Consider the following 55,448-nt stretch of genomic DNA (forward strand, 5'->3'; position numbering starts at 1 on the left):
TCTTCGACATCAACGACTTCGACGAGACGTCCTGGGCGCCCTGGGAATGGGACGTGAAGCGCCTGGCGGCGAGCTTCGTGCTGCTCGGCCGCTACCGCAACTTCTCGCGCGAGGACGGGCGCGTAATGTCGCAGCCGTAGCGCCTGCCCATCTCGGCCAGGTCCGCCAGTGCGCGCATCTGCTCGGCGAGCTCCTCGCGCGTGCGGATCACCTCCTCGGACGGCCACATGTCGTTCACCTGCGCGCGCTCCTCGCGCTTGGCGGCGATCAGGCGGTCGGTGCCGTAGAGCGCGACGCGGCGGTCGTCACCGATGATGCGCCCGCGGCCATAGGAGTCGGGAAGGCCCGTGATGATGCCGGACTTCCGGCAGCGCATGATCTCCGGCGTGCAGGCGTCGAAGACACCGTCATTGTGCGTCTTGCGGTATTTCGTGAAGGCCTCGTGGACCGCGGCATCGGCCGGGAAGCCGGCGGCCTTCAGCCCGGACTCCACCATCCGGAGCCCACCGGCGGGGAATATCGCACGCTTGAAGGGCTTGTCGGTCTGCAGGCCGACGATCACCTCGTTGTCGCGATCGATCCAGCCGGGTACGTGGGCGAGCACGGTGGAGGGCGTCGCCGCATCGACGTCGAGCACGCCCTTCTTCTGTTCGTCGCGGAAGCAGGGCTGCAGCGCCTCCCAGACCTTCAGCGTGCGGGCCGTCGGCCCCGCCAGGAAACGGTCGTCGCCGTCATAGGGGATGAGGTTGCGGACGATGAAGTCGCGAACGTCGATCGCCCGCTGCCAGCGGCCGCCTTCGAAGCCGCGCCAGCCGCGCACCGACGCCAGATCGCCGGCCATCAGATTCGACCCGTCCATCGTGCCTGCCTCCCAACCCGCTGCGCCGTCCGATCGGATCGCGGCCGCTGCTGCAGCCGGTGTCGCGCGACGGGCTCCGGCGCGAGCGACGTGACGATTTCGGCCTGCCCGGCCTCGGTCATCGCAGCGCGCTGCCCCGCCGCGGCCCAAGGCGAGGTCGGAACCGCGCTGCGTGTGGCAAATAAGTCGCATTCGTCGCGCCGGCCGGGCTTCCGTGCCTGTTCCTAGCCCTGACGGTCTGGCAAAGTCTGGTTACTAATGATGATAATGAGAGTCATTCGCATCACGGAAATGACTCAATGCAGCAGACCAGATCACTTCGTGCCCTGTCCCCGGCCGCCTTCGGCGCAAGTGTCGCCATGGCGATGATGGGCGGGGCCTCGGCCCCGTCGCTTGCCCAGGGCACGCCCGAGGCCGCCCCGGCCGCGGCCAGCGAGGCGATCAGCCTGCCGCAGATCGATGTCGGCAGCACGGTGCCGACCAGCCCGGCGAACCCGCTGCGCGGCACCACCGGTCTTGGCCGGCTGCAGGGTCCGATCCAGGACATCCCGCAGAGCGTCGCCGTCGTGCCGCGGGAGGTGCTGCAGCAGCAGAACACGACCACGCTGGAACAGGCGCTGCGCAACATCCCCGGCATCACCTCCACCGTCGGAGAGGGCGGCGGCGGCGTGCAGGGCGACCAGCTGCGCATCCGCGGCTTCAATGCGCAGAACGACATCTTCTCGGATGGCCTGCGCGACTTCGGCTCCTATTCGCGCGACACCTTCGACACCGAGGACGTCGCGGTGTTCTTCGGCCCCTCCGGCATCACCTTCGGCGCGGGCTCGGTCGGCGGCGCCGTCAACCTCAACAGCCGCATGCCCTTCCTCGGCAGCCTGACCGCCGGCGAGGCCTCCGGCGGCAGCGGGTCCTTCTTCCGCGGCACGGCCGATGTGAACCGCCAGATCGGCGAGTCCTCCGCGGTGCGGCTCAACGTGATGGGGCAGACCCGCAGCAACATCGTGGAGCGCGACCATCAGGACGGCACGCGCTTCGGCTTCGCGCCTTCGGTCGCCTTCGGGCTCGGCACCAATGTGAAGCTGACCCTGCAATACCTGTACTACGAGTATGACCAGACCACCGACACCGGCGTGCCGACCATCACCAACCCGACCACCGGCCAGATCGTCGTGCCGACGGAGGCCGGGCTGCGCCGCGCCAACTGGTACGGCTCGATGAACGACCGCGACAAGGTGACGCTGAACCGTGTCACCGCACGGGCGGAATGGAATGCCACGGACTGGCTGACGTTCTACAACGACACGCGCGCGAGTTTCCTCGACCGCGACTTCGCCTACACGATCCTGAGCTGCACCGCGGCCTGCGCGACGAACTTCTTCCGTGGGTCCAGCTTCCCCGCGAACTATACGGTCAGCGGCGCGAGCGGACCCTATTCGCAGAGCACGATGGGTCTGCAGAACATCACAACGGGCGTCGCGCGCTTCACCACCGGATCGTTGCGGCACGAGCTGACCGCCGGCCTCGACGCCTGGTACGAGAGCACCGATCGGGACAACCTGATGTACAGCCCCGCGCGGCCCGGCGGCAATCTTTGGAATCCCGTGCAGGCCTTCGAGTATTTCCCGACGGTGCCCTCCACCGCCGCCAGCGCCACGCGCAACATCGACACGACCACCGTGGCGCTGTTCGCAAGCGACCGCATCTGGTTCACGCCGGAGATCTCGCTGCTCGCCGGCTTGCGCTGGAGCAGCTTCCAGACCGACTACACCGCCTATGGCCCGGGCACGCCGGTGACCAGCCTGAACTCCACCACCACCGCGGTGGATCCGCGCGCGGCGCTGATCTACGAGCCGAACCCGAATCTCAGCTTCTACGCTTCCTACAGCACCTCCTCCTCGCCGCCGGGCAACAACTTCGCGGTGCTGCCGGGCCAGGCGAACTTCAACAACACGCAGCTCGATCCCGAGCGGAACACGATCTACGAGCTCGGCGCCAAGTGGACGGTGCTGGAACAGCGGCTCGGCCTCACCGCCTCGCTGTTCCGCATCGAGAAGGACAATGCGCGCACGACGGATCCGCTGACCGGGAGCACGGTCGCCACCGGCGACAAGCAGCAGAACCAGGGGCTGGAACTCGGGGCGGTCGGGCGCATCACGCCGCAATGGCTCGTCAGCGCGCGCTACACCTACATGGACAGCGAGATCACCGAGGCCGGCACCGTCGCGAGTGCCGCCCTGGTCGGCAACCAGGTACAGTTCGTGCCGCGCAACGCGCTGGCACTGTGGACGACCTACGACCTGTTCCCGGACCAGCGCTACAACCTGACCGTCGGCGGCGGCGTCACCTATCGCAGCTCGGTCTACCTCAACAACCAGAACACCGCGGAGGTGCCGGACAACTTCTCCCTCGATGCGATGGTGTCGCATCGCATCGGGCCGAACTGGCGGGCGCAGTTCAACATCTACAACATCACCAACGAGCTGAACTACGACATGCTGTTCACCAACCGCGTCGTGCCCTCGCCTGGGCGCAGCTTCGTGCTGTCGCTCTCCGGCACCTTCTGAACGGACGTCATCCTGAGGAGCACGGACATGCTCGTGCACATTCCCGGCGTGTTGTCGCCGGACGAGGTGGAACGCTGCCGGCGTACCCTCGCGGCGGCGGAGTGGGTGGACGGCAAGGTCACGGCCGGTGCGCAATCGGCCAAGGCCAAGCACAATCTCCAGGTGCCGGAGACATCGGCGCAGGGCCGCGAGCTCGGCGACATTATCCTGCGCGCGCTCGGGCGCAGTCCGCTGTTCAATTCGGCCGTGCTGCCGCTGCGCGTCTTCCCGCCGCTGTTCAACCGCTATGACGTGGGCATGACCTTCCACACCCATGTGGACAACGCCATCCGTGCCGCCGCGGGCGGCGCACGCATCCGCACCGATGTCTCGACCACGCTCTTCATCTCCGCGCCGGAGGATTACGACGGCGGCGAGTTGGTGATCGAGGACACCTATGGCACGCAGTCCGTGAAGCTGCCGGCGGGCGATGCGGTGATCTATCCGGCCACCAGCCTGCACAGCGTCAACCCGATCACGCGCGGCAGCCGCTGGGCCTCCTTCTTCTGGACGCAGTCCATGGTGAAGGACGACGGAAGGCGGCGGCTGCTGTTCGAGATGGACATGGCCATCGTCCAGCTCCGCCAGACGCTGCCGGACGACCATCCGGGCGTGCTCGGCGTGACCGCGACCTACCACAACCTCATGCGCCAATGGTGCGACCTGTAGGGCCTCAATAGACGTCGCGGCGGTAGCGCCCTGCCGCCGCGAGCGCCTCGAGCGCCTCCGCGCCGAGGATATCCTGCAACGCCGCATGCACGCCGGGCGCCATGCCTTCCAGGCTGCCGCAGACCATGATCACCGCGCCCTCCGCCACCCAGGCGCGCAGCTCGTCGCCCGCCGCGCGCAGCGCATCCTGCACATGGCGCCGTGGCGCCTCCCGCGAGACGGCCAGGTCGAGCCTTGCCAGATGGCCATCGGCGAGCATCGCCTCGATCTCCGCACCGCAGAGGAAGTCCTGCGCGCGGCTGCGCTCACCGAACAGCAGCCAGTTGCGCCGGCGACCGGCCCGTTGGCGCGCGCGCAGATGCGCGCGCAGGCCGGCCATGCCCGTGCCGTTGCCGATCAGGACCATCGGCCGGTCCTCCTCCGGCGCGCGAAAGCCGCGATTGGCGCGAAGCCGCAAGGCGACCTGGTCGCCAAGCTGCAGTTGCGCCGTGAGCAGGCCGGAGCCGCGGCCGAGCGTGCCGTCCGCACGCCGCACCTGCCGCACAAGCAGGTCGATGCGCCCATCCTCGGGGATCGAGGCGATGGAATAGTCGCGCCGCTGAAGACCATCGCCCGCGCCGTGAATCTCCAGCACGGCGATGTCGCCGGCATGCCAGTGCGCAGCGTGCCGGACTGGCTCGAAGGCAAGGCGGAACACCGGTGCGCCGAGGCCCTCGGGGTTCAGCGCCTCGCGCTCGACGAGCCGCCATGGTGCGGCCGTGTCCTGCTCGGCCACACGGAACTCCGCCGCGCCTTCGGCGAGGGCAGCAATCTCTCGCTGCCAGCGCTGCAGCGCGTCTTCCGACCCGTCATCCATCTCGATGCGCGGGAACAGCGGCCTGGCGCCCCGTGCGCGCAGCCACGCATCCAGTGCCCGGCCGAAGCCGCAGAAATGGGCGTAGCTGCGGTCTCCAAGTGCCAGCAGCCCGTATTCCAGCCCGTGCAGCCTCGCCTCCGCGCGCATCACCTTGCGCACGAAGCGCGCCGCGCTGTCCGGCGCATCGCCTTCGCCGCTGGTGCTGACCAGGAACAGCGCGCGCCGCGTCGCCGCCAGCGTGCCGGCATCCAGCGTATCGAGCGCGCCGAGCCGCACCGGCACCGCCGCCGCGCCCAGCGCCGCGGCGGTGCGCTGCGCCAGTTCCTCGGCGAAGCCGGTCTGGCTGGCGTGGACGACCAGCAGCGGCGCACCCTCGTCCCGCGTTGCAGCCGGCGGCCGACGCCGCGCCCCGCGCCATGCGATCGCGCCGCAGAAGGCGGCATAGCCCAGCAGCACCGCGGCAGCGGCGGCCATGCGTTCTGTCTCCGGCAACATGCTGCGACGGCGGCCTCAGTCCAGCATCGCCGCAAGCGCGGGCGAGACATGTTCGCTGCGGCCCCCGGATCCGTCGCGCAGCACGAGCAGCGCGGCGATGCCGCGGTGCCGTGCATGATCCAGCGCCTTCGCCGGGCCCATCACGGCGAATGCCGTGGCGAGCGCATCGGCCTGCATGCAGGAAGGATGCAGCACGGTGATGGCGGCGATGCCGTTGTCGATCGGCTGCCCGCTGAGCGGATCCAGCGTGTGGCCATAAAGCCGGCCGGCATGATGGAAGCAGCGGCGATATTCGCCGGAACTGGCCATCGCCAGCCCGTGCAGCGCGACCACGAAGGGCGGCGACGCGTCGCGCGGGCCGGGCGGTGACTCGATGCCGACCCACCAGGGCGATCCATCCGGCTTCACGCCATGGCCGCGCAGCTCCCCGCCGATCTCCACGAGGCAGTCGCGCACGCCGGCCGCCAGCAGCCATTCCGCGACGAGATCCACTGCGAAGCCCTTCGCAATGCCGCTGAGATCGAGCGCCAGGCCGCCTGGCTGCCACGCCTCGCCGGTCGCCGCATCGAAGCCGATGCGCCGCCACCCCGCGCAGGCGCGGGCTGCCGCGATGCGCGTTTCCGGCGGCGGGCCCTCCGTCTCGGCCGGCTGCGCGCCGAACCCCCAGAGGTCCACCAGCGCGCCGAGTGTCGGGTCGAAGGCGCCGTCCGTAGCTGCGGCAGTCTCCAGCGCGCAGGCCAGCACGCGGCGGAAGCCTTCCGGCAGCCGCAGCGACGCGCCGGCGGGCAGGCGGTTGAAGCGGTAGAGATCGGAATCCGCGCGCCAGCCGCTCATCTCCGCCGTCACGCGTTCCAGTTGCGCCACGATGCCGGCGCGCAGGCGCGCGGGATCAATGGTGGTCGCGCACCGCACCGACCAGGTCGTGCCCATGGTCGCGCCCTGCAACTGCCGCAGGGGCAGGCCGCGCGGTGGCACGGGCGGCGCGAAGCCCGTGGGTATGAGGACCTGGTTCACGCCGGGACCGTCGCGCGCGTCAGGGCAGCACTTCCAGGGTCGCGACGTAGCTGGCGTTGCGCTGCACGTTCGGCAGGCCCGAATTGGCGTCCCGCACCGAGGCGTTGAGCCAGTACATGCCGGGGCCCGTCCAGTTGACGGCGAAGCTGCCGTCTTCCGCCGTGCGCAGCTTCATCTCGCCAAGCTGGTCGCGATACCGGTTGCCGCCGGGCACCACGCTGACCTCCACGCCCGCGGCCGGCTTGCCGTCGAGCAGCAGGCGGAATTGGGCGGGCTCGGCGGCGACGAGGTCGTTGGGGTGTGTGATCGGCACCATCTCCAGCCCCTCGTTCAGCGGCTGCAACACGCGGTCGGTCGGCGCGCCGCGCGTGGCGAAGAACTCCACGCGGCGCTGGCCGAGCGTGACGCGCAGCGCCTCGGCGCCGGCCGGCACCTCGCGCGCGAAGGCCTCGCGCGTGCCGCGCCAGCGGCGCTGCTGGCCGTTCTGGCGCCAGCTTGCGAACATCGACTCGCCGGCCACGGCGATGCGCCAGGTGCCGGGCGCGTTAAGCCGGACGTCGAAGGTGCTGCGGTAGCGGCCGCGTGCCTGGTTCTCCGCCTGCGCCGCGGAGCCGTCCGGCGCCATGATGGTCAGGCCATCCAGCGGCATCGGGAAGTGCTCGAAATAGAACAGGTCGTTGGACACTGCGGCATCCACCGTCACCCAGGGATCGTCGCCCGAGAGGATCGTGGCCGAGGGAAGCAGCCATGACCGGTGCGCCTCGGCGGCGACGGGCATGGCGAGGAGCGCGACGAGGGCAAGTCGCCGGAGGATCGGGAGCGTCATCGGCACCTCCTGTTGGTCACGGCTTGATCTGCAGGGAGACGGCGCCGAGCTCGTGGCTGCCCTGTGCGGTGCCGGATTGCTCGGCCGCGGGCGGCCACTGGAACGGCACGCGCAGCAACTCGCGGCCACCCACTTCGCGCGCCGCTTCGACGACCAGGTTGTACTGCCCCGGCGCAAGGCCGGAGAGCGCGGCGCCGTCGACGCGCAGCGCGTGACGACCCGGCGCGCGCGTTGCGCCGGAGACGCCGTCGAGCGGCATCTGCAGGCTGCGGCCGGTGCGGCGCCACCACTGCCGCATGTCCTTCAGCCACTTCTCGCCTTCGTTGTTTCGCAGAGCCATGTCGTACCAGACGGCGAGGTTGGCGACGGCCTGCTGGTCCGGCCGCTCCACCCAGATCGCGACGTAGGGGCGATGGTATTCGGCGACGGAGAGGCGCGGGATCTCCACCGTCACCGTCACCTCGGGCGCGGCCTTCGCCGCGAGCGGCGCGGCTGCCAATCCGATCAGGGCCAGGGGGAAGGCGATGCGCATGCGATGTCCCGGTCAGTGGATGAAGAGGATCGCCAGCACGAGCGGCACGACGAGGCCGAGCCCGACCAGCGGCCAGGTTGCCGGCCGCGTGCGCGCGTGGATCTGCAGCAGCACCAGGCCGGTGATGCAGAAGACCATGCAGGCGACGGCGAAGAGGTCGAGGAACCAGCTCCAGGCAAGCCCGGTGTGGCGGCCCTTGTGGAGATCGTTGAGGTAGGAGATCCAACCGCGCGTGGTGACCTCATGCGTCGCCAGGCCGGTGTCGCGCTCGATGGAAACCCAGGCATCGCCGCCGGGCCGCGGCAGCGCCAGGTAGATCTCATCCGCCGACCATTCGGCGAGCCGGTCGCCGGCGCTGATGCCGAGGTTCGCGCCGAGCCAGTCGCGCAGGTCGCGCGGCAGCGCGCGCTTCTCCTCGCGGCTCGTTTCGGGCAGGGCGTCCAGCAGCGCCGGCGGCAGCGTGGCGGTGCGCGTCACTACGCTCGGCGCGGCCTCGATGTCGGCGGCGTGGTTCAGCGTGATGCCGGTGGCGGCGAACAGCAGCATGCCGACCAGGCTGATTGCCGCGCTGATCCAGTGCCAGCGATGCAGGTGCTTCAGCCAGAAGGCACGGCTGCCGCGCGATGCCAGGCGCGCCGCATCCGGCGCCTGCGCGGCATCGCGTGTCGCGGGAAGCGGGCGGGCGTCATCACGGATCAGGGCGGAGCGGATCATCGCAGCGCGAACCGCACCGGCACGACCAGGACGATCGGATCGCCCGGCAGGTCGCCAGGCGGCGGCGGCAGCGGCGAGGCGCGGCGCACCATCTGGCCCACTGCCTCGTCCAGGTCCTGGTCGCCCGAACTGCGCTCGATCCGCCAGGATGTCACGGTGCCGTCGCGGCGCATCGCGAAGTGCAGCAGCGCGACGCCTTCGACACGCCGCATGCGCGCCGACATCGGATAGGCCTTGTGCCGTTCCAGCGCCGCGAGCAGCGCGCCGACATAGTTCGGCGACGGCCGCCGCGCGACCGGCGCGGGCGCCGGCGCCGCGGGAGCGGATGCTGCCGGTGCGGCGGCGCCGGAAGGCGCCGCGGGGGCCGGGCGCGGGGGCTGCGCTGCACGGATCGCAGGGCGCGGCGGCGTCGGTCGGGGCGGTGCAGGGGCGGGTGGTGGCGGTGGCGGCAAGGCGGCGGTCACCTGCTCCTCCGGCTGCGCGGCGGTCATCAGTTCCGGCTCTTCGCTGACCACGGCATCCGGCGGTGGCGGCTCGGCCTGCACGGGTTCGGGCGCGGCGCTTCGGGTGACGTCCGGCGGCGTGATGGCCTGCGCCACCTGGTCGTGCGGCGTGACCGTCTCGGCCTGTTCGGGCGGCGGCGTCTCGGTGCGCTCGGGTGGCGCCTCGGCTGCCTGCAGCGGTTCGGGCGGCGGCGCTTCCGCGGCCTGCACCGGCTCCGCCGCCGCCTGGGTCACCGGCTCCGCCACGGCGTCCGCCTCGGTCTGGTCGGGCGCCGCGGCGTCCATGGCGGTGGCCATCTCGACGCCCTCGATCACGATGGGCGGCGGATCCCTGTCGAAGGTCACGACCAGGGCGGCGACCGCCCCGGCATGCAGCGCCGCCGCAAGGCCCGCCGCCAGGCCCCATCGCGGCGCGGCGCGCGGCGGCACCACGCGCGGCGGCACGGCGCGTCGGCGCAGGTCGAAGGTGCTGCCATCGGGCATGGGCGTCAGCGGGCCTGCACGGCCGGCGCGCCGGGATCGCCCTCCGCGATGAGGGACACGCGGCCGACGCCGGCTGCGCTGACCCGGCCCATCACGCGCATCACCTCGCCATAGGTCACGCTGCGGTCGCCGCGCACATAGACCGGCGCGTCGTTCGCCTCCGCCTCGCGCAGCGCGACGATGCGCGCGCCGAGTTCGGCTTCGGCCACCTCCTCCTGCCGCAGGAACACCTTGCCCTCGCGGCTGATGCTGACCACCACCGGCGGCGCGGTCTGCGCGATGCGCGCGGCGGAGGTGCGCGGCAGCTGCACGGGCACGCCCACCATCATCATCGGCGCTGCCACCATGAAGACGATCAGCAGCACGAGCATCACATCCACCAGCGGCGTGACGTTGATCTCCGCCATCGGGGCGGCGTCCTCGTCCTCGGCGTCATTGCCCGCCGTGCCGGTCGAAAAGGCCATGACGCTACTCCGCCGCGCGGAGCGGGTGGCGGCCCTCGCCGACCGCGGTCGGGAAGCTCGCGCGCGACAGGCGGTGCGCCAGCTCCGTGGTGGCGCCAAGGGCGTCCTGCCGGACGGCGGCAAGGGAAACCGCGAAGCGATTGTAGGCGACGACGGCGGGGATCGCCGCGACAAGGCCGATGGCGGTGGCGAACAATGCTTCCGCGATGCCGGGCGCGACGACGGCGAGGCTGGTGTCGTTGCTCGCGGCGATGCCGGAGAAGCTGTTCATGATGCCCCAGACGGTGCCGAACAGCCCGACGAAGGGCGCCACTGCGCCGGTGGTGGCCAGCAGCTGAAGTCCGGAGGAGGAGGATTTCAGCGTGCCGACCACCGCCTTGCGCATCGCGCCGTCGAGGCGGCCGCGATACTCGCCATCGGTCTCCTTGCCCCCTTGGCCGATGCGCCATTCGGGGATGCCCGCCCGCAGCGCCGCGGCGCCGAGATCGGCGCGGTCCGGCAGCGTGGCGGGAATGCGCTCGCCGCTCGCCAGGGCCGCGAGGTCGCGCGCCTCGCGCCGCAGGCGTCGCAGCGTCGCCAGCTTCTCGATGATCACCGTCCAGCAGGCGATGGAGGCCAGCAGCAAGGCCAGCATCACGCCCTTGACGACTGGATCGGCCATCAGGAAGAGCGCGAGCGGGGAAAGGTCGTGCGCGGCCGGCGCGGGCAGGTCGTTGGTCAGGGGCGGCATGGCGGGTGCCTTACTTGTTGAAGGCGACGTCGGCGGCGCGGGAGCCGGGGGCGATGCGATCCACGCAGCGCGCGCGGTCGGCGGGCTCCGCGCCGCCGCAGGCGAGCACGTCGTTGAGCAGGACCTGGCCGATCTCGTCGCAGCGCAGGCCCGCGACGTCGAAGATGCGCACGGCGGTGCGCGCCGCCGGCAACGGCCCGACATCCACGGCGAGACGGCGCAGGATGACCGCGTCCTTGCCGAACAGCACGAGGTCGAGGCGCAGCGGGTCGAGCGCCTCCGCGGCGTTGTTGGCCACGAACCACACGCGGCATGCGCCGTTGTCGCGCGGCTCCAGGCGGTTCAGCTCAAGCCGCAGCGGCGTCGCCTCCTGCGCCAAAGCGGGGGAGATGGTCAGCCCGATGCCGGCCAGGGCGGCGAAGGCAGCACGGGCGAGTGACGATGCGGCCTGCCGACGCTGGGGGAGGGGATAACTGCCGAGCATGGGGAGGACTTAAACGCAAGTGCGAGTCATTTGCAAAGACGGATGCGCGCAATATGTCCGGATTGTAATGCGACGGCGCGCGGCTCAAGCCTCTCGGTACGCCAGGATTTCCGTGCGCTGACAGGCCGTTGAGCCATGCCTGGCGCTATAAGGCGACGCCTTGTGCACGACTGCGATTGCGAGCCATTTGCGATTAGGTGTATCGCAGGGCCTCTCGCCCAAGCCTGTCGGCCCTACGGCCCGCCGGAGGCCGCAGGGCCGGCGCAGCGCCCGCAGCACATCCAGGAGCACCCGCGATGCCTACCCGCCGCCTTCTCCTCGTCAGCAGCTTCGGGATCGCCGCCCGGCCCGCCTTCGCGCAGGCGGTCCCGGCGAAGCGCGCGGTGCTCACGACCTACGCCGATATTGCCGCGGCGATGTACGCGGACGCTCTCGCCGGCGCCCGCGCGCTGCAGGCGGCTATCGCGGCGCTGGTGGAACAGCCCTCGGAGCAGACGCTCACCGCCGCGCGGCAGGCCTGGGTTGCCGCGCGCGTGCCGTATCAGCAGACCGAGGTCTACCGCTTCGGCAACCCGATCGTGGACGCGTGGGAAGGACGGGTGAACGCCTGGCCGCTCGACGAGGGGCTGATCGACTACGTGGACAGCAGCCGCTACGGCGACAGCAGCGACGAGAACCCGCTCTTCACCGCCAACATCATCGCGTCCCGCGAGATCACGCATGCCGGCGAGACCATCGACGTCACCGCCATCACGCCGGAGGTGCTCTCCCGCCTGCACGAGATCGGCGGCGTCGAATCCAATGTCGCCATCGGCTGGCATGCGATCGAGTTCCTGCTCTGGGGCCAGGACCTGAACGGCACGGGGCCGGGCGCGGGGAACCGGCCGCACACCGACTACGTGCGCGGCCTGGACAACACCGGTGGGAATCCGGAACGGCGCGCCGCTTATCTCACCACCGTCGCGGCGATGCTGGTGGCGGAGCTGGAGACGATGGTCGCCAACTGGGGCCGCGACGGCGCCGCACGGCGCGCGCTGACCGCGCGCGGCACCGATGCGGGGCTGGCGATGATGCTGACGGGGCTCGGCAGCCTCTCCTATGGCGAACTCGCCGGCGAGCGGATGAAGCTCGGCCTGCTGCTGCACGACCCGGAGGAGGAGCATGACTGCTTCTCCGACAACACGCACAACAGCCATTTCCACAACGTGGTCGGCATGCGCGCGGTCTATCTCGGGGCGTATCGCCGCACGGATGGCAGCGTAGTGCGCGGGCCGTCGCTCTCCGACTTCGTGCGCGCCAATGTCCCGGCGCTGGACCGCGAGATGCGGCAGCGGCTGGAAGCGACGCTCGCCGCGTTCCAGGCCATGAAGACGCATGCCGAAGGCGGCGAGGCCTATGACCAGATGCTCGGCGAGGACAACACGGCCGGCAATGCGCTGGTGCAGGCGGCGATCGACCGGCTGCTGGAGCAGACCCGCACCATCGAGCGCATCGTCGGCGCGCTGAGGCTGCAGGTGAGCTTCGAAGGATCGGACAGCCTGGACAATCCCGGTGCGGTGCGCCGATAGCGCCATGCGCCTCGGAGCGACGATCGCGCTGGCCCTGCTGCTGGCGGGCGCGGTGCATGCGGATGGCGGTCCCGACCCGTCCGAACTGCGCCCGGGCGGCGCGGCGACGGTGCGCAACACCGGCGATGCGCGCGCCTTCTCCCAGCCCTCGGCGAACCTGCCGCTCGACCGGCTGCTCGACTTCCGCGTCGGCGATGGCGTGTTCCGAAAGCTCTGGGTCTCGGCGCCATCCTCCACCACCAGCTCCGACGGGCTCGGGCCGCTCTACAACGCGCGCGGCTGCCAGTCCTGCCATCTGCGCGACGGGCGCGGGCGCCCGCCGGAGCCGGGCGAGCCGGCCTCCTCGCTGCTGATTCGGCTTTCGGTGCCGCATGACCGGCCGCGCCCGGCCGCGCCGGCGCCGGACTGGCTGCCGGGCACCCCCGATCAGACCTATGGCCTGCAATTGCAGACCTTCGGCATCGCCGGCCATCCCGCCGAAGGCCGCGTGGTGGTGGACTGGACGGATGACGCGGTGCCGCTGGCCGGCGGCGAGGCGGCGCATCTGCGTCGCCCCGCCTGGCGCATCCTGGATTGGGGCTATGGCGCGCCGGGGCCGGGCCTGATGATCTCGCCGCGCGTCGCGCCGCCGATGATCGGCCTCGGCCTGCTCGAGGCGATTCCGGAGGCCGACATCGCGGCAGGCGCCGATCCCGAGGATCGCGATGGCGACGGCATCTCCGGCCGTGCCGCGCGGGTGTGGAGCGCGCATCGCGGGGCGCCGGCGCTCGGCCGCTTCGGCTGGAAGGCGCAGGCCCCGACGATGGAGGATCAGGTGGCGGACGCCTTCGCCGCCGATATGGGCCTCTCCACGCGCATCAATCCCGCGCCGCATGGCGACTGCACCGCGGCCCAGGCAGGCTGCCGTGCCGCGCCTGCGGGTGCGGCGGCAGGCGAGACGGAAGTGGACCCGCGGCTGTTCGATCTCGTGAGCTTCTACGCGCGCAATCTCGGCGTGCCCGCCCGCACCGAACCGGGCGCCGAGGCGCTGCGCGGACGGGCGATCTTCCACGCCATCGGCTGCGCCGCCTGCCACCGGCCGAGCTTTGTCACCGGCGCGATCCCCGATCGCCCGGAGCATTCCGGCCAGCGGATCTGGCCCTATACCGACATGCTGCTGCACGACATGGGCGAGGACCTGGCCGATAGTCGTCCGGAAGGGGCGGCGGATGGCCGCGAGTGGCGCACGCCGCCGCTCTGGGGCCTGGGCCACACCCAGCGCGTCAGCGGGCATACGCAACTGCTGCATGATGGCCGCGCGCGCTCCGTCCTCGAGGCGATCCTCTGGCATGGCGGCGAGGCGAAGACGGCGCGCGACCATGTCGTCGGGCTCGCGCCGGAGGATCGCGCGGCGCTGATCGCCTTCCTGGAGAGCCTGTGATGCCGGGCCGCCGCGCGCTGCTTGCCGCCCTGCTGTCGGCCCCCTTCGGCGCCGAGGCGCAGACCGCGAGCGAGGCGCAACGCACCGCGATCCGCCGCGCCGTGGCGGAGCACATCCTGCCGCGCCATCGCGCCTTCGCCGCCGCGGCGCAGCGCTTCGAGCAGGCGACGGCCGCGCTGGACGCCGGCCCCGATGCCACGAAGGCCGAGGCGGCGCGCACCGCGTGGATCGAGGCCGCACTGGCGTTCCAGGGCGTGCGCAGCCTGCGCTTCGGCCCGATGGACGCCTTTGACCGCGGTTACCGACTCGCCTTCTTTCCGGACCCGCGCAACGTCATCGGCCGCGAGATGGCGGATCTGCTGCGAAGCGACGATCCCGCCGCGCTGAGCCCCGAAGCCTTCGCGCGCGGCCGCGTCGGCGCGCAGGGCCTCCCGGCGGCCGAGCGCCTGCTGTTCGGCAACGACGCGCAGCGTCTGCTGGCGTCGGATGGCGCGGCGCGGCGGCGGCTTTTGGCGGCCATCGGGCGCAATGTCGGGTCGATCGGCGTCGATCTGCTCGACGCCTGGACGCAGGCCGATCCGCCCTATGGGCGGGTGCTGGAAGGCATGCAAGGCGGCGTGTTCCGCGATCCGCAGGACGGGCTGGTCGTTCTGCTGAAGAGCCTGCATGGCGGGCTGGAGTTCCTGGCGGAGCGGCAGGTCGCGCGGCCACTCGGCGCTTCGCTGCGGGAAGCCGCGCCGCCGCGCGCGGAGGCCTGGCGCAGCGGGCAGTCGCTCGCGATGGTGCAGGCCGAGCTGGCGGCGCTGGCGGAGCTGTGGCGCAGCGCCTTCGCACCCATGCTTCCGCCCAGGGCCGCCGCGCTGGCGCGCGAGGTCGCCACAGGCTTCGCCACGGCGGGATCGGCGGCGGCGCGCATCGCGCCCTCGCTCGAGGTCGCGGTGACGCAACCGCAAGGCCGCGCCGCGGTGGAGGATCTGCTGCGCGCGCTCGGCACGCTGCGGCGATTGCTGACCGAGCGGGTCGCGCCGGCGCTCGACCTGCCGGTGGGGTTCAATTCGATGGATGGCGATTGATGCGTGGATCCGGAATCCCGCGCCGTGCCGCGCTCGCGCTGCCGGCGATCCTGCTGCACCGTCCGGCGCGCGCGGGGGCGCGGGCCTTTCTCTCCGCAGCGACAGACCATGCCGGCGCCTGGCGTGCCGCCGCCTTCACGCTGGAGGGCGCGCCGCGCTTCGAGCTGCCGCTGCCGGCGCGCGGCCATGGCGCGGCGCTGTCGCCCGATGGCGAGAGCGCCGTGGTCTTCGCCCGCCGGCCCGGCCGCTTCGCGCTGGTGCTGGACCCGGCGGAGGGCCGGTTGCGCCGCACGATCGTCCCCGCCACGGAGCGCTGGTTCTGCGGGCATGGCGCCTTCTCCGCCGATGGCAGGACGCTGTATGCGACGGAGATGGACGCCGCGGGCGAGGGCCTGGTCGGCGTCTATGCCGCGAAGGGCGGCTTCGCGCGTATCGGCGAGTTCCCGACCGGCGGCGCGGATCCGCACGACATTCGCCTCGCGGCCGACGGTCAGTCGCTCTGGGTCGCCAATGGCGGCATCCGCAGCGATCCGCGGGTCCCCCGCGCGAGGCTGGAACTGGAGGCGATCGAGAGCAGCCTCGTGCTGCTGGATGCCGCGCGCGGCGCCGTGCTGGCCAGGCTGCGCCTGCCGGAGGAGGAGGGCGACCTGTCGCTGCGCCACCTGGCCCTCGGGGCCGGGGGCGAGGTCGTCGTGGCGATGCAGCATGAAGGGCCGCGCTGGGAAACGCAGCGGCTGGTGGCGCGTGCGGACCCGGATGGCGTCGGCAGCATCGACATGGCGGACGGCGTGCTGCGCGGTCTGGATCACTACACCGGCAGCGCGGCCGCAAGCCTGGATGGCGCGATGGTCGCGGTGACGAGCCCGCGCGGCGGCCGCGGCGTGATCCTGGATGCGGCGACGGGCCGCGTGCGTGCCGGCTTTGCGCTGGCCGACGGATGTGGCGTGGCGCCTTCGCCGTCGGGCTTCGTGGTCACATCCGGCCTCGGCGGCGCTGCGTTGGTGCAGGCTGACGGGACGCAACGCGACCTGGAGGCAGCCTGGCTGCTACGCCGGCGCTGGGACAATCACCTCCTCGCATTGTAGGCACGCGGCGCCGGGTCAGGCGCGGCGAGCAGGGGTCGCGGCGGCCAGCATCGCTGCGCCGGCAAGCCCCACCAGCGCCAGCAGAGACACGGCCAGCGCATGCCCGCCGAGCGAGGCGATGCCGAATGCCACGGCGGGCGGTGCGACGAGCAGCGCGATGCCCCGCCCGGTGTAGAGCAGGCCGAGCAGCCCGCCGATGACGCGCGGCCCAACGAGATCGGCGACATGCGCGGGCAGCAGCGCGACGAAGCCACCCTGGAGGGCACCGAATCCAAGGGCGAAGGCGACCAGCGCGGGCTCCGACGCGGCGGCGGCCCAGGCAAGCATGGACGCCGCCATGCCGGCACAGCAGGCCAGGAACACCGCGCGTCGTCCCAGCGCATCGGCCAGCGCGGCCAGGACGAAGCGCCCGAGGATGGTGCCGAGCCCGATCAGCCCGAGCAGCCCCACCGCGTCCTGGCGCGGCAGGCCAAGATCCAGCGCGGTGCCGACCAGCAGCGCATGCGGTGCGGCCGCCGGCATCGAGGCCAGCAGCGTGCCGGCATAGATCAGCACCAGGGTGCGCACCGGCAGCGCGGCCGGCGGCACCCCGATCTCTTCGGCCACCGCGGCGGTGCGCGTCATGCTGGGAGGCGGCGCCAGCAGCATCGCGCCGACCAGCCCGACCGGGACAGCGAGCGCGCCGCAGATGGCGAAGGCGGTGCGCCAGTCGCCGAGCGCGCCGAGCGCGTCCGCCGCAGGCGGCACCAGCGCCGTGCCAATGCCGATCCCGCTGACGGCGATGCCGGATGCCAGGCCGCGATGCACCGTGAACCAGCACTGCACCACGGCGACCGCGGGCACATAGGCGAAGCCGACACCGAGGCCGATCAGCAGCCCGTAGCCGAGATAGACCTCCACAAGGCTGCGCGCGGCGGCGGCCACCAGGAGCCCGGTGCCGACCAGCAGCATGCCGGCAGCGGCGAGCACACGCGCGCCGAGCCTGTCCGCGAGCGGGCCGCTCAGCACGCCCGTGAAGAAGCAGGCCGCGCCGCTCAGCGCGTAGACCAGGCTGACCTCCGCGCGGATGGCGCCGAACTCCGCGGCGATTGCCTCGGCGAAGGCGGCGTAGGAGTAGATCGCGCCGTAGCCGACCATCAGCACCACGAACGCGCCGGCGACGACGTACCAGCCGGCGAAGAGCACGGGCGCCCGCACCACGCGCGGTTCGGCCGGCGGATGAAGCGCGACGTGATTCATCGGCCGAGCAGCCGCCGCCGCATCATGCGGTGCGCCAGCGACGAGAAGGCGCGCTGCCGCAGTCGCGCCAGCATGCCGGACAGCGCCTCGGCGGCGAACCGCCAGGCCACGCGGCGGGTGACGATGTCGAGCGACGCCGTGCCGCCTTCCTCGGCCATGCGCGTCATGGCACGGCGGAATGAATCGCGGTTCATCGCGGAGCCCTCCGTGTCGCTGCGAGCAGGCCGTCCTCGAACCAGCCGGCGACCAGCTCTGCGGCCTCCCGCGTCGTCTCCGCGTCCATGCGCGCACAGACCGGGCGGCCGCCGGCCGGGTCTGCCAGGGTGGGGCCTTGCGAGGGCCAGATTGCGCCAGCCGCGTCGCCGCAATCCCGAAGGCGCTGCGAAGTTCTGCTGAAAACGCGGCGAAGCGCGCCTCGCATCTGCCGCGTGCTCCGAACGGGGGATCTGCGCATGGTCGGCTCCGCTCGCCTGAAGGCTGGAGCCCGGTATGCGCGCCGTGCGGCGCGTGGCGATGTGACTTCAGTTACATGCCGGCAGCGCGCCGCGGGTGTCGCCTGCCGTGCGCCGCATCGCCGCCGCCCGGGACGACCGCCTTACTTCGCCGCGCCGGCTGCCGAGAGCGTGCGTTCCGACAACGCCGGCAACGCCTCCGCGGCCCGGCGCGCCGCATCAGCGTCGCCATCCTTCGCCGCGGCCTCGATCTCCGCCAGCAGCTCCGCCATGCGCCGCGCGCCGGCCATGCGGGCAGCGCCCTTCAACCGGTGCGCTACGCTTGCGGCGGCGTGCAGGTCACCGCTGCCCAGCGCCTCCAGCACGGCGTCCGTGTCGCGCCGCACGCCGTCGCGGAAGCTGCCGAGCAGCCGCGCCAGCCGCGCCTGGTCGTCGCCGAAGAGCTGGCGCAGCGCCTCCGGGTCCCACAGCGTGGCGAGGCCCGGCTCATCCGCCGGCATGCCGGCGGCATCGGCGCCGCCCTGCAGATGCTGGCTGAGGGCACGGGCAAGCTGGTCCATCGCCAGCGGCTTGGGCAGGAATCCGTCCATCCCCGCGGCGTAGCAGCGCTCGTCCTCGCCCTTCAGCGCGTTGGCGGTGACGGCGATGATGGCCGTGCGCGCCGCGCCCGGCTGCGCCGCCTCCTCGCGCCTGATCGCGCGGGCCAAGTCGAGGCCGTCCATCACGGGCATGTGCAGGTCCACCAGCGCCAGCCGGTGGCGCGCCGCACGCCACAGCGCCAGCGCCTGTGCGCCATCCTCGGCCATGTCGGCCTGGAAGCCGAGAAGCTCGAGCTGGCGGGCGAGCACCTCCCGGTTCACGGGATGGTCGTCCACCACCAGCAGCCGCGGCGCGCTGCCCTCGGCCGGCAGGGCAGGGCGCGGCAGGGCGGCGTCCGTGGCGGGCAGTTCCGCCGCGGCGCCGAGGCGCAGCGTGACGGTGAAACGGCTGCCGCGGCCCGGCATGCTCTCCACGGTCACGTCGCCGCCCATCAGCCGCGCCAGGCGCCGCACGATGGACAGGCCGAGCCCGGTGCCGCCGTAGCGCCGCGTGGTGGAGGTGTCGGCCTGGGCGAAGGGCTGGAACAGCCGGGCGATCTGCGCTTCCGTCATGCCGACGCCGGTGTCCTCCACCGTCAGCGCGACATCCACCGCGCCGTCTTCCGTCGCGCTGGTCTCCGCGCGCAGGCGGACGAAGCCCTTCTCTGTGAACTTGATGGCGTTGCCGACCAGGTTGAACAGGATCTGGCGCACCCGCACCGGATCGGCGGAAACCATGTCCGGCCCGAGCCCCGGCGGATCGGCCACCAGCAGCAGGCCCTTCTCGCGCGCCTGCACCGCCAGCGTGTCCACCGCGCCTTCCACCAGGCCGCGCAGCGAGAAGGGCAGGCTCTCCAGCTCCATCCGCCCGGCCTCGATCTTCGAGAAGTCGAGCAGGTCGTCGATGATGCGCAGCAACTGCCCGGCGCTGTCGCGCATGACAGCAATGCAGCGCGCCTGGCCGGGGCCGGGCGGCGTGCGCTCCAGCACCTCGATCATGCCGAGCACGCCATTCATGGGCGTGCGGATCTCGTGGCTCATCGCGGCGAGGAAGGCGGATTTGGCGCGGTTCGCGGCCTCCGCCGCGTCGCGCGCCTCGCTCAGCTCCTCCTCGCGCATCTTCAGCCGCGTGACGTTGCGGTAGCTGGTCAGCACGCTGCCATCGGCGACGCGATGGCGGCTGATCTCCATCCAGAGGCCGGAGGGCGAGAGGCGGATGTCCGGCTCGCCGCCAGCATCCAGGATCTGCCGTGCCTTGAGGGTGACCGCCTCCTCCAGCGCGGCACCCTCCTCCGGTGGCGGGCCGTAGTCGCCGCGGCGGACCATCAGGCGCAGGATCTCGTGGCCATCGGTGCCCGGGCGCGTCAGCGCCTCCGGGATCGCGTAGAACTGCGCGAGCTGGCGGTTCACCAGGCGCAGGCGGAAATCGGGGCTCCAGAGCACCAGCCCGTCATTCATCGTCTCCAGCACCAGCTCATGCGTCGAGCGGGCTTCCTGAAGCTCGTCCTCGCGCGCCTTGAGCGCGGTGATGTCGCGGTAGATCACCAGCACGCCGCCATCCTGCGTCGCGACGGCCAGCGCCTCGATCCAGGCGCCATTGGCCGCGCGGCGAAGCTCCGGCGGCCCGCCAGGATTCCGCGCCAGGCGAAGCTGGCTCTCGATGATCGCCTCGATCGCCGCCTGGTCCTCGGGCGGCGGACCGTAGTCGCCGCGCCGCACGCGATACAACAGGGCGTCACGGGCATAAGCGCCGGGGCGGCCGAATTCCTCGGGCACGTCGTGCAGCCTTGCGGCGGCGCGGTTCGCCAGCTTGATGCGCAGCGCCGAATCCAGCAGCAGCACGCCGTCGGTCATGTGGTCCAGGATAAGCTGCTGCGTCTCCCGCGCCTCCTGCAGCTCCTGCTCGCGCAGCTTCAGCGCGGTGATGTCGCGATACATCAGCACGGCGCCGCCGGAGGCGACGGGGATGGACTTCACCTCGAGCCAGGTGCCGGAGGGCGTGCGCCGCACATAGCTCACGCCGCCGGGCCGGGAGAGCAGCGCGGCGCGCTGCTTCACGCGCTGCTCCAGTTCCGCCTCGTCCTTCGGCGGCGGGCCGAACTCGCCGCGCTGGTCCTGCAGGCGCATGATGTCCAGCACGTTGACGCCGGGATAGGCCATGTCCGGCGGGAACTCGCCGACGCGCAGCGTCTCCTTGTTGAAGAACAGCACGCGGAAGGATTCGTCCCACATGACGACGCCGTCGGTCATGTGGTCGAGCACGGTCTGCAACTGCTCCCGCGCCGCGTTCAGTTTCTCCTCATGCTGCTTCAGGTCGGTGACGTCGCGGTACATCAGCACGGTGCCGCCGTTGGCGACGGGAATGGCCTTCTCCTCGACCCAGGCGCCGGACGGCATGCGCCGGATCTCCGATCCGCCGCCCGGCCGCGTCAGCATCGCCGCGCGCTGCGCGACCATGTCCGCAAGCTCCGCCTCGGTGGCCGGCGGCGGGCCGAAATCGCCGCGGCTGGCGCGCAGGCGGATCAGGTCGAGCACGCTGACGCCGGGATGCAGCATGGAGGTCGGCAGGCCTGCGACGCGCGCCGTGCCGTTGTTGGCGACGACGAGGCGGAACTCCTCGTCCCACATCAGGACGCCGTCGGTCATGTGGTCGAGCACGGTCTGCACGCGCTGCCGCGCCTCGGCCAGGTCCTTCTCGTGCCGCTTGAAGTCGGTGATCTCGCTGGCGCAGAGCATCCAGCCGGCGGAGAGCCGGCGCAGGGTCACGCGGAACCAGCGGCCCTCATCCGTGCACCAGTCGCGGCTGCGCTCCTCGCGGCCGGGCTCGGGCAGCCACCAGCCGGGATCGTCGGTCTGCTCGAAATAGGCATGACCGCCGCCGCGGCGTCCCATCGCTTCCAGCAGGGCGCGCAGCGAGGCGCGCGGACCGCGCGCGGCGTCGAAGGGCGGCACCAGCAGGTCCAGCCGGCTATTGGCCGAGAGCAGGCAGCCATCCGCGCCGAACAGGGCGAAGGGGCCGGCGAGCTGCGCCAGCGCCTCAGCCTGCAGGGCGGCAAGCGCCTCGGCGGGCGCGGCCGGGTCTGGAACGGGCAGCATGGCCCTATCTTGCCCCGGCTTGCGCGCGCCTGTGTTTCATTCTGCCTGCGCCCGTGTTTCGTCTGTTTCGCGCCAGCGGTTTGACGCTGGACAAATCGCCTGCAAGGTAAGGAAGAGAAGAGGAATCGGGCATGGCCGACGGCGCGACCACGATCCTGATCGTGGAGGATGATCCGTTCCAGCGTGAGACGGTCTGCGCCTATCTGGCGGGCCAGGGCTTCGCGGTCGAGGGGGTGGCCGACGGCGCCGGCTTCCGCGCCGCCGTGGCAAAGGGCATGCCCGATGCCGCGCTGGTGGATATCGGCCTGCCGGGGGAGGATGGATTCTCCCTGGCGCGCTGGTTGCGCGGGCTCTCGCCCACCGTGGGTATCGTCATGCTCACCGCCGCCACGGACCTGGTGGACAGGGTGGTGGGGCTGGAATCCGGCGCCGACGACTACATCACGAAGCCATTCGAACCGCGCGAATTGCTGGCGCGGCTGCGCGCCCTGATGCGCCGCTCCGGCGGCGGCGACGGCCGCCAGGCAGCGCCTGCGGGACCGGCCGAGGCGCTGCCGCCGCACAAGGTGCGGCTCGGCGCCGCCGTGCTGGACCGCAAGACCGGCGTGCTGCGCACCGCGGAGGGCAAGGACGACCAGCTCACGGAAAGCGAATTGTCGCTGCTGACGCTGTTCCTGGAGAACCCGAATCGCGCGCTGCACCGCGACTGGCTGCTGGAGCGGACTTCGGGCGAGGATGAGCCGGAGGCCTTCGACCGTGCCATCGACCTGCGGGTGATGCGCCTGCGCCGCAAGATCGAGCGCCACCCCGCACGGCCGATGGCGCTGCGCACGGTGCGCGGCGTGGGCTATCTGTTCGATCCGGAAGCCGGCTGACGCTTGCCTGCCGCGGCGCCGGCTTCCTAGCATCCCCGCTTGCGCCATGCCGGCGCGGAGGGATGTCCATGAACCGGATCGGCTCGGGCGGCCGTCGTGCCGCCATGCTCGCCTGCGTCGGCCTCGCCGCGACCGCGGCGCTGCGGCCTGCCGCGGCACGCGGCGTCGTGGCCTTGCGTGACCTCTATGACGCGGCGGGCACCGGCCCGTCCGACCTGGCCCGGTCGCTCGATGGCCGGCGCGTGGCGCTTGCCGGCCTGGTCGCGCCGGTGCCGAGCGGCGCGGCGGGCTGGCTTGCGCTGGGGGAGACGGCGCTGGTGCCGTGTCAGCTCTGCGGCGGGCCGCATGACTGGCCGACCGGCGTCGTCAGCGTTCATGCGCCGGGCCTGCCGCATCTCGCCGACCCCTATGCGCGCGTGACGCTGGAAGGCGTGCTGGCGCTCAATCCCACAGCGCGGGCGGGCACCGGCCTGCCGGACCGCCTGGTGCTGCGCGATGCGGGCCTGGCGACGGCCTGACGCCATGCGACGATTCCTGTTCGTTGCGGCGCTGGCCTGTGCCGCGCTGCCCGCGCTCGCGCAGCAAGCGGATATGCTGCTGCGCAACGGCCGCATCCACACGGTGGACGCCGGCTTCTCCACCACCTCGGCGGTCGCCATCCGCGACGGGCGCTTCGTCGCGGTCGGGCAAGCGGCCGAGGCGATGGCCGGGCCGGGCACGCAGGTGGTGGACCTCGGCGGACGCGCCGCCATCCCCGGGCTGATCGATAGCCATGTCCACCAGCACCAATGGGGCATGAACCTGCTCGCCGTGCCGCTGCTCGGCGCGCGCTCCATCGGCGATGTGGTGAAGGCCATCGGCGAGCGCGCGCGCCAGACGCCGCCGGGCGAGTGGGTGATCGCCTCCTCGCTCTGGCACGAGAGCATCCTGGCGGAGGGTCGGCTGCCCACGCGCTGGGAACTGGACGCCGTCTCGCCCGACAATCCCGTCTTCATCCCGCGTGGCGGCCATGTGGTAACGCTGAACAGCCAGGCCCTCGCGCGCGCCGGCATCACGCGGGACACGCCGCAGCCTGCCGGCGGCGTGATCGTGAAGCGCGAGGATGGCGAGCCGACGGGCGTGCTGCTGATCGCCGGCGCGACCTCCATCGCGCGCCGCGCCCTGCCGCCGCCGCCCCCCGCCGAGGAGCAGGCGAAGCTGCTGGTCCAGGCGATGGCGGAGCTCAATGCGCTCGGCGTCACCGCGGTGGTGGAGCCCGGCATCTTCGACGCGCAGGCGCAGATCTACGCGCGGCTGCGCGACGAGGGGCGCATGACCGTGCGCACCTGGCTGCTGTGGCGCGCGGCGAACCGGGAGCAGATCGCGCGCGGCATCGCGGCACAGCAGAACTGGCCGCAGCACGAGATGCTGCGCAGCGCCGGCATCAAGTTCCTGCTCGACGGCGGCGTGGAAGGCGCGCGGATGAACGAGCCCTACCGCATCGTGCCGGGCGAGCAGACCAACCCGAACTACCGCGGCATCCTGCTGCTGCCCGCGGGCGGGGAGGCGGAACTGCTGGACGGGCTGCGCCTGATCCACCGCGCCGGCCTGCCGATCCAGACCCATGCCGTGGGTGACTACACAATCGACCTGATCACGCGCCTTTATGGCCAGGTGAACGACGAGCTCGGCCCGGTGAAGCCGCTGCGCTGGACGGTGATGCACATCTTCCTGCCGACGCCCGATGCGCTGGCGACGATGTCGCGCCTGGGCATCATGGCGACGGCGCAGAACCACCCCGTCCTGCTCGGCCACAACCAGCGGCGCTGGTGGGGCGATGAGCGCGCGGCCTACTCCATCCCGATCCGGCGCATGCTGGATGCGGGGGTGCATGTCGGGGGCGGCACCGATGCGCCGGTGGTGCCGGGCGAGCCCTTCCAGTCCATGTGGTGGATGACCACGCGCGGGACGCTGGCGGGCTATCGCCTGGGCCCGGAGCAGGCGATCACCGTGCGGGAGGCGCTGACGCTCTACACCCGCAACAATGCGGTGCTTCTCGGCGCGGAGGACGAACTCGGCTCGATCGAGCCGGGCAAGCGTGCCGACCTTGTGGTGCTGTCGCAGGACATCCTCGCGGTGGAGCCCGACCGCCTCAGGGACACGCGGGCGCTGATGACCCTGGTCGGCGGCCGCGTGGTTCACCGGCAGGGGATGTAGGGGCGGCGGGGCGCCCGGCGGTCAAACGCCGGGCGCAAGCCGCGGACGGCGAATGAAGCGGCGGATCAGCAGCACGGCGATGATGGTGACCGCCGTGCCGCCCAGCACCCAGAGAAGCCTCTCCGGCCCCAGCAATGCGCCGAGGAACCAGCCGGCGGCGGTGAAGCTGCAGGCCCAGATGCCGGCGGCGATGAAGTTCAGGACGGCGAAGCGGCGGTGATCCATGCCGGCGATGCCGCAGGCGGCCGAGGCGACGTTGCGGATGCCGTAGAGGAAGCGGAAGCTCAGTACGAAGAGGGCGCCATAGCGTTCCAGCAGGGCGCCCGCGCGCGCCACGCGCGCCTCCGCCCGCGGGAACCGACGCAGCGCCGAGGGACCGAACTTCTTGCCGAGCGTGAACCAGGTCTGGTCGCCGGCGAAGGAGCCGAGCCAGACCGACACGATCAGGATCCACGGGTCGACGAGGCCCGTCGCAGCACCGGCCGCGGCTGCGACCAGCACGAAGGTCTCGCCCTCGAAGAACGCCCAGAGCGCGGCCGCCACATAGGCGAGCGCCCCCCATTCCGCCCAGAACTCGGCCACCCCTGTCCTCCCGGCACGCCGGCACTATCGCCGGGCGCGTGCGGCGTACATAGCCGCGTCTTCTCTAATGTTGTTCGAACTTGTCAGCCGCCCCGTCTCCCGCCCGGGCGGCCGCTCAGCCTCTTGCCCAGGAAATCGCGACCCGGGCAAGCGCGTCAATGGTGTCGCAGACGGGAAAGGGCAGGGCGGGGCCGGCCGCGATCCCCAGCGGGATCTCCGTGCAGCCCAACACCACCGCGCGGGCGCCGCGCGCCGCCAGCGCATGCGCGGCCTCGGCCAGCGGAGCATGCGCCTCCGCCACGCGGTTGGCCTTCACTTCCGCGATGCCGGGGGTGACGAGGCGGGTCATCTCGGCGTCGGTCGGCACCAGGCATTCGTAGCCGCGGCCTTCCAGGCGCTGCTGATACAGCCGCATCGCGAGCGTGCCCGCGGTGCCCATCACGCCGATCCGGCCCGCGGGCACGCCGAGCCGCGCCAACTCCGTCGCGGCGGCATCCACGATGTGCAGGATCGGCAGGGCAGTGGCCGCCTGCATGCCATCGAACCAGCCATGCGCGGTGTTGCAGGGGATGGCGATGGCGCCGCAGCCCGCCTGCTCCAGCCCGCGGATGCCGCGCAGCAGCGCCGGCAGCGGGTCCGCGCCGCCGCCGAGGCGTGCCGCGCTGCGGTCCGGCACGCGCGGATCGGACCACAGCACCGCGGGGACGTGGTCCTGGTCGCGCTCAGCCGGCGTGAGCAGCGTGAGCCGCCGCATGAACTCGGCAGAGGCCAGCGGCCCCATGCCGCCCAGCACCCCCAGCATCCGCGCTTTCGTCACAGCCCCAGCCCGTCCCACACCAGCTTCACCCCGGTGACGAAGAGCATGGCATAGACGATGCGATAGAACAGGCGGTCGCCGATGCGCTTCGCCAGCCAGACGCCGAGCGCGACGCCGAGCGGCGCCAGCGGCAGCAGCAGCAGGCTTGTCAGCAGGTTCTGCGCGGAGAGCTGGCCGAGGAAGAAATACGGCACCAGCTTCACGTAGTTCATGACCCCGAAGAACACGACCGTCGTCGCCGCCAGCTTCGCCCGGTCCAGCCGCAGCGGGTAGAGATAGACCGCAAGCGGCGGCCCCCCGGCATGCGCGACGGTGGAGGTCAGGCCCGAGAGCGCGGACCAGAAGCTGCCGCGCCAGCGGTTCGGCGTGGCGGGCGGCGGGGCGACACGGCCGGGCCGCGCCTGCCAGAGGCTCCGCGCCAGGAACGCCAGCGAGATCACGCCGACCATCAGCTTCACCTGCCGGTCGCCCAGCAGCCCGAACACCGCGGTGCCAAGGGCGATGCCGAGCAGCCCGCCCGGCAGGATCGCCAGCAGTTCCCGTCGGCTCCACTTGCCCCACCAGGCGCGGAGCCCGGCGATGTCCATGGCGCAGAGCACCGGCAAGGCGATGCCGGCCGCCTGCGGCGCCGGGATGGCGAGCGCCATCAGCGGCACCGCAACATTGCCGGCGCCCGAGGCGAATCCGCCCTTGGAGATCCCGGTGAGCAGCACGGCGGGGATGGCGAGTGCCCAGAAAAGCGGCTCGGTGATCAGGAGCATGCTGCGATCCTAGGCCGATCCCGCCTGACCGTCTCAAACCGCATGGCTGAAAGGCGACTTGTCCGGGTGACGCATGGCTGTCTCCCAAGTATGTCACGGCCCCTGACACTTTAACCGTGATTCGGTGATGGCCTGCGCGATTAACCGAAAGAAGGTTACCTGGCAGGACCCCGTGGGATGGATGCAATGATGTTCCCGATGCACGATCCGATCTGGCTGGCCGGTCTGGCCGCCGCAATGGCGCTGACCGGCCTGGTCTCCGGCACGCTGGCGGGGCTTCTCGGCGTCGGTGGCGGCATCGTCATCGTGCCGGTGCTGTTCAACGTGCTGCCCTTCTTCGGCATCCCGGAGGCGGTGCAGATGAAGCTCGCGGTCGGCACCAGCCTCGCCACCATCATCCCCACCTCGATCCAGTCCGCGCGCAAGCATTTCGCCAAGGGCACGATGGATGTCGCGCTGCTGAGAAGCCTCGCGCCCTCGATCGCCGCGGGCGTCACCCTGGGAACGGTGCTGGCGATCTGGCTGCGCGGCGATGCGCTGACCCTGGTGTTTGCGCTGGTCGCGGCGGCGGTGGCGGCCAACATGGCGATGACCTCGGCCGATTGGCGCCTGCGCGAGAGCTTCCCCGCCGGCGCGCCGCGGCACGGCATCGGCGGCTTCATCGGCACGGTCAGCGCCATGATGGGGATCGGCGGCGGCACGGTGGGCGTGCCCATTCTTTCGGCCTTCGGCGCACCGATGCGCTCGGCGGTGGCGACGGCGAGCGCCTTTGGCATCATCATCGCGGTGCCTGCGACGGCGGGCTTCATCTATGCCGGCTGGGGCAACCCGATGCTGCCGCCGCTCAGCCTCGGCTATGTGAACCTGCTCGGCGTGGCGCTGATCGTGCCGGCCTCGATGCTGGCGGCGCCCTGGGGCGTGAAGCTGGCGCACAGCATCCAGCCGCTGCTGCTGAAGCGGCTGTTCGCGCTGTTCCTCGCGGTGACGGTGCTGCGCATGGGGTGGAGCCTGCTGGGCTGATACCAGGCGCATGACGTTCGGACCTGCGCCCGCCGAAGGCGGGCGAGGCCGCGAATGCGGCCCGCCGCCTATGCGGCGAGCCAAGCGAGGCGCCGGCGATTGAGTGCACGCAGGTGAAACCTTCGTCCGCCTGGTATGGGGCGGCGCGGCCGGGTCAGCCGGGCCAGCCCCGCACCGGGCCGAGCGTGCCGGCGCCCTGCTCCGGCAGGTTGCGCAGCACGGTCAGGGTGCCGTCCGTCTCCAGCACCACCGCGGCGGCATCCTCCGGCCGGGCCAGGCCGTCGGCGCGCAGCGCGGCCAGCACTTCCTCCGTGGTCACGCGCTCCCGCCGCAGGGCTTCCGACAGCATGCGGCCGCGCAGCAGCAGCAGCGCCGGGGTCGCCTTGACGAAGGCCTGGGCGCCCTCCGACCGCACCGAAGCCGCCGCGACCACGCGCTGCAGCCCGATCAGCAGCGCCAGCGCGACCAACCCCTCGGCCAGCGCGGTGTCGGGTGAGAGGAGGATGGTCGCCAGCGTCGAGCCGAGCGCCACGGTCACCACCAGGTCAAAGGCGTTCATCTTCGACAGCGTTCGCTTGCCGGAGACACGCAGCATCGCCACCAGCGCCACATAGGCAAGGACACCCACCAGCAAAGTGCGGCCGATGCCGGCCCAGTCATCGAACAGCATCGCCCGCCCTTTCCGTGCGCCTCCCTGGTCTAGCGAGGGCGGCGCGGCGGGGTTCCGGAGCGGTCAGGGGCGCCAGGGCAGCGTGCCTGCCGGCAACCTGCGCGCGGCGAGGGTCGCCGTTCCCATCAACGCCGCCATCAGCAGCAGCGCGAGGCAGGAGACGGCGGAGGCGAGCGGCGAATTCCCACTCTCCTGCAGGCCGAACACCAGCACGCCCAGGGTCTGGGTGCCTGGCCCGTAGAGCAGGGAGGAGACGGTGACCTCGTTCACCGCCGTCAGCGCCACCAGGATGCCGCCGGCGGCCAGCGCCGGCGCCAGGGGCGGGAGATGCACGCGGAACAGCCGGCGCAGCACGCCGGCCCCCATCCCCCGCGCCGCCTCGTCCATCGCCGGATCGAGCCGTGCCGCCGCCGCCGCCGCCGGGCGCAGCGCCAGCGCCTGGAAGCGGGTGAGATAGGCGAACAGGATCAGGCCGAGCGTGCCATAGACGGCGCCCCCGCCCGGCAGCGACAGCACCACCAGGATGGCCGCGACGCCGGTGCAGGCGCCGGGCAGGGCATAGGGCAGGTCGGTGCCTGCGCTGGCCAGCCGCACGGCCCGGGCGCGCAGCGCCAGCGCGATGGGCAGCGCCGCCAACGCGAGCAGCAGGGCGGCGCCGAGGCTCAGCAGCAGCGAATTGCCGAAGGCGCGCGCGGTATGCGCGCCCGGTGCCGCGGCGGCGGCGAAATGCCGCAGGGTCAGCGTCGCGGCGGAGAGTTCCATGCCCATCGCCGGCACCAGCGCCGCGGCGACGAGCGCCAGCATCGGCACCAGCAGCACCGCGCCGAGATAGAGCAGCACCGCTGCCAGCGCCCCGCGGCGGATTGCCGGCGGGAAGGGCAGCGGAGCGAAGGGCAGGCGCCCTGCCACTGGCGCCCGCCTTGCGGCCAGCGCCTGCAGCATCAGCGCCGGTGCGGCGAGCAACGCCAGCAGCACCGCCAGCGCCGCCGCCTGGGCCAGCGCATCCGCGCCGCCGGCCGACAGGCGCTGCCAGATCAGCACCGGCAGCACCGTGACCCGCGCGGGGATGCCGAGCAGTGCGCCGACACCGAAATTGCCGAGCGCCGCGACATAGGCCAGGCCCGCCCCGGCCAGCAGGCCCGGCGCCAGCAGCGGCCAGACGGTGCCGCGCAGGGCGGCTTCCGGCGTGGCGCCGAGGCCGCGTGCAGCGAGCAGCACCTCGCCCGGCACCCTCCGCAGCAGCGCCGCGACGGCGAGCATCACAAGCGGCGCCGCCTGCACCGCCAGCAGCACCGTCATGCCGACCGCGCCATAGACCGGATTGGGGGTGCCGAGCGGCGGCGCCAGCCCGAGCGCCAGCAGAAGCGGCGAGGCGGGGCCGGAGGCCTGGATCCAGCCCAGCGCCATCACCTGGGCCGGCACCAGCGCCGGCAGCACCGCCAGGAACAGCAGCACGCCGCGCCCCGGCAGCCCCCGCAGCAGCAGCGCCCAGGCGAGCGCCCCGCCGATCAGGGTCGCGAGCGCCGCCGCGCCGAGGGAGATGCGCAGGCTGTTGCCCGCGGCGCGCCAGACCGCGGGGTCGGCCGCCGCGGTGGCAATGACGCCGCCTGCCAGCGCCTCGCCCAGCAGGCGCAGCAGGGGCAGGGCGCCAATCGCCAGCAGCCAGAGTGAAGCGGCGAGGACGAGCGGGCGGGATTGCGGCAAGGCGGCTGGATGTGCGGCCGGCGACTAGCCGCCGGCGAGCTGGGCGAAGCGGCGCAGCAGTTCCGGCTGTTCGCGCACCGCGCGGGCGGCGTCGAAGGGCATCACCTTGATGCTGCGCGGATCGGGGAAGCCCGCGGGGGGCGAGACCTCCGGATCGGCGGGCAGGAAGCCCTGGCTCGAGGCCAGCTGCTGCCCCTCCTGCGAGAGCAGGAAGGAGACGAAGGCGACTGCCGCCGGCACGTTGCGGGCGGTCGAGAGGATGCCGGCCGGCTCGGTAATGGCGGAGACGCCGTCCTCGGGGAAGACGAAGCGCACCGGCGCGCCCTTCGCCGCCTCGCGGATCGGCAGGTAGTCGATGACGATGCCAAAGGCGCGCTCGCCGCCGGAGACCGCCTGCATCACCGGGCCGTTGCCGCCGCGGGCCTGTACGCCGTTCTGCACCAGGCGCTCCACATAGGACCAGCCGAGCGCCGGGTTCTGCGCGAGGGTGGTGACATGGATCGCCGCGGCACCCGAGACCGCCGGGGAGGGCATCGCCACCTGGTTGCGCGCGCGGGCGTCCAGCAGGTCCGTCCAGCGCGCCGGCACGAAGGGCGCGCGGACATGGTGCATGAAGCCCGTGGTGATCAGCTTGGTGCCGAAATAGGCGCGGCCGGCATCGAGATGGGCGGCGGGGATGCCGGCGGTGGCGACCTCCGGGCTCGGCCGCAGCCGGCCCTCGGCCTTCAGCCCCTCGAAGGTGAGGCTGTCGGCGAGGAGCAGCACGTCGGGCCTGGGCTGGCCGGCGGAGATCTCGGCGCGCAGCCGGGTCATGATCTGGCCGGTCCCGGCGCGGATCCACTCGACCTGCACGGCGGGATGGCGGCGGCGGAAGGCCTCGACCGTGGCGGCGGCATCCGGTTCGAGCTGGGAGGTGTAGAGCACCAGCGGGCCCGATACCTGCTGGGCGGCGGCCGGGCGGATGGCCGCCGTGGCAAGCGAGATGACACCCAGACCGAAGCTGCGACGCCGCATGCGCGGTTCTCCCCCTGATTGCACCGGGCAGCATCTAGCCGCGGTGTCGGCGCGGCGGCAGGGGGGCAAGATGAAGAACATGTTGCAGTTGCCGCGCGGCATCAGCGGGAGACGCGGGAACGGGCGCCGCCAGGCCGTCGCCCGGCGCGCCCGATCTAGGCGGGGACCATGAAATTCGCGGCGGCGGAGGCGCGGCCGATCAAGGCGGCGAGTGCCGGGTCCTCCTGCCCGCGTTCGGCGGTCAGCGCCTCGATCGGGCAGAAATACTCGTGCGGCTGGAGCACCTGCCCCCGCGCCACGGACTGATAGTGCCGCTGCTTCAGGCCATACAGCACCCGCACGTCGCGCACCGGCAGGACCAGTGGCTCGGTCGGTTCCTCCCGCAGCAGGCCGATCAGGTGCCAGCGCGGGGTCGGGTCGGTCGGTTCGGCGGGCTCCAACATCCACCGCAGCGGACAGACCACCAGCAGGGAGGAGGTGGAGGGGGCGAAGCGCGAGCGCTTGTCCTGCAGGTTCTGCACCGACCCGCAGGCCTCGATGCAGAGGATGTCCACATAGCGGTCGTCCGGGTCCGGACTGAAATGCAGCCAGAGCCCGTCGGGGATGGTGCGGAAGGCACTGCTGCCCGGGAGCTTGATGAAGGGCTGCCCGGGGAAGTTCGCGGCACCCGGACGGGCGCGCAGCCAGGTGCCGGCCTGGCGCTGGGAGCGCGTGGCGCCCGGTGGCTGCTGGGGCCACTGCCGGAGACGCCGCCGCACCTGGTCGTCGAGGGGGCGCGCCGTATGGGCCAGCAACTCATCACGCATGGGTTTAATCTTCCCTCTGGTTATCAACCATACGTAGAAGAAAACCAGGGACGCGCTCGCGCATCAAGAGGTTTGTTCGTGTCCCATTAAGATTTTACGCGCCGAGGTTGATTCCTTCGTCCGGGAATGCGCGCCAGGCCACAGAGCTGTGGACTCGTCCATTCCGGCAGGAGCGGACTCACCCTCTGGGATTCCTGGACATACACTCAATATGATTCAGATATTTGGGATGCGTCGCTGAACTTCGCTCTCAGGCGCATCCTGTTGCGTCTGCGGCGCCGTGCCGAATGCCGGGTGCGGACGGAAGACGAAAAAACCCCGTCCGCTTCCGCGGACGGGGTTGCGAAGGCGGGAACGCCGCCGCCTGGCGGCGGCGGCGGTGGATCAGCGGCGATCGAGCGGCACGTAGTCGCGCTGCGTCGGGCCGGTGTAGATCTGGCGCGGGCGGCCGATGCGCTGCGACGGATCCTCGATCATCTCCTTCCACTGGCTGACCCAGCCCACCGTGCGCGCCACCGCGAAGATCACGGTGAACATGCTGGTCGGGATGCCCATCGCCTTCAGGATGATGCCCGAGTAGAAATCCACGTTCGGATAGAGCTTGCGGGAGACGAAGTAGTCGTCTTCCAGCGCCACCTTCTCCAGCGCCATGGCTAGGTCAAGCAGCGGCTCGTCCTTGATGCCGAGCTCGCTCAGCACCTCATGGCAGCTTTCCTGCATGATCTTCGCGCGCGGGTCGAAGTTCTTGTAGACCCGGTGGCCGAAGCCCATCAGCTTCACGCCGGAGTTCTTGTCTTTCACCTTCTCGATGAAGGACGGGATGTTGTCCACATGCCCGATCTCGCCGAGCATCTTCAGCACGGCCTCGTTGGCGCCGCCATGCGCCGGGCCCCACAGCGCCGCGATGCCGGCCGCGATGCAGGCAAAGGGGTTGGCGCCGGTGGAGCCGGCGAGGCGCACGGTGGAGGTCGAGGCGTTCTGCTCGTGGTCGGCATGCAGGACCAGGATGCGGTCCATCGCCTTCGCCAGCACCGGGGACACCTGGTAGGGCTCGGCCGGGACGGCGTTCAGCATGTAGAGGAAGTTGGCCGCGTAATCGAGGTCGTTGCGCGGATACACGAAGGGCTGGCCGAGGGAATACTTGTAGGCCATCGCCGCGATGGTCGGCACCTTCGCGATCAGGCGGAAGGCGGCGATCTCGCGCTGGCGCTCGTCGCTCATGTCGATGTTGTCGTGATAGAAGGCGGCCAGTGCGCCCACCACGCCGCACATGATCGCCATGGGGTGCGCATCGCGGCGGAACCCGTCGTAGAAGCGGCGGATCTGCTCGTGCACCATCGTATGGTAGACGACGCCCTTGCGGAATTCCTTGAGCTGCGCCGGGCTCGGCAGGTCGCCGTTCATCAGCAGGTAGCAGATCTCGATGAAGTCGGAATGCTGCGCGAGCTGCTCGATCGGGTAGCCGCGATACAGCAGCACGCCCTCGTCGCCGTCGATGTAGGTGATCTGGCTTTCGCAGCTTGCCGTCTCGCCATAGCCGGGATCGAAAGTGAAGACGCCGAGATCGGCGTAGAGCTTGCGGATATCGACGACATCCGGCCCGATCGCGCCCTTCAGCACCGGCAGCTTCGTGCTTCGGTTTGTTCCGTCGAGCGTGAAGGTGACGGAGCCGTTCGGGGCTGTGGCCATGGTTTGCTTCCTCAAGGGCCGGAGCGTGTTTCGCCGGCGGCGCCGCGCCACGATCGCGATCGCGGCACCGTTATGGTGCGGCGCAATGTAGGGGTGGGCCCGTCCGCTTGGCAACGTGCCCCGGGTGCGCCCGGGCAAGCATATTGCCGTGCTCGGATCGGCGCGCCATTCAATCCCGGCGGCGCCAGGTCTCCGGCCGCGTGAAGCCGCCGGCCCAGAGCCCGCGCGCGGCGCGGCGTGCCGCTGCCTCCTTGGCGAGAAGGTCGGCGTCGTCGGCGCCGGCAAGCGCCCAGCCGGCGGTCACCAGGCCTTCGTTCAATTCCGCGCCGCCGGCGCTGCACAGGCCGAGGCCCCGGCCGAAGCGGTCACGACCGGCCACCAGGCAGACCACGGAGCGGCCGTTGACCAGGCGCGACAGCGCTTCCGCCGCGCCGGCGCCGCAATCGAAGCGGCGGCCGGTCTCATCGGCGCAGATCTCGCCGCGCTCCGGTGCGTCGAGGCCCGCCAGGCGCACCGTGCGATCGCCAAGGCGCAGCGTCTCCCCATCCACCACGCGCACTTCCGCGGCGAGCGCCGACCAGTCCTGCTCGCGCGGCGCGGAGCCCATCAGCGCGGGCGGCAGGCCGATGCCCGAAAGCAGGCCGCCCAGCACCACCACCCCCGCGACGAGGAAGGGCGTGCGCCAGCGGCGTGGCGAGGGGGCGGGGCGGAAGATGCGGCGTGGGCGTTGCACGGTACCGGCAATAAAACGCGATGGCCTACGCCTAACCCGAGCAGGGCGAGGCTTGCAAGCCCCAGTTCAACTTATACGACAAGTAAAGAACTTGGTCTTTACTATTGATTCCAGTAGATTCCGCCCACCAGCAACGCATCCCAGGCCTTCGCGGCCTGCTTGCGTGCCCGCCGCGCCTTCGCGAGCGACCACCCCTCCGCGACACCGGTCGCCCAGGCCAGTTTCCCGCCCCCATTGGCCGCCAGGCTGCTCATCAGGCCGTGCGCCACCACTGCGTCATTCGCCAGCCCGAAGGCGTCCTGCACCTTGGACAGCCGGGAGAGGAAGCGCCGCGCCTTCCTGCGCCCCCAGAGCGGCGCGAAGAGCTCCGCCGCATAGCGCATGCGCTTGGCCTCGATGCGGAGCGCATGGAACTCGGCATCAGGGAGTGCGGCGATCTCCGGTCCGGCGCGCTCCAGGCGCTTCCAGCGCTTGTCGAGAACGCCCGCGGCGAAGTCCGGCAGGTTCAGGTCGCGCCGGTCCGGCTCGGGCGCGGCGGTGTCGGCCCGCCATGGCCGGCTGACCGCGAGCGCCACGGCCGCCCAGGCGATCCGGCGCAGCGCGGCCCCGTCCAGCGCCGGCCTGAGGGCCGCATAGGCGGCTTCCCGCCGGTCCCGTCCGGCGCGCAGCAACGCGGCGATGCGCGGCTCCTCCGGCAGGGCGGCGGCGAGGTCGGCGCCAAGGCCACCGAGCCAGACATCCCAATCCCGCGCCGGGCCGAGCAACTGCGCCAGCGCCTTCAGCCCGGCATCGAAGTCCCGCAGGGCGGCGCCGTCGCAGGCCGGACGGAAGACCCGCAGCAGCGAGCGCAGCCGGCGCATCGCGACGCGCATCTGGTGGACGCCCTCCGGCGTGGTCCCGGCATGCGCGGCCGGGGCGTGCCAGAGCAGCACCTCCGTCAGGTGGCCAAGCGCCAGCACCAGCGCCTGCTCGACGTCCAGTGCCGGATCCAGCACGGGCGGCCCCAGCCGTCGCGGGCGCAGCGGCTCGGCGCGCATGAGCGCCCGCGCTTCCTCGGCCAGGGCGGCGCGGGGCGGCAACAGGGGCAGGCTCTCGGCAAGGGTCTGAACGGTTTCCAGCACCGCCTCGCGCGGGCCGGCGAAAGTGAGGCGGGCTGCCGGCCGTTCCTCGGTCACGCTGCGCAGGCGGCCCTTCAGCAGCGTCGCCTCCACGCCGTTGCCCAGCGCGAAGGCGGTGACCGTGCCGGCGAAGCCCGCGATGGGCAGCAGCGCTGCTTCGCCCGCTTCGTCCGGCATCTCCCCGGCGGCCAGGCTGCGGACGAGCGGGGCTGGCGTGCCGGGCAGCCAGGTCGCGTCGGCCTCGGGGATCACCTGCAGCAGGCGGCGCGCCCCCCGGCGCGGCTGTTCCAGCGCCAGGCCGCGCGCGGCAAGGTCGCCATCGGCGGTATCGAGCCAGGTGAGGCCGATCGGCCGTCCGCGGCCCCGGCCCTGCCGGCGGTCCGCCAGCGCGCCCTTGCGGGACAGCGTCTCCGCCGCTGCCGGGGGCAGGCTGGCCTCGATGGTGAGGGTTCCTTCCGGCGAGGCCGCGGCGGGCGGTTCTTCGCTCAGCTTGCCGCCTCCGTCGAATCGCCAGCCTCGGCGGCCGGCAGGTCCGCCGGAGCCAGGATGCGCACCAGCCTGGCGCCGCCCGCTTCCAGCAGGCGCCAGGACAGGGCGATGCTGAACTCGGTCAGCGTTGCGGTGGGGTAGGCGAGGGCGAGGCGCGCGGCCATCGGGCCACCGCTGGCCATGCCGGCCGGCCCGACCAGCGCCATGGCGAGCTCGTGCAGCCCGGGATTGTGGCCGACCAGCAGCACGCTCCGCGCGGTGTCGCGCACGCCGCGCAGCGTCTCCAGCAGGGTCTGCCAGGGCGCGAGGTAGAGCGCGTCCATCGGCTCGATCAGCGGCGGGCCGTCGAGCGGTCCGATCGCTTCCAGCGTCTGCAGGGTGCGCCGCGCCGAGGACACCAGCACGACATCCGGCGCGAGGCCGAGCTCGCGCATGGCGTCGGCCATCGCGGCGGCGTTGCGGCGGCCGCGGGCGTTGATCGGCCGTGCGTGGTCCGGCAGGCGCGGATCGTCCCAGGAGGACTTGGCGTGCCGCAGCAGCAGCAATTGTCGCATGGGCCGGCATCCTAAGCACGGTCGCGCGCCGCTGTCTGCCTCGGCGGGGTTTGCGTCGCGCGCAACGCCCCCATCTGCCGCCGGCCGGAACGGGAAGGGGTCGCATGGCGGGACGGGTGCTGGTGTTCGGGGCGACGGGCGGGATCGGCGCGGCGCTGTCGCGGCGGCTGGCGGCGCGCGGGGCGGAGCCCATGCTGGTGGCGCGGGATGCCGGCCGGCTGCGGGCGCTGGGAGAGGCGATCGGCGCCCCCTGGCAGGCGGCGGATGTGACCGATGCGGCGGCGCTGCGCGCGGTGGCGGCGGCGGCCGGCGCGCCCCTGGCGGGGCTAGCCTTCTGCGTCGGCTCCATCCTGCTCAAGCCGCTGGCGCGGCTCGCCGAGGCGGATTTCGCCGAAACCTTCCGGCTGAACGCGCTGGCCCCGGCGATGGCGGTGCAGGCCGCGCTGCCGGCGCTGACGGCGGGGAAGGCCAGCGTGGTGCTGTTCTCCTCGGTCGCCGCGCGGCGGGGCTTCGCCAACCACGCCGCCATCGGCGCGGCCAAGGCGGCGGTGGAGGGGCTCGCGGTCTCCCTGGCGGCGGAACTGGCGCCGCAGATCCGCGTGAACGTCGTCGCGCCGAGCCTGACGAAAACGCAACTCGCCGAGCCCTTGACCCGCAGCCCGCAGATGGCCGAGGCCATCGCGAAGCAGCATCCCCTGCAGCGCCTGGGCGAGGCGGAGGATGCGGCGTCCCTGGCCGATTTCCTGCTCTCCGACGCGGCGGGCTGGATCACCGGGCAGGTCATCGGGGTCGATGGCGGGCGCGGGGCGCTCGCCGGGAAAGGGTGATCGCATGCTGCCACGCCGTCCGCTGCTCGGGCTTGCGCTACTGCCGCTGCTGGGCGGGGCCGCGCGGGCGGCGCCTGCGAACCTGGCCTTCAAGGTGATCCGCGAGGGGAAGGAGGTCGGCACGCATCGCGTGACCTTCCGCGAGGAAGGCGGGTTGCTGCGTGCCCGCAGCGAGGTGCGCATCACCGTGACGCTCGCCGGCTTCACCGTGTTCCGCTACGCGCACGAGACCGAGGAGGCCTGGCAGGGCGAGCGGCTGGTCGGGCTGGCTAGCCGGCTCGAGAAGAACGGCCGGCAGAGCGGCTGCGAGGTGCGCGCCGAGGGCGACGGGCTGCGGCTGCGCGGCACGGCCGGCAACTTCCTGCTTCCGGCGCAGGCGGCGCCGCTGACCTGGTGGCGCGCGGCGAATTTCACCCCCGGCGTGCCGCTGTTCGACCCTCGCGAGGGACGGCCCGTGGAGCCGCGGCTGGAGCGCCGGCCCGAGGCAGGCGGGCAGCGCGTGACGCTGGTCGGCGGCGAGGGCGCGGTGATCGTCTATGACGCGCGCGCCACCTGGGTGGGCTTCGAGACCACCGGCGAGGATGGCAGCGCGATCCGGTATGCGCGGGGGTAGCGCGCGCGGCGCGCCGCGCGAGGCCGCCGGGCCGAACCTTCGCGTGGTGCTCGGCGACCAGTGCTCGGACACGCTGAGCGCGCTGGACGGGCTCGGTCCGGACGACGTCGTGCTGATGGCGGAGGTGCGCGCAGAGTGCACCTATGTGCGCCACCACAAGCAGAAGATCGCGCTCGTCCTCTCCGCCATGCGCCACTTCGCCGCCAGGCTGCGCCAGCGCGGCGTGACGGTGGACTACGTGACGCTCGACGACCCCGCCAACACCCACACGCTCGCCGGCGAGGTGGCGCGGGCGGCTGGGCGCCATCGTGCGGCGTGCATCCTCTGCACCCATCCCGGCGAATGGCGCGTGCTGCAGGACATGCGCGGCTGGGGCGAGGCGACGGGACTGCCGGTGGAGATCCGCGAGGATAGGCGCTTCGTCTGCACGCTCGACCGGTTCCGCGCCTGGGCCGGCACGCGCAAGCAACTCCGGATGGAGTTCTTCTATCGCGAGATGCGGCGCGCTACCGGGCTGCTGATGGAGGCGCCGGACCAGCCCGTGGGCGGGCAGTGGAACTTCGACCAGGACAACCGAGAGCGCCTGGCCAAGGGCGTCGTGCCGCCTGCGCCCCTGCGCTTCCCGCCCGACGCGGAGACGCAGGCGGTGATGGCGCTGGTCGCGCGCGAATTCCCTGACCATTTCGGCACGCTCGATGCCTTCGGCTGGCCGGTGACGGCGGAGGATGCGGCTGCGGCGCTCGAGGATTTCGTCGCGCACCGGCTGCCGGATTTCGGCACCTACCAGGACGCCATGGCGGAAGGCGAGCCGACGCTGTTCCACGCGCTGATCGCCGCGGCGCTGAATGTCGGCATCCTCGATCCGCGCGACGCCTGCGCGGCGGCGGAACGCGCCTGGCGTGCCGGCGAAGCACCGCTGAACGCCGTGGAGGGATTCATCCGCCAGATCCTCGGCTGGCGGGAATATGTCCGCGGCGTGTACTGGCTGCGCATGCCGGAATACCGCGCGACGAACGCGCTGGAGGCGCGGCGACGGTTGCCCTGGTTCTACTGGTCGGGCGAGACGGAAATGGCCTGCCTGCGCGCGGCGATCACCCAGACCCGCGACCTGGCCTATGCGCACCACATCCAGCGGCTGATGGTCACCGGCAATTTCGCGCTGCTCGCCGGGCTCGATCCGGCCGAGGTGAACGAGTGGTACATGGTGGTCTATGCCGATGCATACGAATGGGTGGAACTGCCCAATACCCATGGCATGGCGCTTCATGCCGATGGCGGGGTGATGGCGTCGAAGCCCTATGCGGCGTCCGGCGCCTACATCAACCGCATGTCAGACCATTGCCGCGGCTGCGCCTTCGACGTGAAGGCCGCGACCGGTGCGCGCGCCTGCCCGTTCAACTTCCTCTACTGGGATTTCGTCGCGCGCCATGCGGAGCGTCTCGGGAAGAATCCCCGCATGGCGATGCCGCTGCGCACGCTGGCACGGATGGACCCGCAGAAGGTCCGGGCCATGCGCGACCAGGCGCGGTCGTTTCTCGACGCGCTTGAGACGGGCGCCGCGCCAGCGGGGCAGGGGCGGTTGTTGTAGGGGAAGGAGCCCTCTCCCCCATAAGCGGGGGAGAGGGCGGTGCCGGGGCGCTTCGCGGCCTCTTGAACTCAGCCCCGCGCGCGCCGCTGCTCGGGATGCAGCGCGGCGCCCAGGATATGCGTGCTTTTCCCGATCACATGCGCCGCGCCGCCGACGATCAGCGGATCGGGCGCATGCACCACATGCTCGTCCTTGCCGGGATAGGGCAGGGTGCTGAGGAAGTGGCGCATCGCTTCCAGCCGCGCGCGGCGCTTGTCGTTGGACTTCACGATGGCCCAGGGCGCGTCGGCGGTGTCGGTGTAGAAGAACATCGCCTCCTTCGCCTCGGTGTAGTCGTCCCACTTGTCGAGGCTCGCCTTGTCGATCGGCGAGAGCTTCCACTGCTTCAACGGGTCGGTCTCCCGCGCCTCGAACCGGCGATGCTGCTCGTCGCGGGTCACGCTGAACCAGAACTTGAACAGGCGGATGCCGGAGCGGACGAGCATGCGCTCGAGATCCGGCGCCTGGCGCATGAATTCCAGGTAGTCGGCCGGGGTGCAGAAGCCCATCACGCGCTCCACGCCGGCGCGGTTGTACCAGGAGCGGTCGAAGAAGACCATTTCGCCGGCGGCCGGCAGATGTTCGATATAGCGCTGGAAATACCACTGCGTGCGCTCGCGCTCGCTCGGTTTCTCCAGGGCCACGACGCGGGCGCCGCGCGGGTTCAGGTGCTCCATGAAGCGCTTGATGGTGCCGCCCTTGCCGGCGGCGTCGCGACCCTCGAACAGGATCACCACGCGCTCGCCGGCGTTCTTCACCCAGGCCTGCGCCTTCAGCAGCTCGACCTGAAGCGGCGTGACGCGCTGCAGGTAGTCCTTTTCGGTCAGCCGCGTGGCATAGGGATACTCGCCGGTCTCGAAGCTGCGGCGCACCGTTTCCGGGTCGTGGCGCATGGCGGCGGCGCGGGTCGCGCGGTGCAACTCTGCCGCGGCGCCGCCGATGCTGCGCGCGCCTTGCGGCGCGCTGTCCGGCGCGGCCGCGGCGTCCGGCGGACGGGCGATGTCATCTTGCATGCACATGCTCCTCGGTCCTGGCGTTGCGGCCAGACTGCACGCACACGCCCTCAGCCGGACTGATTTATGTCAATCGCGTGACGGAATTTGCGCCTGGACGGCTCACGCCCAGCTCGGCAGGTCGATCCAGGCGAGATGCCCACCCTTGCCGGCCCCGCAATCGAGAAACACGCAGCGCCCGCCGAGAATGCCTTCCGTCACCAGCGGCCTTCCGTCCGTGGAGCGGCGATCATGGCCGCAGACCACCAGCATGTCGCGGGGGATGCGGTCCACCCAGTCATGCAACCGCTCCGGCGAGCCATCCGCGCGTAGGCGACCCGTGACCTGCCCATAGATCGCGCGCGTGACCAGGCCTCCGGCGCGTTCGGCGCCGGCCTCGGGTGGCGGCGCGGCGTGCAGCATGCCCGGATGGAACCCGCCATGCACGAAGACCCGGCCACCATCGCGGATCCAGGCGGGTGCGCGGGCGATCTCGGTGATGGCCCGCTGTTTCAGGTCGGCGCCGTCCGGCGCGGCATCGAGCTGAGCCAGCGTGCGGCCGAGACCTTCGGCCTGCATCCGCACCGGGGCGCCGGTCAGCGCGCGGCGCAGCTTGTGGTCGTGGTTGCCCAGCAGGAACAGCCCGCGCCCCTGGTCGATCAGGGCAAAGATCTGGCGCAGCACGCCGGGGCTGTCCGGCCCATGGTCGGTCAGGTCGCCGAGTTGCAGGACGAACATGTCCTCCGCCATCGCGCCTTCGACCGCGGCGCGGAAGGCTTCGGATTCGCCGTGCACGTCGGCGATCACCCGAAGTCCGGCGAAGCCGCGCCAGAGATGGCCGGGTTCGGTGCTCACGCGGCCGCCACCGCGCCATCCGGACGCATCGCGGCGAGCGCGGCGAGGGCGCGCGCGCGGCCTTCCCCGGCATCCACGATCGGGCGCGGATAGGCCTGGCCGAGCCGGACGCCGGCTGCCGCGAGGATCCCTTCCGGCGCTTCCCAGGGGCGATGGATGAAGGCGGCGGGCAGCTTCGCGAGTTCCGGCACCCAGCGCCGGACATAGGTACCGTCCGGATCGAACTTCTCGCCCTGCAGCACCGGGTTGAAGACGCGGAAATAGGGTGCGGCATCCGTGCCGCAGCCTGCCACCCACTGCCAGGAGGCGCTGTTGGAGGCGAGGTCGGCGTCCAGCAGCGTGTCCCAGAACCAAGCCGCGCCGTCGCGCCAGGGCTGCAGGAGATGCTTCACCAGCAGGCTGGCCGTGACCATGCGTACGCGGTTGTGCATCCAGCCGCTGCGCCAGAGCTGGCGCATGCCGGCATCCACGATGGGGTAGCCGGTACGGCCGCGCTGCCAGGCTGCCAGCAGCCGCGCATCCGGCTCCCACGGGAAGTTCTCGTATGTGGGCCGCAGGCAGCGCTCCGGCATCTCCGGCCGATGCCACAGCAGATGATAGGCGAATTCGCGCCAGAGGATCTCCTTCAGGAAGGTCTCGACGCCGCTGCCCTTCGCGCCAGCCCGTGCCGCATGCCAGACCTGACGGGGCGACACTTCGCCCCAGCGCAGATGCGGTGACAGGCCGGAGGAGCCTTCGATCCCCGGCTGGTTGCGCGTCTCGTCGTAGCCGGCCAGCGCGCCCGCGGCGAAACGGGCGAGACGGGCCTGCGCCCCGGCCTCTCCCGGCTGCCAGTGCTGCGCGAATCCTGCGGCCCAATCGGGCTCGCCGGGCACGGGGTAGAGGCCGATCCTGTCGAGGCTCTCGCCGCCCGCGGGCTGTTCCAGGCCGGGAATGCGGGGCGGCGCGGGCAGCGGGGCACCGGGCTCGCCGGCGGCCAGCATCGCCTTGGCGAAGGGCGTATAGACCGCATAGGGCTTGCCGCTGCCGGAGGCGAAGCCATGCGGCTCCCGCAGCAGTACGGTGGTGTGAAGCTGCAGGGTGCGGCCGGCATCGGCGAGCGCCTCATGCACCCGGCGGGACTGCGCGCGGGCCCAGGGTTCGACGCCACGTCCGGCATGGATGGCAAGGGCGCCGGTGGCGTCCGCCAGAGCGGGCAGGATGGTTTCCGCCCGGCCCTTGGCCAGCAGCAGCGGCGCGCCGCGCGCAGCGAGGCTGCCGGCCAGCGCCGCCAGGCTCTGCTTCAGCCACCAGCGGGAGGCGGCGCCGTACCGGTGCTCGCCCGCCGCTTCGTCATCCAGCACGAAGACCGGCAGCACCTTCCCGCCCGGCTCCAGGGCGGCGGCGAGGGCGGCATGGTCGGCAAGCCGGAGGTCGTGGCGGAACCAGATCAGGACAGGGGTGGTCATGCTCTTCATGTAGGTCGGCCGCCGCGCTGCGCGAGCGCGAAACGTCCAAGCCGCAGAACCATTCCCCGGTGCCGGCGTTCTCAGCGCGTTCGGACGGCCCTGAAACGACAGGTGCAGCCGGCTCAACCCAACGAGAAAGGACGATCGAGATGACCTCCATCAAGAGGCGCGGCTTCCTCGCCTTCGGTTCGCTGGCCGCGACCGCCTTCGCCGCCCCGGGCGCCCTGCGTGCGCAGAACCAGGGCGCGCTCCGCACCATTGCCGACACGCTGGCGGGCGACACGCGGTTCACCCGCTTCCTCGACCTGGTCACGCGAGTCAGCGCCGTGGAGGGTTTCCGCCAGGCGGCGCCGATGACCCTGTTCGCGCCGGTGGACCAGGCCTTCGCGGGCGCGCCGGCCGGCCTGCTGCAGGATCTCCTGGGCGTGGGCGGTTCGGGCCAGAACCAGGGCGATGCCGAGCGGCAGCGCGTGATGGCGCTGATCAACAACCACGTCGTCGCGGGTGCCTTCGCACCTGAGCAGATCGCTGGCGCCGACCGCCGCATCCAGACGTTGAATGGCGGCGACCTGCAGATCTCCGGCCAGCCCGGCAACATGACGATCCGCAATCCGGCCCCGGGCCAGCAGCTCGGCGCCTTCGGCGCGGCGGGCATGCAGGTTTCGGCGCCGGCGCAGGTGCTCGGCAGCCCGGTGCTCGCGAGCAACGGCGTGATCTATCCGATCAGCCAGATCATCTGGCCGTGATGGGTGGCGGGGCGCGCCCAGGCGCGCCCCGCTTCCTCATGCCGGGAGGGCCGCCGCAGCATAGCGCAGCGGGCCGGTCGGGAAGCTGAACAGTCGCTCGCTGCCCAGCAGGAACGCCCGCGCACCGCGCGGAAAGAGGCGGCCGATGGCGGGGTCGGCGATGTCCAGGCCGCCCGTGTAGGCGCCGAAGGCCGGCAGCAGCACGCGCTTCGCATCCGCGACAAAGCAGGGCCGCGTGACGCCGCCCGCGCGCGTGGGCATGGTCGCCTTCGGATGGAAGTGGCCGGAGAGTTCGCCTGTGGCTCCGGGCTGACCGATATGGCGGAAGACGAGCCGTTCCAGGCGCCACTCGGCGACCGCGACGCCGGGCAGCCCCACCGGTGCGGCCGGGTCGTGATTGCCGAGGACCCAGATCACCTCCAGCCCCGACAACAGACGTTGCAGCGTTGCCGCATCGCCCGGCGCGAGCCGTGCGCAGCCGGCGGCATCGTGGAAGCTGTCGCCCAGCAGCACGAGGCGCTGCGGTCGCCAGCGGCGCAGGGCGCGGGCGAGGCGCTCCAGCGTCTCCCTCGTGTCGTAGGGCGGCAGCATGGCGCCGCGCGCGGCGAAATGGCTGCCTTTCTCAAGATGCAGGTCGGAGACGGCGAGCAGCTTCTGGGCCGGCCAGGCGACATGGCCGGCGGGATCGAGCATCAGGCGCTCGCCGGCGAGGTGGATGGGTGCGGCGATCATGAGGTGGGCGTGGCCAGGCCTTTCGGGGCTTTCCAGGGCAGACGGCGCGCGCGGCCTTCGCGGGCGCGGTCGCGCGGGCGGCGGGGGCGGTCGCGGTCGCCGCGGGCAGGGATGTGGTCCGTCAGGTCGGCCAGGGTCTCGCTGAACAGCTCGGCGCCCTCCGTCACCTCCTCGACCATCGCGGCGGCTTCGGCAAGCAGCGCGTCCTCGGCGCCGCCGGCGACCCATTCGCGGCCCTTCTCGATCAGCGAGGGCACGGCCAGGGGCGAGACGCGATCCAGCGCGCGATGCACGATGCCGCCGCGTCGCGCGCGTTCCAGCACCAGGCCGATGCGCGCGACATCGGTCAGCCCCGTCGCGGCTTCCTGGCGCGTGGCGCGAAGCAGGATGTGCTGCGGCTCGTGCTTGCGAAGCACGTCGTAGATGAGGTCGGCCGACATCGTCATCTGCCGCCGCGATTTTTCTGCGTTGGGATGGTTCTTCTCGATCAGGCCCGCGACGATGGCGATGTTCCGGAAGCTGCGGCGGAGCATGGAGGAATCGGCCATCCATTCCTCCAGCTCCTCGCCCAGCAGATCCTCCTCGAACAGGCGCTCGACACCGGTGGGCTCGAAGGCGGACCAGCAGGCGAGCACGTAGTCGGTGGCGAGATAGCCGAGCGGCGCCATGCCGAGGCGTTCCATGCGCTTCGTCACCAGCATCCCGAGCGTCTGATGCGCGAGCTTCCCCTCGAAGCCGTAGGCCAGAAGGAAAAACTTGCCACCGCGAGGAAAGGTCTCCACCAGCAGGCCGTCCCTGGGCGGCAGGGTGGAGACGTGGCGTTGCAGGCGCAGCCATTCCTGCACCGGCTCCGGCAGGTGCTTCCATGCCTTGGGATCGGCTAGGATGCTGCGCACCCGCGCGGCGAGCCAGGTGGAGAGCGGCATGCGGCTGCCGCCATACACCGGCACGCGCGGCTCCCCGCCGCTGGCGCGGGTGCAGAGCGCGGCGAGGCCGTCCAGCCCTTCAAACCGGAGAAGCTGGCCCGCGAAGATGAAGGCGTCGCCGGGCGTGAGGGAGGAGACGAACCATTCCTCGACCTCGCCCAGCACGGGACCGCCGCGCAGCCGCACCTTCAGCATCGGCAGGTCCACGATGGTGCCGAGATTCATCCGAAGCTGCCGCGCGACAGTGTTGGAGCGGACATGCACGCGGCCCTCGGAATCGCGGAACAGGCGGCGGAAGCGGTCGTAGTTGCTGAGGGCGTAGCCGCCATCCTCGACGAAGCGCAGCGCGTCGTCGAAGTTCTCGCGCGTCAGCATCGCATAGGGCGATGCGCGTTTCACCTCGGCGTAGAGATCGTCGGGCAGGAACGGCCCCGCGACGGCAACCGCCAGGATATGCTGGCAGAGGACGTCGAGGCCGCCGGGGCGGGGCGGGTCGCCATCCAGCTCCTGCGCGCGGATCGCTTGGCGCGCGGCGATGCACTCCACCACCTCGAAGCGGTTGGCCGGGACGAGCACGGCGCGGGAGGGCTCGTCCATGCGGTGGTTGGCGCGGCCGATGCGCTGCAGCAGCCGCGCCACGCCCTTCGGCGCGCCGACCTGCACCACCTGGTCCACCGCGCCCCAGTCTATGCCGAGATCCAGCGAGGCGGTGGCGACCACCGCGCGCAGCTTTCCTGCCGCCATCGCGGCTTCGACCTTGCGGCGCTGCTCGACCGTCAGGCTGCCATGGTGCAGGCCGATCGGCAGGTTGTCGTCGTTCAGGCGCCACAGCGCCTGGAAGCACAGCTCCGCCTGGGCGCGGGTGTTGACGAAGACGATGGTCACGCCGGCGTCGCGGATGCGGCGATAGACCTCCGGCATTGTCGCAAGCCCCATCTCGCCGCCCCAGGGCAGGCGGCCTTCGGGCAGCAGCAGGTCGATCTGCGGTTCCGCGCCGCCTTCGCCAAGCACCAGCGCGACGTCATCCGCGCGCGCGGTGGGGGACAGATAGGCGCGCAGCGGATCGGGATGCGCGACGGTGGCGGAGAGCCCGACGCGGCGCATGCCGGGCGCCAGCGTCGCCAGCCGCGCGAGGCCGAGCGCAAGCTGGTCGCCGCGCTTGGTGCCGGCCAGCGCATGGATCTCGTCCACCACCACGGCGCCGAGGCCGGCGAAAAGCTCGGTCGCATCCTCCAGCGTCAGCAGCAGGGCAAGGGATTCCGGCGTGGTCAGAAGGATCTGCGGCGGGTCCTGGCGCTGCCGGGCGCGACGATTGGCAGGCGTGTCTCCGGTGCGCGTCTCGATGCGCAGGCCGAGGCCCATCTGCTCGACGGGCGCCATCAGGTTCCGCGCTATGTCCACCGCGAGCGCCTTGAGCGGCGAAACGTAGAGCGTGTGCAGGCCCGGGCGGGGCCCGGCGTGCAGGTCGATGAGGCTGGGCAGGAAGCCTGCGAGCGTCTTGCCGCCGCCGGTGGGCGCGATCAGCAGCGCGCTGTCGCCGCGGCGGGCGGCATCAAGCAGCGCAAGCTGGTGCGGCCGCGGGGTCCAGCCGCGCCCGGCGAACCAGCCGGCAAAAGGTTCCGGCAATGTTCCCATGCGGAGGGCAATATGGCGGGGGTTTTGCGGGGCGGGAAGGGGAGGAATTGCAGGAGGCGAAGGTCGTTCGTCCCCCCACCCCATCCCTCCCCCGCTTCGCAAGGGAGGGAGCCGCGAGCGGCCTTTGACGCTCAGGCCGGGCCGAACAGGAAGTCGTCGGGCGAGCCCGCCACCGGGCGAAGCAGGCGGTAGCCCATCGACTGCATCTTGGCGTTGCCTTCGTCGAACTCCGTCCGCTTCGACCGCAGTTCCACCCAGATCAGCGGGCGGCAGCGTGCGATGGTTTCGGCCGCGCCCTGCAGCGCCTGGATCTGCCCGCCCTCGACGTCCATCTTGAGGAAGGCGCAGCGTTCCAGCCGCAGGCTGTCGATCGGCACGACCGGATACATGCCGGGCTGGTCCAGGCCGAGCACCGTGCCGCCGGTGTTGTGCTCGACATAGCGCAGCAGGTCCGCCGTGCCCGCCTGGGCGCCGACCGCGACGTTGTGTGCGATGATCGTGTCCTGCAGGCCGTTGAGTTCGATGTTCTTCTGCAGCGTGGAATAGGCGACGCGCATCGGCTCGAAGGCATGGACCTGGCTGGCGCGGCAGACCATGGCGAAATACAGGCTGTGGTTGCCGATATTCGCCCCTGCATCGATCACCACCGCGCCGGCGGGGATCGTTGCGCGGATGTCGGCAAGCTGATTGGCTTCGAAGAAGGTGCGCTGGGCCAGGATGCGCTTCTGGATCACGTCCTGCCCGGCGAGCGGCAGGTGCATGCGCACCCAGTTGTCCATGTAGGCGAATTCCAGCACGCGTTCTGGTCCCAGCAGCGCAAGCTGCTGCATCCGGATCAGCTCATTCATCCGGTTCAGCAGATGCTGCGCGATCTCCAGCGGCTGGGGCGGGTCCTTGTCCATCGGGGCTCCGGCTTTATCAGGCGGCGCCGGCCAGCGGCGCGGCGAGCAGCGATTCGGCGAGGCGGCGGAGTTCCGGCAGGGCGTCCGGCGCGATCTCCAGGTCGTTGCCGCGATTCTGCGTGACCACCCAGTTCTCGCCCACCTGGTCCACCACGGCCAGCGCATAGGGAAAGCCGCGGAAGGCGGCGATGTCAGCATAGCTGCGGGAGCGGCGGATATACTGCGTGCTGGTGATCTCCAGCATCGCGGTGCCGGGTCGGCAGAAGATGGTGTTGGTCAGCCCTGCGCCATGCACACCAACCACCAGCCGCGCTTCCGACAGCAGGCGCATCTGCGCCTCGACGCTCATGCCGGTGAGGCGCACAGATTCCAGGCCGAGGGGGGCGAAGGCCTCTATCAGAGCGTCTTCGTTCACGAGGCAGCGGTTGTCCACGTCGGCTCGGGAGATCAGCAGCGCGCGCGAGGCGCCGGGCGGCGATTGCGCGGCCTGCGCGGCGAGGCGTTCCAGTAACATCGCCGTCGTCGTCTTGATGCGCGTGAAGACCGGCGCGACGCCGCGCCAGTCGAGGAAGAACAGCGCCTCCTCCAGGTCGAAGCGCGCCTTGTCCACGGCCTGGGCGACCGGCAGCAGCTCCGGGAAGAACAGCGCGATGGACTGCATGACGAAGCCCTTCGGCTCCGCCTGGGCGATCAGGATGCGGTCCAGCCGGCCGCCCTGGCGTCGGTATTCCGCCAGCGCCGCGAGCCGCGGCAGGGATTCCGTCATCCAGTGGAAGTAGTTGCGGAAGCCCGGCGTGTGGATCAGCGCGGTGGCGCCCTCAAGCCGCGGCAGCTTCCCCCGCTTGCGCAGGTCCGCCAATTGCGGCTCTGCCGCGCGCATCGTGTCCACCAGCTTGCGATGGACCGAGGCGGGCACGAACGCGCCCTCGGCCCAGATGCCGCCGCCATGCAGCGTGGCGTTGCGCGCCCTCAGCAGCGGGTCGGGCTTCAGCGGGATGGGTGCCGCGTATTGCAGCGCCATGAAGCGGCTGTCTGCCGCGAAGGCCGCGCTGCCGGAGAAGGGCGGGTGTTCCTCCGCGCGGCGGCGCAGGTCCACCAGGGGGAAGGGAGCACGTGCCAATTCGTGCGCGGCGGGGGCGAGGGCGAGCCGGATCTCCTCGACCGCCGCGCCGCGCAATGCTCCCGTGAGGTCGTCGCTCATGCCTGCGGCGTGCCTGCCCTGTTCCGCGCCTTCATGCCGCCTGGATGCAACCGCAGGCTACCAGCGTGCTTTCGCTGCGGGAAGCCGCGGGTCGCCGCATGGTTGATGCGGCGCCGCGGCGCCCCACATCCCCGCTTCCGCAGACCGAGACGCGATGACCGCCCCCCATCCTGCAAGCTGGATGCGCGTGACGCCCCAGGGCCTCTATTGCGAGCCCGGCGATTTCTTCGTGGACCCCGCGCGCCCCGTGCCGCGCGCCATCATCACCCATGGCCATTCCGACCATGCCCGCCCCGATCACGCGGCGGTGCTGGCCACGCCGGAGACGCTGGCGATCATGCGCGCGCGCATGGGCGAGGATCGCGCCGGGCGCGTGCAGCAGGCGCTGGCGCCGGGCGAGACAATCACCCGCAACGGCGTGGCCATCCGCCTGGTGCCGGCGGGGCATGTGCTGGGCTCGGCGCAGGTGGTGCTGGAATGGAAGGGCAGCCGCATCGTGGTTTCCGGCGACTACAAGCGCCGCCGCGACCCGACCTGCGCGCCCTTCGAGCCGGTGCCCTGCGATGTCTTCGTCACCGAGGCGACCTTCGCGCTGCCGGTCTTCCACCATCCGCCCGCCGAGCGCGAGGCGGCGCGGCTGCTGGAGAGCGTGCGGCTGTTCCCCGATCGCGCGCATCTCGTCGGGGTCTATGCGCTGGGGAAGTGCCAGCGGCTGATCCGGCTGCTGCGCGAGGCAGGGTGGGACCGGCCGATCTGGCTGCATGGCGGGCTGATGGCGCTCTGCGCGCTCTATGAGGAACTCGGCGTGAAGCTTGGCGACCTCAGGCCGGTGCCGATGGACCGCAAGCGGGGCGCGGGTGGGCAGCTTGCCGGCGAGATCGTGCTGGCGCCCTCCGGCGCCGAGGCGACGCCGTGGGTGCGGCGGTTGGCGGAGCCGGTGGTCTGCGCGGCCTCCGGCTGGATGCGGGTGCGGCAGCGCGCGAAGGCGAAGGGCGTGGAACTTCCGCTGATTGTCTCGGACCACGCGGACTGGCCGGAACTGCTGGACACGGCGGAGGCGGTGCAGGCGCCGGAGGTCTGGGTGACGCATGGGCGGGAGGATGCACTCTGCCACGCCCTGGCGCAGCGTGGCGTGCGTGGGCGCGCGCTGCACCTGGTCGGGCGGGGGGACGAGGATGAGGAGGCGACGTCGGAGACCACCGGATGAGAAGGCAGAAGGGCGGCGCGCGGAGCGCGCCGAGCGGCCGAATGGCCGCCGCGCACAGACCAGCCTCCTGCCCGGGCGCGGCAGCGGCCTGCGCGCAGCCAAGCCGGCGGAGCCGGCGCCCGGCGTCTGAGGGCAAGACAAAATGAGCCTGCCCGCCTTTGCGGCGCTGCTGGAGCGCCTGGTCTTCACGCCGGGCCGCAACGCCAAGCTCGCGCTGCTCCGGCAGTATTTCGCGACGGAGCCGGACCCTGATCGCGGCATCGGGCTGGCCGCGCTGACCGGCGAACTCAGCCTGCGCGCGGCCAAGCCGGCGCTGGTGCGCGATCTTGTCGCAGAGCGCACCGACCCGACGCTGCTGGCGCTCAGCCACGACTATGTCGGCGACTTCGCGGAGACGGTTGCGCTGATCTGGCCGCAGCGCGCGGGAGTGAATGCGCCGCCGCCGGGTCTGGCGGAGGTCGTGGAATGCATGGAGGTCACGCCCAAGGCCGAGCTGCCGGCGATGATCGCGGGCTGGCTCGACACGCTGGATGCCAATGGCCGCTTCGCGCTGATCAAGCTGGTCACCGGGGGCTTGCGCGTCGGCGTCTCCGCGCGGCTCGCCAAGACCGCGCTGGCGGAGTGGTCGGGCCAGGGCGTGGACGAGATCGAGGAGGTCTGGCACGGGCTGGAAGCGCCCTACCGGCCCCTGTTCGACTGGCTGGAGGGGCGCGGACCGCGGCCCGATCCACGCGACGCGCCGGTGTTCCGCCCGCTGATGCTGGCGCATCCGCTGGAAGGCCCCGACCTCGCCGGCCTCGATCCCGCGACGCACCGCGCGGAGTGGAAATGGGATGGCATCCGCGTGCAGCTTTCGGCGACCGCCGGCGGGCGGCGCATCTGGTCTCGCGGCGCCGAGGACATCTCCGGCAGCTTCCCCGAGATCGTCGAGGCGATGGATTTCCGCGCCGTGGTGGATGGCGAGTTGCTGGTGATGCGCGACGGTGTCGTAGCGCCTTTCTCCGACCTGCAGCAGCGGCTGAACCGCAAGCTGGTCACGCCCCGGATGATGGCGCAGCACCCGGTGGCCGTGCGGCTGTATGACATCCTGTTCGAGGGCGAGGAGGATTTGCGTACGTTGCCCTTCGATGCGCGCCGTGCGCGGCTGGAGGACTGGTTCGCCCGCACCCGGCCCGCGCGCATGGACCTCTCCGCCATGGTGCCCTTCGACAGCGTGCCGCAACTCGAGGAAATCCGCGCCGGCGCGCGGGAGGCGGCGATCGAGGGGCTGATGGTCAAGCGTGCCGACAGCCCTTATGTCGCCGGGCGCGTGAAGGGGCTGTGGTGGAAGTGGAAGCGCGCGCCGCTGAACGTCGATGCGGTGCTGATGTATGCGCAGCGCGGACACGGCAAGCGCAGCAGCTTCTATTCCGACTACACCTTCGGCCTGTGGCGCCCGGACGGGCAGGGTGGCCAGGAACTGGTGCCGATCGGCAAGGCCTATTCCGGCTACACCGACCAGGAGCTGCTCTGGCTCGACCGCTGGATCCGCAACAACACCACCGCGCGCTTCGGCCCCGTGCGGGAGGTGGAGAAGGCGCTGGTGCTGGAGGTGGAGTTCGATGCGGCGCAGCGCAGCACGCGCCACAAATCCGGCGTCGCGCTGCGCTTCCCCCGCATTGCCCGCATCCGCCGTGACAAGCCGGCGGCCGAGGCCGACCGGCTGGGCACGCTGGAGGCGATGATCGTGGGCGGCGCGCCGGAGGAATAGCGCGCCGCGTGCCCGTCAGGCCGGCTTCGGCACCTGCGCCACGGCGGCCTGGGCGTGCGCCAGCGCCTCGCGGATCTGCGCTTCCTTCGTCTCGTCGAAGGAGCTGCGCAGCAGCGTGCCACCCGAGCCCTCGATCGCGGCGAGCACCTTGTCGGCGGTCATCTTGCGGATCAGCAGGAACAGCGCGGCATTGCCGTCGTGCAGCTGCTTGGCCACGTCCTTCATGAACTGGTCGTTGATGCCGACATCGGTGAGCTTGCCGCTCAGCGCGCCGGAGGCCGCGCCGATCGCCGCACCCGCCAGCGGCATGAGGAAGATCAGCCCGATCAGCGTGCCCCACAGCGTGCCGCCGGCAGCACCCGCGAGCGTCGGGCTGAAAAGCTGGTTCAGCTTGACCTCGCCATTTGGCTGCTTCACCGCCACCACGGCGTCGCCGAGTTCGATCAGGTATTCGCGCTGCATGCCGATGAGCTTGGCGCGCAGTTCCTCCGCCGGCGCCTCCGTGGGGAAGCTGATGACGAGCAGGTCTGCCATGTGATCTCTCCTTGCATTCACCGCCCCCGGGGCGGACGCGGCGCATGAAAGCACGGGATGCGCGCGGGGGAGATGACATTCCCTCTTCTTTCTGTGCAGCGGGCACGATTCCCGCCCTGGCCGCATTGGCGCCTCGCACAGCCGCGCATTAGGCTGAGCGGCGGCGACGCCTGGGCGACGCGGTCGAGGGAGGGTAGGCACGGATGAGCGGCTTGGCAGGGCAGACGGAGATTTCGCCGCCGCCACCCGTTACGGCACCCCAGCCGGAGCCGCCCGCCCGCGCGACGCAGTGGCGCCGCACGGCAGCGGTGCACCTGGCCATGGTGGTCGCGGCGCTGCTCGCCATCGCCTACACCAGCCTGTCGCGGCCCGCTGCGGACCAGCCCGGCGGCGGCGTGTTTTGGGTGTGGATCGCGCTGGTGCCCTGCTACTTCGCGGCCTGCCTGTGGCATGGGTGGGCGCGCGCCACGGCCGACCGGCTGCGTACGCGGCTGGTGGTGACGCAGGCGCTGCATTGGCTGGCCTTCCTGGTCGCCATGTACGTAGTGCTGACTCCCGCCGTGCGCGGCGTGCTGAACGACAACGCGGCGGGGCTGATGCTGCTGAGCCTCCTGGCGATGGGCACCTTCGTGGCCGGCGTGCATGCCTGGTCCGCCATGATCTGCGCGACGGGCGTGCTGCTGGCGCTGGCCATCCCGGTCATCGCCTGGCTGGACGAGAACGTCGTGCTGCTGCTTGTCGTGCTGATCCTCGCCGCGCTGGTCGGCGGCGTCGTGCTGTACTACCGCCGCCTGCGCCCGGCGCATTGACCCGCGCGCCCGGCGGTGGTGCGCTGGCCCCCGCCATAACGGGGGAACGCCGGACATGCCGATCGTCACCAACCATGTTCGCAAGCGCCTGGCGGAGGGCGGGCTGGCGCTCGGCTTCGGGGTCCACAACCTCCGCGGCAGTGCGGTGGGGATGATCGCGGCGGCCAGCGGCTATGACTGGCTGTTCATCGACATGGAGCATGGCGCGATGAGCGTGGACGACGCCACGCGCATCTCGATCGCCGCGCTGAGCCAGGGCGTCACGCCGATCGTGCGCGTGTGCAAGGACGCGATCTTCGAGGGCACGCGCTGCCTGGACAACGGCGCCATGGGTATCGTCGTGCCGCATGTGGACACGGCGGAGGAGGCGCAGGCCGTGGTGCAGGCCTATCGCTTCCCGCCTGTCGGCAGCCGGAGCTGGGGCGGGCCGCCCTTCGCCTATGGCCTGGGCGCAGTGAACCCCGCCGCGGCGCAGGCCGAGCTGAACGCCGAGATTCTGGTGGTCTGCATGGTGGAGACGCCGGAATCGGTCGCCAATGCCGATGCCATCGCCGCCGTGCCAGGGGTGGATGTGCTGCTGATCGGCACCTCCGACCTCACTGCGACCATGGGCATCGCGGGCCAGATCGGCCATCCGGATGTGCGCAAGGCCTATGAGGCCGTCGCCGCCGCCTGTGCGAAGCACGGCAAGGTCATGGGCATGGGCGGCGTCTACGACGAGAAGGTGGCGCCCGAATACATCCGCCTGGGCGCGCGCTTCATCCTCTCGGGCTCGGACCACAATTTCCTGATGGCGGGCGCGAGCGCGCGGTCGAAGTTCCTGCGCGGTCTTGCATAGGCACTACCCCGCCAGCGCGGGCAGCAGGGTGGAGCCGGGGTTGCTCGGCTCGAACAGGTGCAGGCCGAGCTCCTCGGCCAGCGCCTCGCAGGCCATCAGGCCGCGCACCGGGTTGCCGGCGGAATCCACCCGCGGGCTGAACACGCCGATGCCGAGCTGCCGGTTCACCACCGCCACCAGCCCGCCGCCCACCCCGCTCTTCGCCGGCACGCCGACCCGGCAAGCCCAGTCGCCCGCGCCGTCATAAAGGCCGCAGGTGAACATGACCGAAAGCGTGTCCCGCACCGCCTCCACGCCGTAGACCTCGGCGCCCGTCACGGGGTTGGTGCCGACATTGGCCAGCGTCGCGCCCATCACCGCCAGGTCGCATGCGGTGACGATCAGCGAGCATTGCCGGAAGTAGATGTCCACCGCCTCCTCCGCGGCCACGCCGAACACGCCGGCGCCGTGCAGCAGATGGGCCAGCGCGCGGTTGCGGTGCCCGGTCGCGGCTTCCGAGCGGTACACGGCGTGGTCCAGCGCCAGGTCTCGGCCGGCCGCGCTGGAGAGCCGCTGCTGCAGCATCGGGAAGGCCTGCGCGCCGAGCGCATCGCCGAGCAGCCCCGCCACCGCGATCGCGCCGGCATTGACCATGGGATTGAAGGGCCGGCTGCGCACGGGATCGAGCACCAGCGCGTTGAACGCCTCCGCCATGGGCTGCACGCCGACCGCGGCCCGCACCGGCCGGCGCCCGAGCAGGTCCAGCGCCAGCGCATAGGTGAAGGGCTTCGACACGGATTGGATGGTGAAGGGGTGCCGACTGTCGCCGGCCTCCGCCACCCTGCCGTCCACCGAGACGGTGGCCAGGCCGAACAGGTCGGGCGGCACCGCTGCAAGGGCGGGGATGTAGGTGGCGACGGCACCGTCCTTCACCGCGCCCAGGCGCTGATGGGTCTCCGCGAGCATGCGGGGCAGGGGATCAGGTCGGGGATGCAGGGCAAGCATCGGCGTACGGTTTCCTCTGAAAGAGGCCGTGCTTGCGTTTCCCAGGCCCTG

General features: G+C 71.7%; 52 protein-coding genes (1 of these 52 only partly in view). 19 read left to right on the top strand and 33 right to left on the bottom strand.

What is annotated here, in order from left to right; genetic code table 11:
- Window positions 1–140: the 3' portion of a DUF2252 family protein gene (locus E4T13_RS00245; RefSeq protein WP_170984718.1), read on the top strand. Its footprint begins 250 nt before the window's first position; the window shows 140 of its 390 coding nt (coding positions 251–390); the start codon falls outside the window, past its left edge; the stop codon is at window positions 138–140.
- Here E4T13_RS00245 and E4T13_RS00250 read toward each other — a convergent pair.
- The gene (locus E4T13_RS00250; RefSeq protein WP_206030044.1) at window positions 92–859 is read right to left on the bottom strand and encodes a pyruvate formate lyase family protein; all 768 of its coding nucleotides are present in this window, start codon (window positions 857–859) and stop codon (window positions 92–94) included. The two genes, E4T13_RS00245 and E4T13_RS00250, sit on opposite strands and share 49 nt — an antisense overlap.
- 299 nt (window positions 860–1,158) lie before the next feature.
- Here E4T13_RS00250 and E4T13_RS00255 point away from each other — a divergent pair, with 299 nt between their 5' ends.
- Entirely contained in the window at window positions 1,159–3,423 is a 2,265-nt protein-coding gene (locus E4T13_RS00255; RefSeq protein ID WP_137176264.1) for a TonB-dependent siderophore receptor, read from the top strand.
- Window positions 3,424–3,450: 27 nt separating this feature from the next.
- A complete protein-coding gene (locus tag E4T13_RS00260; protein WP_137176265.1) occupies window positions 3,451–4,131 on the top strand; it encodes a Fe2+-dependent dioxygenase in 681 nt (226 codons plus the stop codon).
- Between the two features lie 4 nt (window positions 4,132–4,135).
- Here the strand turns inward: E4T13_RS00260 and E4T13_RS00265 are convergent, their stop codons facing one another.
- From E4T13_RS00265 to E4T13_RS00305, 9 genes are read right to left on the bottom strand one after another with little or no spacing between them, the layout of a single operon-like run.
- Window positions 4,136–5,461 carry a sulfite reductase subunit alpha gene (locus E4T13_RS00265; protein WP_206030045.1) on the bottom strand — a complete coding sequence of 442 codons (1,326 nt, stop codon included), beginning with the start codon at window positions 5,459–5,461 and terminating at the stop codon, window positions 4,136–4,138.
- Window positions 5,462–5,497: 36 nt separating this feature from the next.
- Entirely contained in the window at window positions 5,498–6,496 is a 999-nt protein-coding gene (locus E4T13_RS00270) for an FAD:protein FMN transferase (protein ID WP_206030046.1), read from the bottom strand.
- A gap of 19 nt (window positions 6,497–6,515) precedes the next feature.
- Window positions 6,516–7,322, bottom strand: a complete 807-nt coding sequence (locus tag E4T13_RS00275) for a DUF4198 domain-containing protein (protein WP_206030047.1) — start codon at window positions 7,320–7,322, stop codon at window positions 6,516–6,518.
- Window positions 7,323–7,338: 16 nt separating this feature from the next.
- The gene (locus E4T13_RS00280) at window positions 7,339–7,854 is read right to left on the bottom strand and encodes a DUF2271 domain-containing protein (RefSeq protein ID WP_137176267.1); all 516 of its coding nucleotides are present in this window, start codon (window positions 7,852–7,854) and stop codon (window positions 7,339–7,341) included.
- 12 nt (window positions 7,855–7,866) lie between these two features.
- Window positions 7,867–8,568, bottom strand: coding sequence for a PepSY-associated TM helix domain-containing protein (locus tag E4T13_RS00285; RefSeq protein ID WP_137176268.1), 702 nt, complete (start codon window positions 8,566–8,568; stop codon window positions 7,867–7,869).
- Window positions 8,565–9,554, bottom strand: a complete 990-nt coding sequence (locus tag E4T13_RS00290) for an energy transducer TonB (RefSeq protein ID WP_137176269.1) — start codon at window positions 9,552–9,554, stop codon at window positions 8,565–8,567. The genes E4T13_RS00285 and E4T13_RS00290 overlap by 4 nt, the downstream gene beginning before the upstream one ends.
- A 5-nt stretch (window positions 9,555–9,559) precedes the next feature.
- The gene (gene tolR / locus E4T13_RS00295) at window positions 9,560–10,018 is read right to left on the bottom strand and encodes a protein TolR (RefSeq protein ID WP_137176270.1); all 459 of its coding nucleotides are present in this window, start codon (window positions 10,016–10,018) and stop codon (window positions 9,560–9,562) included.
- 4 nt (window positions 10,019–10,022) lie between these two features.
- Window positions 10,023–10,748, bottom strand: coding sequence for a MotA/TolQ/ExbB proton channel family protein (locus E4T13_RS00300; protein ID WP_137176271.1), 726 nt, complete (start codon window positions 10,746–10,748; stop codon window positions 10,023–10,025).
- Window positions 10,749–10,758: 10 nt separating this feature from the next.
- Window positions 10,759–11,232 (bottom strand): Tat pathway signal protein, encoded by a 474-nt coding sequence (locus E4T13_RS00305; protein ID WP_240790932.1) that lies wholly within the window; start codon window positions 11,230–11,232, stop codon window positions 10,759–10,761.
- A gap of 296 nt (window positions 11,233–11,528) precedes the next feature.
- On the opposite strand from E4T13_RS00305, the gene E4T13_RS00310 reads away from it, so the two are divergent.
- The 4 genes from E4T13_RS00310 to E4T13_RS00325 are packed head-to-tail and all read left to right on the top strand — an operon-like array spanning window position 11,529 to window position 16,378.
- Window positions 11,529–12,800: an imelysin family protein gene (locus E4T13_RS00310; protein ID WP_137176272.1), complete on the top strand. Its 1,272-nt coding sequence runs from the start codon at window positions 11,529–11,531 to the stop codon at window positions 12,798–12,800.
- 4 nt (window positions 12,801–12,804) lie between these two features.
- Entirely contained in the window at window positions 12,805–14,220 is a 1,416-nt protein-coding gene (locus E4T13_RS00315; protein WP_137176273.1) for a di-heme oxidoredictase family protein, read from the top strand.
- On the top strand, window positions 14,220–15,293 hold the full coding sequence (locus tag E4T13_RS00320; RefSeq protein WP_137176274.1) for an imelysin family protein: 1,074 nt from the start codon (window positions 14,220–14,222) through the stop codon (window positions 15,291–15,293). Before E4T13_RS00315 ends, E4T13_RS00320 begins: the two co-directional genes overlap by 1 nt.
- Complete coding sequence (locus tag E4T13_RS00325) at window positions 15,293–16,378, top strand: DUF1513 domain-containing protein (RefSeq protein WP_137176275.1); 1,086 nt, start codon at window positions 15,293–15,295, stop codon at window positions 16,376–16,378. The genes E4T13_RS00320 and E4T13_RS00325 overlap by 1 nt, the downstream gene beginning before the upstream one ends.
- Before the next feature lie 15 nt (window positions 16,379–16,393).
- Here E4T13_RS00325 and E4T13_RS00330 read toward each other — a convergent pair whose 3' ends face one another.
- From E4T13_RS00330 to E4T13_RS00340, 3 genes are all read right to left on the bottom strand, one after another.
- A complete protein-coding gene (locus E4T13_RS00330; protein WP_137176276.1) occupies window positions 16,394–17,617 on the bottom strand; it encodes an MFS transporter in 1,224 nt (407 codons plus the stop codon).
- Window positions 17,614–17,811, bottom strand: a complete 198-nt coding sequence (locus E4T13_RS00335; RefSeq protein WP_137176277.1) for a hypothetical protein — start codon at window positions 17,809–17,811, stop codon at window positions 17,614–17,616. The genes E4T13_RS00330 and E4T13_RS00335 overlap by 4 nt, the downstream gene beginning before the upstream one ends.
- A gap of 401 nt (window positions 17,812–18,212) precedes the next feature.
- The gene (locus E4T13_RS00340; protein WP_137176278.1) at window positions 18,213–21,743 is read right to left on the bottom strand and encodes a PAS-domain containing protein; all 3,531 of its coding nucleotides are present in this window, start codon (window positions 21,741–21,743) and stop codon (window positions 18,213–18,215) included.
- A 131-nt stretch (window positions 21,744–21,874) separates the two neighbouring features.
- Here E4T13_RS00340 and E4T13_RS00345 point away from each other — a divergent pair, with 131 nt between their 5' ends.
- From E4T13_RS00345 to E4T13_RS00355, 3 genes are all read left to right on the top strand, one after another.
- On the top strand, window positions 21,875–22,618 hold the full coding sequence (locus E4T13_RS00345; protein WP_137176279.1) for a response regulator transcription factor: 744 nt from the start codon (window positions 21,875–21,877) through the stop codon (window positions 22,616–22,618).
- A gap of 68 nt (window positions 22,619–22,686) precedes the next feature.
- Window positions 22,687–23,136 (top strand): hypothetical protein, encoded by a 450-nt coding sequence (locus E4T13_RS00350; protein ID WP_137176280.1) that lies wholly within the window; start codon window positions 22,687–22,689, stop codon window positions 23,134–23,136.
- Between the two features lie 4 nt (window positions 23,137–23,140).
- Window positions 23,141–24,814: an amidohydrolase gene (locus E4T13_RS00355; RefSeq protein WP_170984719.1), complete on the top strand. Its 1,674-nt coding sequence runs from the start codon at window positions 23,141–23,143 to the stop codon at window positions 24,812–24,814.
- A gap of 21 nt (window positions 24,815–24,835) precedes the next feature.
- Here the strand turns inward: E4T13_RS00355 and E4T13_RS00360 are convergent, their stop codons facing one another.
- The 3 genes from E4T13_RS00360 to E4T13_RS00370 all read right to left on the bottom strand — a co-directional run bounded on the left by E4T13_RS00360 (window position 24,836) and on the right by E4T13_RS00370 (window position 26,974).
- Window positions 24,836–25,396 (bottom strand): DedA family protein, encoded by a 561-nt coding sequence (locus tag E4T13_RS00360; RefSeq protein WP_137176282.1) that lies wholly within the window; start codon window positions 25,394–25,396, stop codon window positions 24,836–24,838.
- Window positions 25,397–25,511: 115 nt separating this feature from the next.
- Window positions 25,512–26,198 (bottom strand): aspartate/glutamate racemase family protein, encoded by a 687-nt coding sequence (locus E4T13_RS00365; RefSeq protein WP_137176283.1) that lies wholly within the window; start codon window positions 26,196–26,198, stop codon window positions 25,512–25,514.
- Window positions 26,199–26,209: 11 nt separating this feature from the next.
- The gene (locus E4T13_RS00370; protein WP_137176284.1) at window positions 26,210–26,974 is read right to left on the bottom strand and encodes a sulfite exporter TauE/SafE family protein; all 765 of its coding nucleotides are present in this window, start codon (window positions 26,972–26,974) and stop codon (window positions 26,210–26,212) included.
- 198 nt (window positions 26,975–27,172) lie between these two features.
- Between E4T13_RS00370 and E4T13_RS00375 the strand changes: the two genes are divergently transcribed.
- Window positions 27,173–27,994, top strand: coding sequence for a sulfite exporter TauE/SafE family protein (locus tag E4T13_RS00375; protein ID WP_137177636.1), 822 nt, complete (start codon window positions 27,173–27,175; stop codon window positions 27,992–27,994).
- A gap of 154 nt (window positions 27,995–28,148) precedes the next feature.
- Here E4T13_RS00375 and E4T13_RS00380 read toward each other — a convergent pair whose 3' ends face one another.
- The 8 genes from E4T13_RS00380 to E4T13_RS00415 form a co-directional block, all read right to left on the bottom strand.
- Window positions 28,149–28,664 (bottom strand): DUF421 domain-containing protein, encoded by a 516-nt coding sequence (locus E4T13_RS00380; RefSeq protein WP_137176285.1) that lies wholly within the window; start codon window positions 28,662–28,664, stop codon window positions 28,149–28,151.
- 63 nt (window positions 28,665–28,727) lie between these two features.
- On the bottom strand, window positions 28,728–30,368 hold the full coding sequence (locus tag E4T13_RS00385; protein ID WP_137176286.1) for an iron ABC transporter permease: 1,641 nt from the start codon (window positions 30,366–30,368) through the stop codon (window positions 28,728–28,730).
- 24 nt (window positions 30,369–30,392) lie between these two features.
- Complete coding sequence (locus tag E4T13_RS00390; RefSeq protein ID WP_137176287.1) at window positions 30,393–31,382, bottom strand: ABC transporter substrate-binding protein; 990 nt, start codon at window positions 31,380–31,382, stop codon at window positions 30,393–30,395.
- A gap of 155 nt (window positions 31,383–31,537) precedes the next feature.
- Window positions 31,538–32,188 carry a hypothetical protein gene (locus E4T13_RS00395; RefSeq protein ID WP_137176288.1) on the bottom strand — a complete coding sequence of 217 codons (651 nt, stop codon included), beginning with the start codon at window positions 32,186–32,188 and terminating at the stop codon, window positions 31,538–31,540.
- Window positions 32,189–32,572: 384 nt separating this feature from the next.
- Window positions 32,573–33,877, bottom strand: a complete 1,305-nt coding sequence (gltA, locus tag E4T13_RS00400) for a citrate synthase (RefSeq protein ID WP_137176289.1) — start codon at window positions 33,875–33,877, stop codon at window positions 32,573–32,575.
- A gap of 169 nt (window positions 33,878–34,046) precedes the next feature.
- Window positions 34,047–34,610 carry a thermonuclease family protein gene (locus E4T13_RS00405; RefSeq protein WP_137176290.1) on the bottom strand — a complete coding sequence of 188 codons (564 nt, stop codon included), beginning with the start codon at window positions 34,608–34,610 and terminating at the stop codon, window positions 34,047–34,049.
- A 101-nt stretch (window positions 34,611–34,711) separates the two neighbouring features.
- Window positions 34,712–35,980 (bottom strand): CHAD domain-containing protein, encoded by a 1,269-nt coding sequence (locus tag E4T13_RS00410; protein ID WP_137176291.1) that lies wholly within the window; start codon window positions 35,978–35,980, stop codon window positions 34,712–34,714.
- 233 nt (window positions 35,981–36,213) lie between these two features.
- Entirely contained in the window at window positions 36,214–36,771 is a 558-nt protein-coding gene (locus E4T13_RS00415) for a histidine phosphatase family protein (protein ID WP_137176292.1), read from the bottom strand.
- A gap of 104 nt (window positions 36,772–36,875) precedes the next feature.
- On the opposite strand from E4T13_RS00415, the gene E4T13_RS00420 reads away from it, so the two are divergent.
- The 3 genes from E4T13_RS00420 to E4T13_RS00430 are packed head-to-tail and all read left to right on the top strand — an operon-like array spanning window position 36,876 to window position 39,799.
- A complete protein-coding gene (locus E4T13_RS00420; protein WP_137176293.1) occupies window positions 36,876–37,598 on the top strand; it encodes an SDR family NAD(P)-dependent oxidoreductase in 723 nt (240 codons plus the stop codon).
- A gap of 4 nt (window positions 37,599–37,602) precedes the next feature.
- The gene (locus E4T13_RS00425) at window positions 37,603–38,211 is read left to right on the top strand and encodes a DUF6134 family protein (protein ID WP_137176294.1); all 609 of its coding nucleotides are present in this window, start codon (window positions 37,603–37,605) and stop codon (window positions 38,209–38,211) included.
- Entirely contained in the window at window positions 38,198–39,799 is a 1,602-nt protein-coding gene (locus E4T13_RS00430) for a cryptochrome/photolyase family protein (protein ID WP_137176295.1), read from the top strand. Before E4T13_RS00425 ends, E4T13_RS00430 begins: the two co-directional genes overlap by 14 nt.
- Before the next feature lie 68 nt (window positions 39,800–39,867).
- On the opposite strand, the gene ppk2 is transcribed toward E4T13_RS00430, so the two are convergent.
- From ppk2 to E4T13_RS00445, 3 genes are all read right to left on the bottom strand, one after another.
- A complete protein-coding gene (gene ppk2 / locus E4T13_RS00435; protein WP_137176296.1) occupies window positions 39,868–40,851 on the bottom strand; it encodes a polyphosphate kinase 2 in 984 nt (327 codons plus the stop codon).
- A gap of 102 nt (window positions 40,852–40,953) precedes the next feature.
- Complete coding sequence (locus E4T13_RS00440) at window positions 40,954–41,685, bottom strand: metallophosphoesterase (protein ID WP_137176297.1); 732 nt, start codon at window positions 41,683–41,685, stop codon at window positions 40,954–40,956.
- A complete protein-coding gene (locus tag E4T13_RS00445) occupies window positions 41,682–43,133 on the bottom strand; it encodes a deoxyribodipyrimidine photo-lyase (RefSeq protein WP_137176298.1) in 1,452 nt (483 codons plus the stop codon). The genes E4T13_RS00440 and E4T13_RS00445 overlap by 4 nt, the downstream gene beginning before the upstream one ends.
- Before the next feature lie 149 nt (window positions 43,134–43,282).
- Here E4T13_RS00445 and E4T13_RS00450 point away from each other — a divergent pair, with 149 nt between their 5' ends.
- Entirely contained in the window at window positions 43,283–43,879 is a 597-nt protein-coding gene (locus tag E4T13_RS00450) for a fasciclin domain-containing protein (protein WP_137176299.1), read from the top strand.
- A 36-nt stretch (window positions 43,880–43,915) separates the two neighbouring features.
- On the opposite strand, the gene pdeM is transcribed toward E4T13_RS00450, so the two are convergent.
- The 4 genes from pdeM to E4T13_RS00470 form a co-directional block, all read right to left on the bottom strand.
- On the bottom strand, window positions 43,916–44,611 hold the full coding sequence (gene pdeM, locus E4T13_RS00455) for a ligase-associated DNA damage response endonuclease PdeM (protein ID WP_137176300.1): 696 nt from the start codon (window positions 44,609–44,611) through the stop codon (window positions 43,916–43,918).
- Window positions 44,608–47,172, bottom strand: a complete 2,565-nt coding sequence (locus tag E4T13_RS00460) for a ligase-associated DNA damage response DEXH box helicase (RefSeq protein WP_137176301.1) — start codon at window positions 47,170–47,172, stop codon at window positions 44,608–44,610. The genes pdeM and E4T13_RS00460 overlap by 4 nt, the downstream gene beginning before the upstream one ends.
- A gap of 131 nt (window positions 47,173–47,303) precedes the next feature.
- Window positions 47,304–48,074, bottom strand: coding sequence for an FkbM family methyltransferase (locus E4T13_RS00465; protein WP_170984720.1), 771 nt, complete (start codon window positions 48,072–48,074; stop codon window positions 47,304–47,306).
- Window positions 48,075–48,090: 16 nt separating this feature from the next.
- Complete coding sequence (locus tag E4T13_RS00470) at window positions 48,091–49,275, bottom strand: DUF563 domain-containing protein (RefSeq protein ID WP_137176303.1); 1,185 nt, start codon at window positions 49,273–49,275, stop codon at window positions 48,091–48,093.
- A gap of 154 nt (window positions 49,276–49,429) precedes the next feature.
- Between E4T13_RS00470 and E4T13_RS00475 the strand changes: the two genes are divergently transcribed.
- On the top strand, window positions 49,430–50,482 hold the full coding sequence (locus E4T13_RS00475; RefSeq protein WP_240790933.1) for a ligase-associated DNA damage response exonuclease: 1,053 nt from the start codon (window positions 49,430–49,432) through the stop codon (window positions 50,480–50,482).
- Between the two features lie 142 nt (window positions 50,483–50,624).
- Window positions 50,625–52,232, top strand: a complete 1,608-nt coding sequence (locus E4T13_RS00480; RefSeq protein ID WP_240790934.1) for a cisplatin damage response ATP-dependent DNA ligase — start codon at window positions 50,625–50,627, stop codon at window positions 52,230–52,232.
- 15 nt (window positions 52,233–52,247) lie between these two features.
- On the opposite strand, the gene E4T13_RS00485 is transcribed toward E4T13_RS00480, so the two are convergent.
- Window positions 52,248–52,766 carry a DUF1269 domain-containing protein gene (locus E4T13_RS00485; RefSeq protein ID WP_137176304.1) on the bottom strand — a complete coding sequence of 173 codons (519 nt, stop codon included), beginning with the start codon at window positions 52,764–52,766 and terminating at the stop codon, window positions 52,248–52,250.
- Window positions 52,767–52,969: 203 nt separating this feature from the next.
- On the opposite strand from E4T13_RS00485, the gene E4T13_RS00490 reads away from it, so the two are divergent.
- Window positions 52,970–53,575 carry a hypothetical protein gene (locus tag E4T13_RS00490; RefSeq protein WP_137176305.1) on the top strand — a complete coding sequence of 202 codons (606 nt, stop codon included), beginning with the start codon at window positions 52,970–52,972 and terminating at the stop codon, window positions 53,573–53,575.
- 55 nt (window positions 53,576–53,630) lie between these two features.
- The gene (locus E4T13_RS00495; protein ID WP_137176306.1) at window positions 53,631–54,413 is read left to right on the top strand and encodes an HpcH/HpaI aldolase/citrate lyase family protein; all 783 of its coding nucleotides are present in this window, start codon (window positions 53,631–53,633) and stop codon (window positions 54,411–54,413) included.
- Between the two features lie 3 nt (window positions 54,414–54,416).
- On the opposite strand, the gene glsA is transcribed toward E4T13_RS00495, so the two are convergent.
- Complete coding sequence (gene glsA, locus E4T13_RS00500) at window positions 54,417–55,358, bottom strand: glutaminase A (RefSeq protein WP_240790935.1); 942 nt, start codon at window positions 55,356–55,358, stop codon at window positions 54,417–54,419.
- Between the last annotated feature and the right edge of the window lie 90 nt (window positions 55,359–55,448).

Origin of the sequence: Roseomonas sp. AR75 (assembly GCF_005222815.1) — a bacterium.
Classification (GTDB): domain Bacteria; phylum Pseudomonadota; class Alphaproteobacteria; order Acetobacterales; family Acetobacteraceae; genus Falsiroseomonas.

Coding starts and splice junctions, on each gene's coding strand:
- E4T13_RS00250 (WP_206030044.1), bottom strand. CDS start 859: ATGGACGGGTCGAATCTGATGGCCGGCGATCTGGCGTCGGTGCGCGGC.
- E4T13_RS00255 (WP_137176264.1), top strand. CDS start 1,159: ATGCAGCAGACCAGATCACTTCGTGCCCTGTCCCCGGCCGCCTTCGGC.
- E4T13_RS00260 (WP_137176265.1), top strand. CDS start 3,451: ATGCTCGTGCACATTCCCGGCGTGTTGTCGCCGGACGAGGTGGAACGC.
- E4T13_RS00265 (WP_206030045.1), bottom strand. CDS start 5,461: ATGGCCGCCGCTGCCGCGGTGCTGCTGGGCTATGCCGCCTTCTGCGGC.
- E4T13_RS00275 (WP_206030047.1), bottom strand. CDS start 7,322: ATGACGCTCCCGATCCTCCGGCGACTTGCCCTCGTCGCGCTCCTCGCC.
- E4T13_RS00280 (WP_137176267.1), bottom strand. CDS start 7,854: ATGCGCATCGCCTTCCCCCTGGCCCTGATCGGATTGGCAGCCGCGCCG.
- E4T13_RS00285 (WP_137176268.1), bottom strand. CDS start 8,568: ATGATCCGCTCCGCCCTGATCCGTGATGACGCCCGCCCGCTTCCCGCG.
- E4T13_RS00290 (WP_137176269.1), bottom strand. CDS start 9,554: ATGCCCGATGGCAGCACCTTCGACCTGCGCCGACGCGCCGTGCCGCCG.
- tolR (WP_137176270.1), bottom strand. CDS start 10,018: ATGGCCTTTTCGACCGGCACGGCGGGCAATGACGCCGAGGACGAGGAC.
- E4T13_RS00300 (WP_137176271.1), bottom strand. CDS start 10,748: ATGCCGCCCCTGACCAACGACCTGCCCGCGCCGGCCGCGCACGACCTT.
- E4T13_RS00305 (WP_240790932.1), bottom strand. CDS start 11,232: ATGCTCGGCAGTTATCCCCTCCCCCAGCGTCGGCAGGCCGCATCGTCA.
- E4T13_RS00310 (WP_137176272.1), top strand. CDS start 11,529: ATGCCTACCCGCCGCCTTCTCCTCGTCAGCAGCTTCGGGATCGCCGCC.
- E4T13_RS00315 (WP_137176273.1), top strand. CDS start 12,805: ATGCGCCTCGGAGCGACGATCGCGCTGGCCCTGCTGCTGGCGGGCGCG.
- E4T13_RS00320 (WP_137176274.1), top strand. CDS start 14,220: ATGCCGGGCCGCCGCGCGCTGCTTGCCGCCCTGCTGTCGGCCCCCTTC.
- E4T13_RS00325 (WP_137176275.1), top strand. CDS start 15,293: ATGCGTGGATCCGGAATCCCGCGCCGTGCCGCGCTCGCGCTGCCGGCG.
- E4T13_RS00330 (WP_137176276.1), bottom strand. CDS start 17,617: ATGAATCACGTCGCGCTTCATCCGCCGGCCGAACCGCGCGTGGTGCGG.
- E4T13_RS00335 (WP_137176277.1), bottom strand. CDS start 17,811: ATGAACCGCGATTCATTCCGCCGTGCCATGACGCGCATGGCCGAGGAA.
- E4T13_RS00340 (WP_137176278.1), bottom strand. CDS start 21,743: ATGCTGCCCGTTCCAGACCCGGCCGCGCCCGCCGAGGCGCTTGCCGCC.
- E4T13_RS00345 (WP_137176279.1), top strand. CDS start 21,875: ATGGCCGACGGCGCGACCACGATCCTGATCGTGGAGGATGATCCGTTC.
- E4T13_RS00350 (WP_137176280.1), top strand. CDS start 22,687: ATGAACCGGATCGGCTCGGGCGGCCGTCGTGCCGCCATGCTCGCCTGC.
- E4T13_RS00355 (WP_170984719.1), top strand. CDS start 23,141: ATGCGACGATTCCTGTTCGTTGCGGCGCTGGCCTGTGCCGCGCTGCCC.
- E4T13_RS00365 (WP_137176283.1), bottom strand. CDS start 26,198: ATGCTGGGGGTGCTGGGCGGCATGGGGCCGCTGGCCTCTGCCGAGTTC.
- E4T13_RS00370 (WP_137176284.1), bottom strand. CDS start 26,974: ATGCTCCTGATCACCGAGCCGCTTTTCTGGGCACTCGCCATCCCCGCC.
- E4T13_RS00375 (WP_137177636.1), top strand. CDS start 27,173: ATGCACGATCCGATCTGGCTGGCCGGTCTGGCCGCCGCAATGGCGCTG.
- E4T13_RS00380 (WP_137176285.1), bottom strand. CDS start 28,664: ATGCTGTTCGATGACTGGGCCGGCATCGGCCGCACTTTGCTGGTGGGT.
- E4T13_RS00390 (WP_137176287.1), bottom strand. CDS start 31,382: ATGCGGCGTCGCAGCTTCGGTCTGGGTGTCATCTCGCTTGCCACGGCG.
- E4T13_RS00395 (WP_137176288.1), bottom strand. CDS start 32,188: ATGCGTGATGAGTTGCTGGCCCATACGGCGCGCCCCCTCGACGACCAG.
- gltA (WP_137176289.1), bottom strand. CDS start 33,877: ATGGCCACAGCCCCGAACGGCTCCGTCACCTTCACGCTCGACGGAACA.
- E4T13_RS00415 (WP_137176292.1), bottom strand. CDS start 36,771: ATGCGACAATTGCTGCTGCTGCGGCACGCCAAGTCCTCCTGGGACGAT.
- E4T13_RS00420 (WP_137176293.1), top strand. CDS start 36,876: ATGGCGGGACGGGTGCTGGTGTTCGGGGCGACGGGCGGGATCGGCGCG.
- E4T13_RS00425 (WP_137176294.1), top strand. CDS start 37,603: ATGCTGCCACGCCGTCCGCTGCTCGGGCTTGCGCTACTGCCGCTGCTG.
- E4T13_RS00430 (WP_137176295.1), top strand. CDS start 38,198: ATGCGCGGGGGTAGCGCGCGCGGCGCGCCGCGCGAGGCCGCCGGGCCG.
- ppk2 (WP_137176296.1), bottom strand. CDS start 40,851: ATGCAAGATGACATCGCCCGTCCGCCGGACGCCGCGGCCGCGCCGGAC.
- E4T13_RS00445 (WP_137176298.1), bottom strand. CDS start 43,133: ATGACCACCCCTGTCCTGATCTGGTTCCGCCACGACCTCCGGCTTGCC.
- E4T13_RS00450 (WP_137176299.1), top strand. CDS start 43,283: ATGACCTCCATCAAGAGGCGCGGCTTCCTCGCCTTCGGTTCGCTGGCC.
- pdeM (WP_137176300.1), bottom strand. CDS start 44,611: ATGATCGCCGCACCCATCCACCTCGCCGGCGAGCGCCTGATGCTCGAT.
- E4T13_RS00460 (WP_137176301.1), bottom strand. CDS start 47,172: ATGGGAACATTGCCGGAACCTTTTGCCGGCTGGTTCGCCGGGCGCGGC.
- E4T13_RS00465 (WP_170984720.1), bottom strand. CDS start 48,074: ATGGACAAGGACCCGCCCCAGCCGCTGGAGATCGCGCAGCATCTGCTG.
- E4T13_RS00470 (WP_137176303.1), bottom strand. CDS start 49,275: ATGAGCGACGACCTCACGGGAGCATTGCGCGGCGCGGCGGTCGAGGAG.
- E4T13_RS00475 (WP_240790933.1), top strand. CDS start 49,430: ATGACCGCCCCCCATCCTGCAAGCTGGATGCGCGTGACGCCCCAGGGC.
- E4T13_RS00480 (WP_240790934.1), top strand. CDS start 50,625: ATGAGCCTGCCCGCCTTTGCGGCGCTGCTGGAGCGCCTGGTCTTCACG.
- E4T13_RS00485 (WP_137176304.1), bottom strand. CDS start 52,766: ATGGCAGACCTGCTCGTCATCAGCTTCCCCACGGAGGCGCCGGCGGAG.
- E4T13_RS00490 (WP_137176305.1), top strand. CDS start 52,970: ATGAGCGGCTTGGCAGGGCAGACGGAGATTTCGCCGCCGCCACCCGTT.
- E4T13_RS00495 (WP_137176306.1), top strand. CDS start 53,631: ATGCCGATCGTCACCAACCATGTTCGCAAGCGCCTGGCGGAGGGCGGG.
- glsA (WP_240790935.1), bottom strand. CDS start 55,358: ATGCTCGCGGAGACCCATCAGCGCCTGGGCGCGGTGAAGGACGGTGCC.